The organism is Paenibacillus oceani (assembly GCF_014705615.1).
Taxonomy (GTDB): domain Bacteria; phylum Bacillota; class Bacilli; order Paenibacillales; family NBRC-103111; genus Paenibacillus_AB; species Paenibacillus_AB oceani.
Map to the genome: position 1 here is coordinate 288,358 of NZ_JACXJA010000001.1, position 51,258 is coordinate 339,615.

Consider the following 51,258-nt stretch of genomic DNA (forward strand, 5'->3'; position numbering starts at 1 on the left):
ATCGAGAAGCCTACAATTGAAGATATTATGCTCGGCTATGTCAGGAGGTAACAGGCCATGCTGCTCCATCTCGTGAAGAAAGACTCTCTGCTGGTCAAAAAGTATTTGATTCTGATGTTTATCGCCGCGATCGCGCTTCCCGTGTTTATCCAAATAAAAACCGCCTCTCTTGGCGGCGGCGGGTTTCTGGCTTTTTTTATAAGCACGCTGTTCATTCAGTTCATCATCTTTAATTCCGTATCGCTGCTCGAGTACAAATTCAAAGGCTCGGCTATGTTATGCGCGACTCCCTACGGCAGAAATGCGCTCGTTCAATCGAAGTATCTGTTTCTGTTGCTGCTGTTTGCCGGCTGCTGCGTTCTGTACACGTTGACGGCTTTGCTGATCCCGGGTCAGCTGGACCTGCTGAGCCTGTCCGACTTCGGCAATACCTTTTTAATCCTATCGGTCGTTTTCTCGATTATGATCCCGGTGCAGTACCGTTTCGGATTCGAGAAATCCAAATATATATTCTTTTTCAGTATCTTTATTACGCCGTTCCTAGCCCCTGTCGTTATGCAATATGCGCAAGCCCGCAACTTCAGCTTCCCTGCGGCGTTCCCGGGCCCGCAGATCGTTCAGGACCTGGCGCCGATTGGGCTGGCACTGGCTGTCGGCGTTGCGTCGATGCTGGTTTCCATGCGTATTTTCGGCAAACAAAACTTGTAGCTCTTCCCATGCAGAATATCGCGGGCCTGTCATTGAAGCTTAGCTGAAATCGACTTTAGAAAGCCAACGCCGGACATTTTCAGAACATTCAGCGTTTTGACAGTCAGTTGGCCGCCTTTGCCCTGAATCCATTGCTTGGCTGGTTGATCGAATTCCACATTCATCGAAATCGCCCCTTTTTCGCACGAGTCGTTACTTATCAGTATAGGGCGGGGGGACCCCCTACTCAACGCGCGGCGCCTTTGTAAATGTTTCCATAGTGGCAGGCTGCCGGCGGGATCACTGCCATTTCATCTCGCTCTTGCCTTTCCGGCTTAGAACCCCGAACCCTTCGGAGTACGCTTTGTCCAGAAACATCGGCAGCCGTTCCTTAAATCCTTCCGCAAGCGGGAGTGAAGGCAGCTCGTCTCGATGCACCCAGCTCAGCTTGCCTTCCCCCGTCTCTTCCAGCAGCTCCCCTGAGTAGGAACTCGTTCTATAGCTAAACACCATATATTTATCCTGTGTCTCTTCATGGAACCAGTACACAATCCCGCACAGTTCGAGACCTGATACCGTCAGCCCGGTCTCCTCTCTCACTTCTCGGATCGTTGAATCGATGATGCTTTCCCCTTCTTCGATATGTCCTCCCGGAAAAGCAAGCCCTTTCCACGACTTGATCCGGTCCTGCACCAAGACCCGGTCCGTCGCCGGATCATAGATCATGCACATATTGGTCAATTTGACATTTGGCAACCTTCAACACTCCAACCCAGACGTATAGTAATTTCTTCAACCGGTGACAATCCCGATTACAAATCCATCATACCCTGTACAGCCGCGCATGAATAGTCGTTACGTTGCCGTAATTCCGGGTTCTTCCGCCGGATAAATTGAGTTTAGCCATAGTGGGAACGTATTCTGTAAAACTTAAATGGTATAATACCAGCATCCTTCTATAGTTTTTTCTAATGCTTGTGTTACCCATCCCCCTATTAATAAAAACTTTAAGGTGATTCCAATGCTCGCATTTACCCGATTGACCAAATGCAAACCCCCGATCCCGTAATCGCCTTGAAAGCGAATTGAGATTTTCAATGTTATAGGGGGATTTGCCAGTGGAAAGAAAAATCTACAACACCGTCTTTATGGCTGCTTATTGTTCTTGTCGGTTTTCCGCAAATCAGCGAAACGATATATACGCCTTCCTTGCCGGACATAGCCCGTACGTTGCAGGCAAGCGGCAACACGATTCAACTGACGCTCAGCATTTACTTTCTCGGCTTCGCCCTCGGCGTATTTTGCTGGGGAAGGCTGTCCGATTCGATCGGACGGCGTCCCGCCTTGCTTTGGGGAATTTTCGTGTACGGAGCGGGAAGCCTGGGATGTTACTTGTCGAATTCGGCGGAATGGCTGCTCGTAAGCCGATTCATTCAGGCTTTTGGCGCCAGCAGCGGTTCGGTCGTGACCCAGACCATACTCCGCGAAAGTATCGATGGAGCCCGGCGTCATGCCGTATTTGCCCAAATATCGGCCGCTCTCGCCTTTACTCCGGCCGTCGGGCCGTTAATCGGAGGATGGGTCGATCAGTCGCTCGGGTTCAGGGCGGTATTTTTCACCCTGGTGGCGATGAGCGTCGCTGTGTTCGCGTACACCTGGACGTCTCTTCCCGAGACCAGAGTGTCCCCGCCCTCGAACATCCGGGTTGCGACTGTAGCGAGGCGGCTCGCTTCCGATAAGAAGGTATGGGCGTTCGGTTTTCTTATAGGCGCCGCCAACGGGATTTTGTTCAGTTATTATGCGGAGGCTCCCTTTATTTTTATTGAGTTTTTTCAGATGACGCCCGGCGTGTTCGGATTCCTCGGCATTTTTGTCGCGCTGTCTTCCATCCTCGGGGCGATGTTATCCAAGAAGCTGCTAACCCGGCTGTCTGCGGAGAACATCATCGTGCTTGGCACCGCGGTAACGACTGCAGGAGCCGGATGTCTCACAGGGCTCGCTCTGTACGGGATCGGCCCGACCGTTCTGTTCCTCGCGCTGATGGTAGCCTGTCTCTTCATTCTTCTGCTGGGGATCGGCATGGCGATTCCGGGCTGCCTGAGTTTGGCGCTTGTCCGTTATGGCGATGTGCTTGGGACAGCCGGCGCCATTTTCGGACTGGGTTACTATATAGTCGTCAGCCTGATTACAAGCGGCATGAGCTACCTGCACAACGGCTCGTTGGTGACGATGCCTGTCTATTTCCTCGCAGTGGGTCCTTATGGTCTTGGTTAGCCGGTCGATTGCCGGTCGCACAGCCCGGTAATCTTCTCCGGAACCCTGCCCTATGCGGGTTGTACGATTATTCGTCTAAGCATGTGAAAGAAGCTGCCCCTAAGTCTGAAGAGACTTCAGGGACAGCTTCTTTGTTGACGATACGGATGTGTAAGCTTTCCCATCCTGCTTTTCGAGCGTCATGCCAGGCTCCGTTCACACTCGGGCCACATTCAGAAGTTCGCCCCATGCTCTCCCGTCCATCTGATAGAGCTGGTTCAACAATTCGATCTGAAACGTCCCCGGGTGTCCGGGACCGGCGACCCGCTCCGCCGTCTCCGCGGCGGCTCCGTAAAAGGATAATGCGGCAACGGAAGCGAGCACCGGGTCCTGAACCGCTGCAAGAAAGGCGCCGATCACGGAAGTTAGCAGGCAGCCGGTACCCGTAACCCGCGTCAAGAGCGGTGTACCGCCGCTGATCCGGCAAGTGACCGACCCGTCGCTTACATAATCCTCCGGCCCCGTCACGACGACGACACAGCCGAGCGCCTGTGCCGCTTGCCGGGCCAAGCCGCTTACGTCCTTCGCTGCTCCCCCTGCTGCGTCTACGCCTTTAATCGCCCACGCTTCGCCGATGACATTGGCCACCTCCGGGGCATTCCCCCTTAAGACCGCGATCCGAAGCTCCTTCATGAGGCGCCGGGCGGTCTCGGTCCGGTACGGAGTCGCCCCGGCCCCCACCGGATCGAAGATGACCGGCACCTGGTGCTCGTTAGCCGACTTGCCGGCCAGAAGCATGGATTCCACGACGCTTGCATCCAGCGTCCCCATATTCAGTACGAGAGCCCCCGAGATCCGGGCCATATCGGCCGCTTCTTCCTTCGCGTAAGCCATCACCGGCGAGGCGCCTAAGGCCAGCAGACCGTTCGCGGTAAAATTGGTGACCACCACATTCGTAATATGATGCACTAGCGGATGCGCCTCTCTTACTTGATCCAGCGACGCAATGATCGCAGATTTGTCCATGTTCTTCACCTACTCCATCTCTTCCTGCGCCGCAGCATCGTGAAGGACATGGAAATAATGGTCCATGATCACGACATTGGTCGTGAACAGTCGGCCGAACAGCTCCCGGGTTAGACGGTCATGCTCCACATCGATGCTCGTCCGGTATCGAAGTTCGCCATCTGCTGTATCCAGCTCGAAGCTGCCGACCTCCAAGTCGTAGTTCTCCCCGGTCAGGAATACGGCCATCCCGGCCCGGTGCTCTTCGGGTACGAGCTCCGGATAGACGGAGTAGACGATGCAGATCCGCTTCTCTTCATCCGTACGGACCAGGACGATCCAGGAGCCGTTCATTCCGGTAAACGTGATACGAAGGAGCCCGTCCGCTACCCGTTCATACGGGATTTCCTTGCCGCTCAAGTAACCTTCGACAATCTCGTTCATCGCCGGTCGGGGGTTACCAGATGCCGCTTGAACGGCGGCGGGCTCCGCCCAAAACGTGCGGTACCCTTTTTTAAGCGAACCGGTCCCGAACTCTTCGGGAAGTTTCACTTGCTGCTTCACTTCTAGGATGAGCCAGCTTTCGCTTTGCCGGAGCGCGCGCCCCGCCTCGGAGTCCTGCAGCAACGTTTGCAGCACTTGTTCCGCTTCCGTGCCGTGATGCAAGGCAGCTTTCATCAGACTATGCCGCAATACGGCCCGCAGCTCGATCGGCTGATCGGCTTCGAAGGCCATACCGGCTCCGTCGCTTCTGGCCGCGGCGTGCAGCCCCATCCATTCTCCAGCCATCAATTGGCGGTATACGTCCTGCTGCACCTCGAAGGAGAGCGTACAGGCGAGACGCTCCTCCGCATCGGTCAGCTCCAGCCGCTTGACGGAAGCCGTAAGGCTGTCCCCCGTCAGAGTGCGGAACACGAGTTCATGATCGAAATCCAACCGGGACTGCGCCTTGCTGCCATTTCCTGAACCGGCCATATGCAAGCCTCCTCTACATGATGATGAAAAACGATGGATGATGTGCTTTATGGGTTCGTTGTTGTAGTTGGGATTGGTGTTGTTCCTGGTGTTGCCGTTGGCGTCGTTCACGGCGTTGCCGCAGCTTGATTGCCAAGAGCGGCCAGCGGCGTTTCTTTGCCTCCCCCGCTGAAACCAAGGAACTCATATTTGGCTGTTTTTCCTTTGGAGAGCTCCAATTTGCCCAGCCGCTTCGATTTCTCTACCGCCACCTTAACAACTTCCGCGTCGACTTCCAGAGATTTGCCCTGGCTGGCCTCGATCTCGATTTCCCAATCGGTCCCTACGCCGGCTTCATTGTACTCCCGCTCGAATGATACGGCCAGCTTCAAGGAATTCGACAAAGCGATTTTGCCCACTTGCTCAATCGCAGAGGCACCGGCCTCTTGTCCGGGAAGCCAGGAACGCATCGTGTCGTTTACGGTTTCGTCGCCCATAATCTTTTCGGCGAAGCTGGCTCCGATGCTGTCGAAGTAATTGCCCGTGAAGAGGGCGTCACTGCCCGTATCCAACACGGAGCCGCCTGCCCGGGCTTTCCGATCCGGCTCGTCCGCAATCGCCTTTTGGAATAGCGCGGATATATTTTTGCCCCCGCCTACCGCCGCGGTGACGATTTTGGCCACGTATTGGGTGAAATCTCCGCCTTCCTCCCCGAATTGCGACGGAATGCTGGCCGAAAGTCCCAAGCTCAACTCGCGGAGTTTCCCTCCGATCCGGGTCATTGATCCTTCCGCGCCAAAAGCCACTTTGTCTTTGCCAAACCCGATCTCGATCTCCGCCGCGGCTTCGTAAATATTCCGGATTTCGCCTTTCCCTATACTATTGTTCGCGACCCTTTCCGCTGCCGACAGGACGTTCCCTTGATCGTCCTTGCCCTTCTTTTCGATAATATCTTTGTTGTAAGCGCTGAGCCGTTTATAGGCAAGCTCTCCGGAAAACTCCGCCACGCCGACGTTCGCTTCCATCGCCAGCTTGGTCAGCAAGCCCACATTCACTTTGGCGTCCTCATCCATGCTCTGCTCTTCGATCATCATGGCCCACTTCTCGGCTTCAACGAGCTTCGACTCGCCCGACTTCCCGCCCTGTCCCCAGAAAAAGGCCGCTGCCGGAGGAGCTATGTTGAGTATCTCCCGGTATAGACCGTAGGAGAGCAGATTCATGACCTGATTCGTATCTTTCCCTTCTCCTTCCAAGTATAGCCCGAACCGGAAGTTAGCGTCGAAGCCAAACGTGGTGAAGCCGAGCCCGAACGTAATCTGCGTGCTCACCGTCAGATCGTCCGCTTCCCGCTCCGCCTCGCCTCCGAAGCCGAACAGGAAATAAGCTTGCCCGCCGCCCGAAGCGGATACGAACGGGATCTTCAGCTCAATATCCATCGAACTGGAATCGCCGGGATTCGGCGTGGAAATATCAATGAGCTTGCCTACTTTGCTAAAGCCGCTCTGCAAATCGCCCGCTTCAACCGTATCGACTACCTTTTTGGCGAGCGTTCCCGCTTTCGTGTCATCTTTGATAGCCTCTGTGATTTCTGCGGCTTTTGCAGCGTCCGGAGCTTGCGCAGTTTGCGTATCCGTCGCTTTCGTCCCCTTGGTCAGCTTCCTCGCTTCCAGTTCCGCCGCTTCTTTCTTGTCTTTCGCCATCTTTTCCGCGTGCGCAGTGGCTGCCCGGATCCCTGCTTCCCGGATATCGTCCGGCAGGGCATTCGCTTTCCGGGCTACCGCGTAAGCCCCGCTTTTCCCTACTACCGTCAATGCATCGATCGTAGACGCCTTAGGGATCAGACGCTCCAGAATCGTATCCGCCTCATCGGCCATAACATCGTTTACGAGCTTTTTGGCTTCCTTATGCGCCAGCGCCTTGGCCGCTTCCTTGCGTGCTGCGAGCTGTTCTGCATCCCGATTCGGATTGACTCTAGACATCATGCTCTGGTATTCGGCCATCATCGGGGAGCTAACGGTAGTCGGGGATTGGCTTTGGCGGTCTGCGAATACGTCATCGACCTTCGCGTTAAGCTTGTCCCGGGCCGCTTGTTTATGAGCCTCGCGCAGCTGGTTCAGTTCTTTGGACCTTCTGAAGCCGCTCCGGCCTACGCCCAGCTTCGATAAAACGACCTTTTTCAACGGTTCAAAAAGCGCCAGGTTATAGACATTCTCCATGTCTTTAATATCACTGGTAACGCCGCCGGCTTCTTCTTGTCTAACGACAACCTGATCAACCAGCGTACCGTCCAGATTGATCCGCTTCTCCAGCTCGTCGACTCCGACTGTCCCTACATCAATGGAATCAAAACCGGAAGACGCTCCGGGCGCGGCAGGAGTGAATTTGGCGGCAATGACTAATTTGGAGCTTTTGATTGCTTCCGCAATCGCCGTCTTCGCAAAGGTGTTCAGCTTCTTTTGCGCTTCGTCGGCGGCTTTCGTCTTTTGCTTCTCGAAGGCGGCGTCTTTCAGGCTCGGAGTAACCGAGTCGTAGGCTTTATTCGCTTCGGCCACCATCGCAGGCTTCTTCGTATCGTCATACTGGGCTTGGGCGACTTCTTCGGCATACTCTTTCAATTTGCCGGTTGCAAGGCTTTCGGCACTCTCCTCGGCGTGCTTCAAAGCATCGCTTTTCTGCTCGGCGGAACCTTGGGTCATACTGGCCGATATCTCCGATATGACCTTGGCCTTGACGTTCTCGCGGATCGGCTTCGCCTTCGAATCGGCAGTCAGGTAGGTGTCGAGATCCTTCGTAACTTTCGTTCTTATATCCTGAAATGACGTATCGACAAGTGACGGAACTTTGGCGTCGCGCTCGGCGTCCATTTCCGCTTTGCGCTGCTGCTCCGGGGTTACTACGGGAGCCGGACCGGCTCCTCCCGCCCTTTGCACGGTCGGCTGCCCGGCGCTCATCCTCTGAAGCATCCCCTGGACAGCCCGGTTCCCCATCGTTCGCTGAAGCTGCATGATTTTGGCGCTTGACATCGGGCGTCCATCCCATATACCCGCAGATTCCGTCTCGGCCATACCCGGCTGGGATTGAGATGAGGTCTGGCTATTGGTTGTCCGGTGTACGGATGCATGTTCACTCACAACGAGGCCCCCCTGTAGCTGCTTTGAAACGGCAACTCTATCTATCATTTTCCAATTAACTCTATTGTAACATCTTCCCGGATCACCCACACATACATAAAACGTTCTGACAATATCCGGCATATCGGGCTACACCAAGAAAAAAGGGCGTCGTGCGGCGACTTCGTTTCATCTCGACGGCGAGTGGCAGTTATATCCTAACCGGCTGCTAACCAGCGAAGAGATCGGGGCCGAGGAGAGCCTCGCCCGGGCGATTCAAGTACCCGCTGCGTCAATTCGTAACCGGACATGTGCGGCATCATCACGTCGGCAATCAACAGATCCCATTGCCGGGTGCCCAGCAGCTCCAACACCTCGCGGGGAGAGTAGGCCTCAGCGTTATCGGCCAGCTTGCCGATCCAGGAAGTGAGAACTCCGTTGATCTCGACCTCCGAGGACGCTTGAATGCCTTGCAGCCAGAACGTGACGGGCTGCTGCAACGGGTCGGTTAAAATGCGCAGCCGGTACGTCCCGTATCCGTAAGAGAAAGCGGAGCTTTCATCCAGCGCTTTTCCCCAGTCCCCCGCTCAGCTATATCGACCCGGACAAGATGCGAAGGTTGGGCGAAGCCTTTGCCTCCTTTTTGCGGATCAGCTTCGATTTTCTGAATACCGGCGAACTGGTCGAGCTTTCTCATGACGACGACGGGAAGGGAATGGAGCAAGAGAGGGTTGATCAGCTGCTTCATCCCACGTTGAAAGGAAAGGGCGGGATGGGCGTCTCGAATACGAACCGCCGCCTGATCCAGCTGTACGGCCGGGGCTTGTCCATTCGCAGCAAGCCGTGGGAAGGAACAACGTGTCGTTTGTGATTCCGGATCGCGGGCAGAAGCGGGGCAACTGAACATAGCCGGAACCTTCCCGGGGGGAGCCCAGGAAGTCCGGGAAGAGGAAGCAGCGAGGCGAACTAGCGGCCGTTCGTTTCTTTTGCCTTCGGACTGTATCGGCTCCGTTACAATGGGGATTCGGATGAATGGATATTCAGTCCTGCATTCGAGACAGACAGATCGGCCAGACGCAGATGGGATACATCGCCAAGCCCAACACAACGCGGAACAGCCAACTCCGCGCTGCGCTGCTCCATGACTATCGTCGTCACGGAGCTGGGCGGCAAGAAAAACCCGCTCCACACAAGCGGAAGCGGCAGTTCCAGCAGGACCGAAAGCAATGTCATGCCGAAGCCCAAGTGACAAAAGAGAAGATTACATTCTTGATTCGGTTCCACGATACGGTAAACACCACCTTCGCGCTTATAGCCATGACGCAGAAAAAAAGCGTCCGAATCGGTGCGTACTTGCTCGATCCGAGGAGAAAATGCGCTGTATGGCGGCTGAGCCATATAGGCTGCGTGGTCCAAAACCGGGTAATTGCTGCGTACGGTTTCGCCGGGTACATCCCAACCGGCAAGCAGTGCCCCATTCGCATCGGTTGCCGGACAACTCAGCTCGGCGGCCCAAGGCTGGAGAATGACGGAACTCTGCATCGCATCCGCTGTATATTGTGCGGTGTGCACCGCGCGATTGATCGGCGAGCTGTAAATACGATCATAGCGGCCGCGCTGCTTCAATGCTTGAGCCAGCGCCTGCGCTTCCCGGTGTCCTTGTGCAGTGATCGTATCATTCGGATAATCCGGATCGGCATGGCGAATCATCAATAGTTTCATAATTAGAGCTCCTTGCTTGGAAGTTGATGTGTACAGGTACTGTCAAACCTTGCGGTACGAGAGTGTCCAGGTATGGTCTGAAGCAATCGACACCACGTGTATTGCAGACTGTGCCTCACTAATCATAGCGACGCCATTGACAAACGTTTCGTAGCGGGTGAGTTCCCGAATCTCTGCATGGGGATGAACGTGATGATGCCCCGCGCAGTGAACCAGTTGAAAATCCGGTCGTGCCAAAGCGATGCGTTGGATCATCGCATTGTATCGGGCGACATCCTGCCGGTTGAAATAATGAGCGGGTCCAGCCATCCCATGATGGGAGAACAAGAACACAAGCGATTCCGGGCAGGTGGACATTTCGTGCTCAAGCCATGCGATCGCATCGTCTTGCAAAGCCCCTTCACTCGTCTCAACCAAATGTTGGCCATCCACTCCGATGTTGGTGTCGAGCAGCAGCAGCCGCACACGCACCTTTCCTTTTTGAAGCGCGACGGAACGATTGAATACGCTCCTGGCAATCACGGCGCGCTCTGCGTAGCCCAATTGCTCCACGAGAGAAACGTATCCGTTGTCGAGGTCGTGATTGCCTATAACGACTTCTTTTGGAACCGTAATGCGCTCCCAATCTTCCAAAAACGAAGCAAGTGACTGTTTGTGATCGGTAATATCTCCGGTGCAAATTACAACGTCCGGCTGTTCTTTTTGAATCGTATCCACGGCTTTGCGCAGCTTCTGTTTGGCGGCATAATAGTGCCGATTGCCCCGGATCGCGCCTTCTGCATCAGGCTGGTCTGTGACTGCGTCGACAAGATGCAAATCAGTTAACCAGTAAAGATGAAGCTCATCTGAAGAAAGCACAAGGGCTGCGGCTTCGGGTACTACCAAGGGTGGACGAGACGCAGTCATATAGATCATTCCTTTCCGATCATTTGGATGTGACGTATTCTGTTGAAATTTACGTCAGGATGCTTGTCGCACGCCACTGCCCCGGTGTTCCCGCCTCCGTACAAATCCAGCCAAGAGGTTGTCCCGCTGCAGGTTGTGCATGCGTCAAGGTATCGCCGATCTCGTAGTTCGCGTATTGATGCGCGGCTTGAGGCGGCTCCACGGCCGTACCCTGCAAGGTACGCGGAAGGTGGTCATGAATCAAGCGCAGTGCCGTTGTCTGTCCGCAGCTGTCCTCCTGTTCTATCCATGGATGTAAGGAGACAGCCGCAATATCCAATGATGCTGTTGACGTCGTGGATGTATTCATCAAGATGACATCGACCGCCACAGTACCAGCGGGAGGAAACAGAAACGCGAGTTCCGTGTTGAGCGCCGTAAATCGTCCCGGCTTGCTTCTGTTGAGTGAGACCGCTTGCTCTCCGAGCTTCTGACCCGCTGCATCCCAGTACCGGGCCCTTCCTTGCACAGAAATAAAGTTGACGTTTTGTGCCGGATAATGTGCGCGGCTCGTTATCGCAAGAACAAAACCATTCGTGGTTCCCGTTGCAATTCGACGGCTTGTACGAACCATGACTACACCGTTTGCCTGCGACGGGTTAAGCCGCAGCATCCGAAACCCGTTCTCGGTGATTCGTGTAAAATAGTCGCTGCTCAGCGTGGAGTAATGCAAAATCCAGTGTGATTGTCCGGTAGAGCTCACGCTCGTCACATACGGATCCGGCAACAGGTTATGTCCGAGCGACAAGCTTGTGCCGAACCGGGCCGATCCGGCAAATACCGTTGCCAGTTTCCAGTTCGTAACGGTTTCAATGCGACAATTACGGAAAGTGACATCCGCGCCATCATAGTTCAGTTCCTGAATATGTGTGTTCGTAAAGCTGCTGCGTGTAATAGAGTTTCCGGTATACGCATTTTCCTTCATCGTGACAAGAGAGAAGCGCCCGCCTTCGACATGTACATGCTCGATCGGAACAGAAGCGTTGTTCGGCTCGAAATTAAGATGACATGTCTCTTGCAGCGAACGAGGCTGATAAATGGTAATATGCGAGCTCCCCTCCAAAATTGCGATATCCGCTTGGCTGTTATCACCAAATGTACATTGATCGATAACGATGTGACGAGCATGACTCATGTAAAGCCCCCACGCATTCGGCTTGTTTGAAGCGTGGCGAAACCCTTGGAAGGTACAGTTGCGAATAGTGACATATTCCCGGTTCGATAGTTCACCTCGGTTCCATTCCAGATCTTGTTCCAGGCAATTGAAATGCAGATTTTCATAATAGGCATGGTTTGCAAATCCAAGTAGTACCACACTTGATCCAGTCAGGTGAAATAAGTCTATCCGGGGATGGCCGATCCCTGTGACACGTTGTCCGGCAACACCTTGAAATTTTGACAACCGATAAGCGTGGGCAGTTGCAGGAATAACAATTGTCGAGCCCGCTGCAAAAGCGCGCTGGAATGCTTCTGTATCATCAGTGACACCATCTCCGGCAGCTCCAAACCATGTGACCAGCAAAGCGCCTGTGTGAACGCGTTTCAACCTTGCTCCTGTTGGAGTAACCACAACGGTACCGGTATTGTCGAGCGAGGCGGTATCGGCTGGATCGTAATAAAACAGCCCTTCCTGTCCGCGACTATGGACCGGATAGATCACATCCGGATCAGGTGAATGCAACTGCCGCAGTTCATCCACTGTCATGGACGCACAACAGTTGGCGGTCTGTGCACGGAAAGGAGGAGGGAGTTGCTTTTCTTCAGCTTCAACGGCTAGAGGAGACAAACTGCCAGCGACCAATCCTGCACCTGCTATGCTCATCGTACCAAGCAGTTTTCGTCTGCTCCAATTAAGGTGTTCGTTTGTCATAAGAGCCTCCTATTTGAAAATGGTTTATTTGGCCGGTGGTTGTTGCTTGCTTAATTCGATATTTGCTTTCTCATTGGCGGTACGCAGTGCTGTATTGATATCGATTTCCCCGCGCAGCACACTGCTTACAAGCGGATTTAGCTGTTTTTTGACAATAACATCATACGGGTGAACCTTGGGGTAGGGCGCAGGCTTCATCTGCAGCGCTTGTACGATATTTGTTCCCTTGACTGTTGCAATATCGGCACCGTAATTTTGTCGCAAAGCCGGCGATGGGATCGCCGAGACGCGACCGCGCGAGATAACAGCCTGGTTCTCCTCGGATGCGAGGAATGTCACTGCCATCCCTGCTTCTTTCGGATGCGGGCTATTAAAGGGTACAAGCAGGCTGTGGAAATCCAGCTGCATCCCGACTGGTTTGCTGTCCGTAAATACGGGAACCGTAACGACATCCCAATCCATGGGTACGCCATTGCGATGCAGTTCTTCCAAATTTTTGACCATGCCGTTTACCCAGTACAAGTACATACCTACGTCTCGTTTTTTTGTGAAGCTGGTGATTGTACCGGAATAATGTCCTTCCGGAGTTAAGTTGTCCGGTATACTGGTAATGAGGTTCATCGTATCAAAGACACGTTTCCAGGAAGGTGTTTCCAAGGTAGCCTTGTTCGTCGCTGCATCGTAGTATGTCGCAGATACCTGTCCAGCCAAATGCTCATAGCTGTTAATATCGATTCCCCGATATCGTTGACCTTCACTTACGCGTGCGATTTTTTTGCTGAGTGCAATGGCTTGTTCCCAAGTCATCTGGTCGGTTGGATAGGCCACGCCAAACTGATCGAAGATCGTCTTGTTGTAGAACAAGGCGAACGGGTTCAGGTATAGTGGCAGACCGTATATGGATTGCCCGTCGCCAAATGCCTGAATCGCTTCTATTGTCGACGGTTCATACCTGGAGAGGTCCAGGGAAGCGGCCCGAATAGCCGGTGTCAGATCGGCAAGCAGCTGCAGCTCCTTCAGCTTCGGAAACTGCTCGATACCGGTAAACAGGATATCCGGTCGTGTACCGGTTGTAATTAACTCGTCGATCGTTGGTTTTCCGTCGGATGAATCGATGCGCTCTAATGTGATGTGCGGATATTTCTTTTTTAACGGTTCGACGATATAATTTGTGTAATCATGATCACTTAGCTGTGGTCCGTAGCGATAGAATGTTAATGTGACCGCTTCTACCTTGACTTCGCTATTGTCTGCATCCGGCGTCCTGAACGAACAAGCGGCTAACACGCTTACGCTTAAACTCACACTGAGGGATAGGGCACATAGACGTTTGAATGTGAACATGGGAAACCTCTCCTCTTTTCGACTTGACTAGTCGTAGCTACACCCTGATCATAGCGAATTCGACTCTTGAACTAAATGGCACTAGGTAGTCATTTTTTTAACAATTGGTAGACAGAAACAGGAGGGGTACAATGCTGTGGACCGAGAACCCGATTGAGTGGTATCATACGTGGCGGTATGTCCCGGATGCATTCGACAAGCTCGGCGGACTATGGCCGCTTCACTTGGGACATAACATCGCGAAATCCCATTATACTAACGGTCCACGGCAAACGACATATGCAGATATCCATGTCGTGATGGAGGGGCGCGTTCGCTTTCAACATGGCGATCAAACGGTTGTATTGGATGCAGGCGATTTGTTTTGCAAATATCCCGATACACCGTACACCTACGCCGCAGAGCCGAGTGACGTCCCGCTGCGCATGATCTGGCTTGCCTTCGACGGTCCGCAAGTATGGCCGCTGCTCGGTATGATCGGGTTTGCTCCGGAACGTCCGTACCAGCGGCAGTCTGTCGATCAGGAATGCAGCATACTGCTGCAGCAGATGGTACGCTGGAGTCACGGGGAAGCGACTGAGCGTATGATGATGTACAGTTGGATGTACCGATTGTTCCACAAGTTGATCCCAGTACGGCACAGCGGGTCGGTTGCGGATTGGGTACAGAGAGGGATCGACTACATGCAAGCAAATTTTATGGAATCGATAGGTGTTTCTGATGTAGCGGACTATATAGGGGTTCATCGTACATATTTGACTCGCTTGTTCACAAAAGCGATTGGCATGCCTCCTACTGCGTACTTGTGCAAGCTGCGGATGGAGCAGGCGATGTATTATTTGAGGGAAACGCAATTGACGGTGACGGCCATTGCACATTCTGTCGGCTACCCGGACATTTATACGTTTACCCGTGCATTCTCACGGTATTACGGCATGTCTCCGCGCCATTTTAAGACTTATAATCATAATTAATTGTAGTCTGGAAGCAGCGAAGCCCCGAAAGGAAGGCACCCTTGTCGATTCTTGGGGAATAAGCATTCGCACACATCTCTGAGAAGCGCTGCTCTCAGGACCAAATAACAACTTTTGACTCTCTCTGCGAAACCCGGCAGCATTCTCAACGTATCAGGGATTGTGTCATTCAGAAAAGAGGAGGAATCCCGTCATGTCCATGTTCAAACGAATGCTTGCGAGCGTCGGGATCGGAGCGGCCCAAGTCAATCTCATGCTCCATCAAGATGTGGTGAATGCGGGAGATACGATCAGCGGTGTCGTCCGGATTGAAGGGGGCCGCGTCGATCAGCAGGTGGATGACGTGTACGCCTTCGTCATGACGCGTTATCTAAACGAGATGAACGACCGGAAGTCCGAGGTGGACGCGGAAGTAGGCAAATTTCTGCTTGCCGGGAAGTTTACTGTAGAAGCGGGACAAGTGTATGAGTTTCCCGTCTCGTTTCAGCTCCCGGTGATTACGCCGGCGACGATGGGCCGGACGCCCGTGTGGATTCAAACAGGGCTGGATATTAAGGAAGCGGTCGATCCGAAGGATCGGGACTCGCTGCAAGTAAGGCCGCACCCGTTCGCTGCGGTTGTTCTCGAGGCGGCCGGCCGGCTGGGCTTCCGGCTTCGGGAAGTCACGTGCGAATACGCGCCGTATTTCAGCCGGGCCAACGGATTGTCCTTTGTGCAGGAATTCGAATTCGTCCCTACGACACAGTTCCGGGGCCAGCTCGACGAGCTGGAAATCATATTTTACCCGGACGAAGACGGAATCGACCTAATGCTGCAGATCGACCGCAAGGCGCGCGGGCTGGCCGGCTTGTTCGCCGAAGCGTTTGACGCCGACGAGCAGCTCGTCAAGGTACGGTTCGACCGGAATCAGCTTGCCTCCGGAGCAAGCTATATCGCCGAACAGTTGGCCGAGACGATCCGCAGGTATGTGTAATCGGACGCCATCCTACAAGGCGGCCTGACACCAAGAAGCCTCTTCCGGTGCGGAAGGGCTTCTTTCCCGTTTCTACAAGTATCAACGGCGGTTGAATACCTGCTAGGGAGACGACGAACTGCGCGATACCCGAAACTCCTGCGGAGTCACCTCGTTTTGTTTTTTGAAAAACCGGATAAACGCAAGCGCCGAGCTGTATCCGAGCTGAGCCGCAATCTCGTTCACCTTCATCGGGGTGTTCAGAAGCATCTCTTTCGCGGTTACATTTTTATAATCGTTCACGTATTTCGACAGCCCGATCCCGGTCATCTGCTTGTACAGCCTGGACAAATACGACGGATTCAAGCCCACGTAATCGGCCAGAGCCGTCAGCGAGATGTCGGTCGAGATATGCTCCTCGATATACCGGTGCACTTTATCGACAACTTCGGTCGGCAGCTGCGAGCCCCGCAGCGCATTCCATTCGAAGAAGCAATCGGCGATCTGCCAGTAGTATTCGATCAGCCCCAGCCAGGAAGCCGAGTCGTCATGACGGAACAACCGGTCGAGGTCCACCTGCAAATTGACGTAATCGCGGATGTCCCGGTATTTGTGCAAATAAAACAAAAATACGGACGAAAGCGAATGGTACAATTCCGTTTTCCGCTCATGGGGGACGTCCGGGTCGTTCCATATCGAGGTCAGCTCGACAAACAGCTTGTTGAACTGCTCCCGGTGATTGTTCTCCAGACACGTCATGAGCAGTTGGACCCGGGCGTGATACACCCCGTCATGATACCCGTCCGCCTTATCCGGACCATCCGCCTTCTGAATGTCCTTGTCGGTCATTATGACCTCATGCAGCAAGCCGTGCCCTTGCATCAGACCGTATTTGAGCGAATGAAACCGGTTCGACAGACCGCTCCAGTCGATCGCCTCGCTTCCGAACAAAAACGATACCGACAGCCGCAGCAGCTTCCTGCATGTCGCCTGCACGTTCTCCAGAATTCCGCTCGTGTAGCGGTGGGCTCTTACCCAGTCCAGGCTGCCGGTCTGGCTGGACGACTCGCCCGATGCTTTCGGCTGGATGATCCACACGATCTTGGACAGCTCGAATACGACCGAGTAACTCCTCACTTGCGCCGACAAATACTCATCGCCAATATTTTGCAGCGCATAGGTGAGCAGCGCCTTGTCGGGCATCGTGAACATCTCTTTCCAGGCGTCAACCCTTCCGAGCAGCAAATAAACCGGCTGGGCGGCGTCAAGCGAAATGTCGATTTCCTTGAAAGCCTGCCTCAGCTCGCTCTCCGTCACCTGCTTGCCTTGGAAGAGTCCCCACATGTACTCCTTTTGCAGCGAAGGCAACGCCAACCGCATACGGGACTGCGCTCTCGTGACGATCTGCATCTGGTCCTGCTCTTCTTCGATTTTGGCAATCGCCCGCTCTACCGATCCGATAATTTTCTCGTCGCTTTCCACCTTGAGAATATAGTCAAACCCGCCGTAGGTTATGGCATTCCTCGCATAATGGAACTCATTGTAGCCGGTCAGGAAGATCACCTTGCAGGCCGGCCACTGCGACTTGATTTCCTGCAGCAGCTCGATGCCTTCGATTCCCGGCATCTTGATATCCGACACGACGATATCGATCCGCCGCTCGGACAATATCTTCAAGGCTTCTTCGCCCGAATAAGCGCTCATCACCTCAAGCTGCAGGTGGTCGGTCTGTTCGAACAGCTCGAGCAGGCCCTCGACGATAATAGGAAGGTCATCCACGATTAGCAGTCGGTACATGCCGCTCCTCCCTCTAGCTTATTATGCTCAGTTTGATCCGGACCCGCAGCCCGCCCAGCTCGGATCGCGACACAGTGATGCCGTATTCCTCTCCGTAACGCAGCTGAATCCGGCGGTGCACATTCAGAATTCCCGTCGTCTCCTCGATCTGCTTCGACGAATACCGCAGCTTTTTCTGAAGCTGGCCGATGTCCTCATCCGTGAGGCTCTGGCCGTTATCTTCCACGTACAAGGCGAAATCGCCGTCCTCCCGTTCGCTGTGCACCCATAGTTCGCCCGGCCCGAGCATATTGCCGAGCGCATGCTTATACGCGTTCTCGATAATCGGCTGCAGGATGAGTCTCGGAACGGAGATCGCAGGAAATTCCCCGTCGAAGGCGACTTCGATCCGCTCCCCGTAGCAGATCGTCTGCATCTCGACATACGTCCGCGAATGCTCCACCTCAAGCTCCAACGGGATTTCGTCCTCATCGTTGCGGGTAATGAACTGAAAGTATTGTCCGATATATAAACAAAACTGGTACGCTTTCTCTTTCTGGTTGTCGGATTTGATCAGCCGGCAGAGCACAAAGAAACAGTTGTATAAAAAATGAGGATTGATCTGCGATTGCAGCCGTTTCAGCTCCGACCGCTGATTGCGGATCTGCTGCTCGTAGTTTTCCTCGATGAGCGTCTTCAAGGACCGCACCGTATCGTTAAACGCTTGATACAAATAGCCAAACTCATCCGCACCGCGGTCGATGACGATCGGGTCGAGACGGTTCTGCTGAACGCGACGGAAGGAGTGCACCAGCTTCATAAGCGGCCGGTAAATCAACCGCAGCAGAAAATAAGTGAAAAACAGCACGATACACACGGCAAGCGCGCAAGCCCACCAAAATAACGTCCGGTACACATCCAGAGATCCGAGCGCCATCTCTTCGGGGATGACGGTGATTGCATACGCCTTCCAGAGGCTCGAATATTTGTACACGGCCAGATGCTTCTTATTGTCGTACACGATCGTCTCGTAGCCTTCGCCCGACTGCAGCTCCTGCTTCTCCATCGCGAACGATTTCATTTGTCCCAGCAGCTCCGGAGCCATCCCGGTCTCGATGTCCCAGCCCAGCTCCATATTCAGCAGCACGCTCTGCCCGCCGCGCGGGCGGCCGATTTGCGCCAGCGTATCCTTGATCTTGGCCGTGGACAGCTCGACCCCTACGATGTACATCGGGCTTTTGACCGCATTCGTCGGATACCGCATCGTGATGAACAGCCGGTTTTTCCAGAAAATAAACGGAGCCTCGTACAGATTCGCATTTTGCTGCATCGCTTTATATTCGTCCTCGTCCAGAAACGTCTCGTAGTCGTTGCTTAGGATGCTTCGTCTGATAAGCGGAATGTACGCCTTGGCTTCTTGAATAAAAGGACTGGAATGCTTCATCAGCTCCAGCCGCCGCTGAATGTCCAATATATTGCGCGACCGCTCGTATGAGCTCATCTCGTTGCCTGTAGCCGCCACTTCCATCAGATCGGTATCCATCACATAGTTCGGCAAATACCGGCTGATTCGATCCGCCTCCTGGTCCAGCGAATCCATATAAAACCGCGTCGTGTTCAGTACCGACTCCGTAATCTCGCTGCGGATATGCTCCGCGCCCTTCTCGTTGATCGTCCATGTGATCGCCATCAGCGGCAGCAAAGCCGCCAGGAAAGCAGCCATAATCTTTTTGAAAATCGAGGAATCGCGCAAAAAGAACAAGCTGTTCATCGTAAACTCTCCTGTCGCGGCCTGGTTGTCCGGTTACCCTTTGACGCTCCCCATCACGATCCCTTTAATGAAAAGCTTCTGCAGGAACGGATAAACGATCAGAATCGGGAAGGCCGCTACGAATATTTGGGCCGCCCGGCTCGTACGATCCGACAGCTTCAGCATCAGCTCGGCGTTCTCCGCCTTAATGAAGCGGAAATCCATCTGAATAATGACTGTCTGAAGGAACGTCTGGAGCGGGTAATTTTCAGTATGATTCATGTATAACATTCCGTCAAACCAGCTGTTCCAATGCCCCACCATCGTAAACAGTCCCGTCGTGGCGAGCGCAGGCAGGGACAAGGGCACATAGATTTTCCACAGTGTCGTAAAATGCCCCGCTCCGTCGATCCGCGAAGACTCCTCCAGCTCCTTGGGCAGACTGCGGTAAAAGTTCAGCAGCAGAATGACGTTGAATACCGGAACCGCCGTCGGCAGAATCAGCGCCCAGAGCGTATCGATCAGACCGAGCGATTTTACCGTTAAGTAAGTAGGAATCAATCCGCCGTTGAACAAGATCGTAAATACGAAAAACCAGGCGTACCAGGTTCTCAGCCGGAACTGATGAGACTCCTTGGACAGCGGATACGCCGTCAGGATGACCAGAAACATGCTGAGCGACGTGCCCAGCACGACCCGCTGGACCGATACCCAGAACGCGCGCAAATATTCGGGCTTGCCGAATACGTTGTTGTAAGCCGCCGTCGTGAATTCGACCGGCCACAGCGTCACTTTGCCGGCCGCGGCCGCGGCTCCGGAGCTGAACGAGATCGCCAAAATATGAATGATCGGCATCAGGCACAGGAAGGACAGGAGCGCCAGGAAGATGAAGTTGCACACGACGAATACCCTTCTGCCTAGTGATGTCTTTATAGTCACGGTAAGTCTCCCTTCTGCAAGGCGAACGCTCTTAGAAGATGCGGTAATTCGCCACGCGATAGGCTAACAGGTAAGAAAACGCGATCAGGATGAACGAAACGATCGACTTCAGCAAACCGACGGCCGTAGCGAAACCGAACTGCGCCTGCTGCACCCCCATGCGATAGACGAACGTATCGATAATATCCGCGCTTTCGTACACCGGCGGGCTGTACAGGTTGAAGATTTGCTCGAATCCGGCATTCAGCACGTTCCCGATGTTCAGCGTCAGCATCAGGATAATGATCGGCAGCATGCCGGGCAGCGTAATGTGCAGCGTCTGCTTGATCCGCCCCGCGCCGTCGATCTCCGCCGCTTCGTACAACGACGGGTTAATGCCGGTCAGCGCGGCCAAGTAGACGATCGTGCCGAATCCGAACTCCTTCCATACGTCCGACATGACCATCACATACGGAAACCAGTCGTTGCTGCCCAAGAAAAATACAGGCTCGATGCCGAATAAGCCCAGCAATTGATTAAAGATGCCGGAGGACGGCGACAGCACATCGACCAATATCCCGCTTAACAGTACCCAGGACAGGAAGTGGGGCAAGTAGACGAGCGTCTGGAACGTTCGCTTGATCCATTCTCTTCGCAGCTCGTTGAGCAGGACGGCCACCGTAATCGGCACGATCAGACCGGCTATTATTTTCATCGATGCGATATATACGGTATTGAAAAAGATACGCCCGATATCGGGATAATCGATCAGCAGTTGAAAGTTTTTCATCCCGATAAAGGGAGAGCCGAACAGTCCTTTGTTCGGAACGTATTTCTGAAACGCCATCATGATGCCGGCCATCGGAACGTAGCTGAAAATGACGACCAGTACGATTCCCGGAACCAGCATCAGATGAAGCGGCCACTCTCTCTTCCAGATCCGCGCTAGCGCATTCATATCATTCACCTCGCTGTATCCCTTCGGATGCTACCCTTGGATCGAACGAAAAAAGAGGGAGGGACCGATTACGCCCATCCCCCGATAGCTTCGTGTGTTCGATTACTTTTTGGATTTGTACCATTCGTTCACTTCTTTGGTCATCGCATCGCCGCCGAGCTTCTTCCATTCTTCTATGAATTTATCGAACTCGTCGACCGATACTTGATTCATTATAATTTTGAAGAACACTTCGTCCCGCTTCTTGAGCAGAATCTCCTGCCTGTCCGCCATCGTCGGGGTCGGCGCGCCGTAGAACTTGTTTTGCAAATACTGTTTGTTCTTCTGGATGGACGGCACCAGCGAATACGCCCCGTTCGGACCGGAGATCAAATATTCCCACCACATGGTCGTATCGCCGTTCACATACTTCATCGCACGCTCATACCGCGTTCTTTGATCCTTCGTCTCCAGAATGCCCGAGTCTTTGTTCGCGATCGCCTTCGGCAGCACTTCCCCGTTATTGTCCATCTGCTTGCCTACGCGAAGCGGGCTGAGCAGCCAGTAGTTGTTGCCCTTCTCTACGCGGTCTTTGCCGTACTCGTATACTTTCTGCTCCTCCGTCGGATGGTTGTCGACCGCAATCCAGTGGTTCAGCAGCTTGATAACGCCTTCCGGATGCTTCGCTTTTTTGGAGATCACGTAATATTCGTCCACACCGAGCCCGATTTGCGATAAAGCGGGGCTGCTGTCCACGGATGGGATCGGGAACGCGCCCCACTCCTGCACCACTTTGCCGTCCTTCACTGCGCCTTTGGCGAGCTGGGCCGGCGTCCAGGACGCCCCGTACACCATGCCGATGCTGTTGTTATAGACGAGCTCCGCTTCTTTCTCCACGTCTTTTACCGAAAATTCGGGATCGATCAAGCCTTTCTTGAACATCTCCTGCAGCGCGGCCAGCGCCTGCTTCACTTGCGGCTGGATATCGCTGTTCATCAGTCCGCCGCGGCCGTCGTCGATCCAAATATTTTCATAGGCATGGTAGCCGTTAAGGAACGCCCGCAGTCCGGTTACCCCCGTGTCGCTATTGAACGGATTTTTACTAACCGCTAATCCGTACGACTTGCCCGTGCCGCCCGGGTCTTGCGTTTTGAACGCTTCGGCGATCTTCATAAAATCCGCCATCGTCTTCGGCTCGGGCAGGTTCAGCTTTTTCAGCCAATCCGTGCGCACATACAGGAACTGGTAGTTATACGGATTATAAGAGCTCGGAATCCCCATCAGCTTGTTGCCGAACATGGCCGTCTTCATCTGAGTGCCGCCGTCCATCGTCAGAAACTTCTTCGTTTCCTCCGACGCATGCTTGTTGTACACTTCCGTCAGATCTAGGATCATATCCGCTTCGGTCAGCTCTTTTAATTGGGTCGCGTTCACCAGCAGAAAGTCCGGAAGATCGTCGGAGGCGATTGTGATTTTCACCTTTTCCTTGAACTGGCTCGTATCTGCGATCCATTTGTTCGTTATTTTGACGCCGATATCTTTCTCGTACGCATCGTACACGGCGTTTTTCTGAAAGCTCTCGCCCGGATCGAACTTCAAGTACGGATCGCTTGGCGACACCGTCGATACCTCGATCACTTTGCTACCTTGTTCGGATGTAGCGTTATCCGGCTGGTTTTGCGTTTCTTTGGCGTCTTTGCTGCATGCGGTCATCGCCAGGCAAAGCGCCAAAGCGCCGAACGAAAGTGCCTTCGTTTTCTTGTTCATACTACCCCTCCATTTTATCTAACAGCCGTCCGGACTGTTGTTCCTGCTGTCCGTTAACCGGTTCCGAAGCACCGCCGCTTTCGTGCAGCGTCTTCCTAATTCAAGTATAGGTAGAGGACTGACCTGCAACCATATACTAGTCTTTACTTCGATATACACCTCTTGACGTGGAGGCACTCCGTTTGGAAGCACGGCCCCTGTTCATGCCGGCCCGCCGGGAGCAGGTAAACAAATGTATACGAAAGTCATAACTTATCTCTTTTGAAAGAATGGCCGCTTTTTTTATTCTTACAGTAAGAAGATTCCTGGATGCTTCGATCCTTATAGGGAAGGAATCGTGCGGAAAGGAGGCATTTTCGGTTCGCAATAAGCTGGAGCTCAAAAGGACGTAACCCGCAACGCCTGAAAATGTAAGCGATTTACCCTTGTATGGCTAAGGCTGCACTCCCCAAATATGGAAAGGAGCTGGATTTATGAGATGGAAGCAAAAATGGGCGGCGATCGTGATGACGGCAATTATGTTGTTCACGCTCGTTCCCGCCGTGCAAGCGGAAGAAGTGGCGGTGCCGCCCGGGGTACGGAATCTTGCTTTAGGACTGGATTATACATGGTCGGAAGCGCCGGGAGCAACGTATCCGGACACCGGCCGCAAGCTGACGGACGGCCAGTACGGCCTGCTGGACAGGCAGGACCCGGCATGGGTCGGACATGTGAAAGGAAAGACGCGCGAGGTCGTATTCGATCTGGGCGAGAAAAAGTCGGTCTCGGCCGTCAAAGCCCGGTTTCTGCAGGATTGGCCGACGAATTCGATCCTCGTGCCTTTGTCGGTTTCGATGTACGTCTCCGACGACAAGACAAATTGGGGCGCGCTTTCCCATCAGGCTACCAGGCTGTTGTGGGGCGACGGACCGCCCAGACAAGAAACCTTTGAATGGGACGGAAGCAGAGACGGAATCCTTAGCGGCGATTCCGGTGCTCAACTGGCATACGCCCGCTATGTGAAGGTGACGTTTCCGATGCATACCCGGGCTTGGACGCTGATCGATGAGGTGGAAATCTGGGGGGCGGACGGCAAACGGGAAGGCGCGGTAACCATACCCGCCGATCCGGTAGGTCTCTTGCAGCCGGGAGCAGCGACGGGCGGCATTCACCATCTGGGCCTGCTCTATAACGGACACTACCCGAACAACAAGGGCGACTGGACGAAAGAACGGATCATCCCCAATATCAGCTATGTGAATCAAGCCGGGGAGCCGGTGGACAGGCTATTTGACGGAGTGCTTTATCTCGGCCTGACTTCGCCCACGGGGCGGGGATTCGACGGAAGAGCCAATCTGGAGGATTGGACGTGGTATCTGGATAAGACGTTCGCCGCGAACGGCGATATGCAGCAGCTAAATGAAGCGGCCAAGGAAGTCGGGATCAAGCTGGGGCAGCCCGGCCTGAAGGAAAAAGTCGTCTTGATGATTCCCGACCCGGGCGAGGGGTTGGACCAGTTCGGCGTGGTGAACGGCGAATCGTTAAGCTTTAACGCTTCCACCGTCGGTGAAGCGAAGGCGCTCGCCAATCGGGTGAAGGCGGTGCAGTGGTGGCTGGATCAAGTGAAGACCCGATGGGAGCAGGCGGGCTATTCCCATCTACAGCTTGTTGGGATGTACTGGCTGGAAGAGCAGATCAGCACAAGCGCGACAGGGCCGGATCTGCTTCGTTCGGTGGGCGCGCAGGTTCATGCGATGGATTTGAAATTTTTCTGGATCCCGCATTTCCTGGCTTACAAAAGCTTCATGTGGAAAGAGGTTGGGATTGACGCCGTAGCGTTCCAGCCGAACTATTTCTTCGAGGAGATGGACTACGACCGTCTGGAGGATACCGCCAACACCGCCAAGCGGTACGGGATGTCTCTGGAGCTGGAGTTTGACGACCGGATGCTGACGGACGGCGTATTTCGCGAGCGGTATATCGATTATTTGAACAGCGGCGTGGACACCGGCCTGATGCAGAGCGGGTTCAAAGCTTACTACCAAGGCAACGATGCCGTTTATAATACCGCGGTAAGCACAGACCCGGCCAACCGTGTTTTGTATGATTGGCTGTACCAGTTCGTCAAAGGAACGTATGTGAAAAACGACGCCCTCCCGCCGGAAGCCAAGGTGCTGATGAACGGCAGACCGCTCCAAAGCGGAGTCGCCGTACAGGTACCGGATACGGAGCCGGTTCAGTTTACATGGAGCGTTCCGAATGACGACGGCAGCGGGGTGACAAAAGTAACAGCCACCTTTGACGGCAAGCCGTACACCCAAGGAACCGCTCTGAACTTGGCCGGAAAGCTGGGCAAGCACGAACTGATCGTCACCGTGACGGCGGGCAAGTCGCGGAAAACATCGTATGTCATCGAAACGGCCGCCAGCCCGGACAACATGAAGTCGCAGGTCAACCGGTTCGTGACGGAAAACCAGATTACCCATGCGAAGGCGGCCCGCGCTCTCCTTCACGATCTGGACATGATGAAGCAGTTCGAGCAGAAAAACCGGTCTCATTTCGAGAAATATGTAAAAGAGTTCAATGCCAAGCTGGAAATCATGAAGGACCACCAATTGATCGCAGCCGGGGCGTACGGCACATTGAAGGAAGGCGTTTACTCCCTGATCGGGAATCTGGCGCAGGACCAAGCCGCGGAAGCCTCTTCGGTGGAAGCGGACAAACCCGACTACGCCGCCGGTAAAGCGGTTGACGGCTTCCCGGCCACCCGATGGGCGAGCGAATACCGGGACGATACCTGGTTCCAGGTCGATCTCGGCAAACGGACAACAATCGATACGATCACGATCGATTGGGAGTACGCCCGCGCGAACACGTTCCAACTGCTGGTCTCCACCGACAAGCAGAATTGGACCCCGGTCGTGCAGGCGAATAACGGAATCCTCACCGCCCATGACGGCAAACAAACGGTTCCGTTCGACCCGGTGCAAGCCCGGTATGTGAAGTTCCAAGGCATTCAAAGAGCGACCGGATACGGGTATTCCTTCTATGAGTTCGGCGTGTATCACCTCGATGGGGGGAAGGGAAAGCTTCGAGGGTTGTTGGAGTTTGAAGGGGAAGCTGTCGGGAATTTGGATTAAATGTTCTTAGTTGTAGGCGGATGGCTTAGGTGCCGCAGGTAGGATATTGGGCGGCTTAGACGCCGGTTTACGTTGGCTTGCAGGGGAGCTTGCTCCCCTGCAAGATTGTATGTCCGTGACTATAGTCCGTAGACTATTTGTCACATGTTTAAAAATAATAAAGCTCAAGGAGTGATGATCCTTGAGCATCGAGGTTGTTTTCGGTCAACAATTACGAAAAATTCGCGAAGAGCGGAAGTTAAGCCAAGAAGAACTCGCTTTTCTGGCCAAGCTCGACCGGACTTATATCAGCTTGCTGGAGCGTGGCAAACGCCGCCCTACGCTCAACACTATTTTTGCATTGGCCGGGCAGTTGAATATCGCTCCTTCTGAAATGGTTCGACTGGTTGAGGAGCAGATTTAAGGAAAAGTTTCGCTCTTCTGCTCCATACCTCTCTGCATCTCGTTCGCCTGCGTCCGGCCGGCCTTCCCGCCAAAATAATTGACCCCTACACTACCTGCTAATATCAATAGGGTGCCGATCAAGTGCGTAAGGGTAAAGCTGTTCTGATTAAAAATAACGCCTGCAATCACGGTAACGACCATCGTAAGCCCGCCTAGCGCTGACACGGAAGAGATTTGGATTTGGGAGCATGCATAATTGTTGATGGCCGTAGCTGCGAGTGAACAGATCCATGCAAGGAACAAGAGGCCGCTCAAAATGCCGAAATCGCCCAAAGGAACGAAATATCGGTCCAAACTCCCTTCAAGCGCATGCTTGAACAAATTAATAAGATTGAATACGATGGCCGAGGCGAAGCTCATAAATGCTGTAATTTCCATGGAGCTGAAGGAAGCCGAGGCTTTGCGCGAAAAGGCGAGAAACAGACTTCCGCTTACTACCGCCAGCAGCAGGAATACAATTCCCATCCATTCGCTGCTTCCTCCTTGTGTTGAAGTAAAGAGAACAATGATGACCGCCCCCAATATCCCCAAACCTAAGAATAGCTTCTGCAGCAAGGTCGTTCTTTCCCGCAAAATGAGACTTTCCGTGATGAGGGCAGCCAGCGGCATCAAGGCTAAAATAATGCCGGCCATTACCGTGGAAGTTCGCTGAATCCCCAACGTCTCGAACAAAAAATATCCAATCGGCTCAAAAATAGATACCAGCAGCAGCATTTTTATTGATTTCCGTTGAAAACGAAGCTTGATGATGCCAAGCCGGACTAACACAAGAATGCCAAGTGCGCTTAAAAGGAAACGCAGGGCCAATACATCTAAGACCCCGATATTTTGCAGCAGTTTGCCAAGCCACAGAACAGATAGTCCATAGATGAAAGCCTTCACAACCAAAAGGACATAAACAACCCATTTCTCCGCCTGCATATGTACGCTCCTCGCCAAATTCGACCCAGCATCCTTCCGTCGGGCCGCGCGTCCTTGTAAAAAAGGTTGGGACTTACTTTGCGCAAAATTGTAGAACAATATTGTTCTACAATTTTATTTTAGAAGAAGCTGCCGTTTTCGTCAACTGAAGATGTGGATCATGCTGGAAGCAAAGTAGTATAATGAAGCCACGTCTCCATGCAAGGGGGTCATTATGACACAATCGGAAAAGTCGTCTATGGAGCAAGTCATATATGAGGATTTGAAGCAAGCGATTTTGAAGCGCAAGCTCCGTCCCGGGACACAGCTGTTGGAAACCATAATTTCGGAACGGATGCAGGTTAGCAGGACTCCTATTCGGGCAGCGCTGCGCAAATTGGCGCAGGAGGGGCTGATCGACCTCGTTCCGAATCGCGGCGCTTTTGTCATTCAGCCTTCGCAAGAGGAAATTCAGGAAGCGTACCAGATGCGCGCCAAGCTTGAGCTGATGGGGCTCGAGCTGGGGGCCGGCCAATTTACCGAGGCGGACTTTCAGCGGATGGAAGAGGCCTGCCATGACGAAACAGCCGCATTGGGGCAGAGCGATGTGCTAGCTTACCTCGCGGCAAACAAAGCGTTTCATCATACCCTTGTCAGCAGGAGCGGCAATCGTTTCTTGGTAAGTATGACCGATCAGTTATTGGATAAGACGAGTATATATGTCATGTTGTACGATCTCTTCTATGATCGGCAATATCGCGCAGATCTGGACCCGATCCCGACAGGCGCACAACAACATAGATCGATTTTAGCTGCGCTGCGTGCTGGAGATGTGGATCAAGCCTCTAAACGATTGGAAGAGCACATTATGGAGTCTGTCGCGGGGCTGAAGACGACCCGTCCCGGTTATTTGGGGCTGGACGAGCTTTGGAGAGATTCGTAGATGTGCTGAAGGATGGATCGTTAGGGCGCTTTCAAGCGAATAAGAGCTTCTGGCACCCGCTATTTTCGGCCTATCCGAAAAACTAAAGCGAATAAAGGCGGTTTGCACCCCTTATTTCAGCCAACTACTGGGGTCTGCCCCTGTATAGCGGATTTTAGGAGCTCCAAACCGCTCCTATTCCCCCGTCCAAGCGGTTTTCGGACGGAATAGGAGGTACAAACCACTCTTATTTGCCCGTTCCCTCTTGCCCACAACCAGAGGACACAGGGCCGAACCGCCACGATGAACGGTCTGCGACACATCATGGTTTTACTTATAAAAGCCCCCAAACCAAGTGGTTTGGAGGCTCTACTTCTATTCACACACACGCTCTAAACACACCTTCACCTGCCCCACACTTCCACTTCCGTGTAGCTGTTCCATGCGTTCGACGTATTGCCATGACCGACCAGTCGGACATAACGAGCTGTGGTATCGGTCACGTCGAAGGTTTGCAGGTTATTGTTTCGGGCGTTTTGCAATCCGGTTTGAAGCGTCGTCCAGGTTGTGCCATTCTCGGAGATTTGGATATCGAACGTAAAGGTCCGGTCTGTGGCGTTATAAAATGCGATTTTCACCAAAGCTACGGTTTTGCCCGAACCGAGATCGAATCGAATCCACGCTCCGTCGCCTTCGCCGGACCAACGTGTGCTCAAGCTGCCGTCCACCGCTCTCGCCGGCACGTTCGAGTCGGACGTGCTTGCCGTCACATTCGCCGCAGGAACGGGGAGTTTCGCATCGACCGGTGTCGGGGTGCCCGCCTCGGTGGTAGCCGAAGCTGTGGCGCTCGCCGCCGATTCGTTATTTGCCGCATCTTTCGCTTTCACATAGTAGCTGTACGTGGTGCTTGCCGTTAACCCGATATCGGATGCAAACGTACCTGCAACATTTTTCAGCAAAGTGCCGTTTCGGTACACGTCATAACCGGTAACTCCGACATTGTCGGTGGAAGCGTTCCAGCTCAGGTTGATTTGGCTGCCGGATACGGCCGTAGCTGTCAAACCTGTCGGCGCGCTAGGCGCAATCGTATCGCTTCCGGTACAGCTCGTATACGTAGTAACCGCTCCGGTATACATATTGCCGGACGGGGTCCGGGTATTATTGCAGACCGTGGCCGACCCCGCTTTGACGTTGACGACGTAGCCGGTGGTATTGTTCAGATCGACCGTATTCTGATAGATGTCGTTATTGTATCCCCATCCCGGGGACTTCTCGTTCGTCTGGAACGCATCGTTAATATTGGCGTTGTTGTTCCGGTAACCGATGTTATACCGAATGATGCTGTCATTGCCCTTGATATCGATGAAGCTGTCCGCCGCGTTCGCACCGGAAATGCCGGTTCCGTCAAACGTATTGCCCTCGACGATCGTCCCCGTTGCCCCTTCTTTAATATCAATCGATTCGGCCCGTACATTCGGACCGATGACATTATTTTGGATCACATTGTGATCCGTTTCCTTAATAAAGCTCCCCCATTTGCCGACATCCGAACCGACGTAGACGCCTTCGCCGTATTGCGGATTTACCGTTCCGGTATCGTAGATGTAGGAGTTTTGAATCGTATTGTACGAGCTGCCGTCGCGGTAATGAACGGCTTCTTCGCCGATGTGGTACACTTCCACCTGATCGAGTAAAGTATAGTTGGCGTTGTCGAGGACAATTCCTTTTTTGGCATTGGTAATCTTCACGTTTTGCACAACCCAATAGTCTCCTGTAATATGCAGCGTGTAATTTTTATCCGTTCCGCCGCCGTCCAGAATCGCTTTGTTGGAATTGTCGGATTGGATCGTGATCGGGTTCGCCGAAGTGCCGTTGGCGCTTGCCACGAATTTACCCGGGAACGTTACTCCTGCCGCTAATGTAATGACATCGCCAGCTGCAGCATTAGACAAGGCTGAGGTTAAACAAGAAGCCGTACTGCAAGTAATCGAAGCCGCCCTAGCAGTCGTAGAAAAGGATCCGAGAGATGGCAAAATCATACTCAAGCCAAGTAAGACGGCAATCCCCTTGCCCCGAAACCTATTTTTCATAGATTCCATACCCTAACTCCTCCTATTTTCATTTGGACGATCCTGTGCAGCTACTAAGCCGATCACCTCCTTATAACATTCGGTTTACAGACAGTGAGCCTTCTATAAGTCCATCTCATAGTTTGGATCTGCAGGTAAGGGAATAAGGATTGGAATCGGCGGATAGCCGGGAATAGTAGATGAACTAGGGGAGACGGGCTCTTCCCAACGTTTAGTTATTAGGAGCCGCAAGCTGTATGGGGTCGGATCGGAACGCGCTTCACTCCGGCAGTGTCCGTATCTATATTTTTACAGCTGTTGATCGGGGCCGTCTTGTCATTTTTCCAGATCGATTGGGGGGATTTCCATATTTGGGTCAGCATTCGGCAACCCGGTACTGTTCCTATCATACCTATAATGTCTTAATATCCTGAGCCACCTCAAATAAGTCGTTGTTGAACTGATGTCCCCGTCCATCGAGCTTGCGAATGATAGCTTCCGGGAACCTTTCCGCATATCGTTCCAGATGTGTAAACGGAACGATTTCATCGTCGCGGCTATGATACAAGTAAATAGGCCGTATATCGGAAAAAACGGGTGCAAAGTGGTAACGCAAAGCAAACTCCTCCACTTCCCAATCTTCCGCACCCCAATAGGGAGCCGCCAGAAGAAACACGCCCGCAACAGGCTTCGACGGCTTTTCTTCAGTGAGATATTTTATTACAAACGATGCGCCGAGCGAATGACCGATAAGAATCGCTTCCCCCTCCAATGCCGATAGGTCGGCTGCAATTCGGGCTTTCCATGCTCCATATACCGGTCTCCCCTCGTCAGGCATTTTCGGATAAAGTACATCGCATTCGAAGCCTAGCAGCGCCTGCAGATTTGCCGCCAGTTTCAAGTCGGCTGCATAAGCCCCTTGCCCGCCTCCCTGAATGAAAAGTAAATGTTTTTTCATATTCTGTCGTCCTCTCCTTATGCTAACGGAAGATTTATTGTCCAATTGTAGCATGCCGGGATTGATATCGTTTCTTTCCGATTGCTTTCCTGACCGATTGGAGCGCTCTCGCCGCTCCCGAGTATTGAAAAGCGGGGTTCGCCTGTGCCACAATAAACAAGGCTACTAAAACGGAGGTGCGTTTAGGCAATGAGAACGATCAAGCTCGGTGTCAGTACGTTAGAGGTACCCGTTATCGCCATAGGCTGTATGCGTCTCGGCTCGCTGGACAAGCCGCAGGCTGAACGGTTCATTCAGGCCGCACTTGAGGAAGGCGCCAACTTTTTCGAGCATGCGGATATTTACGGTAAGGGCAAATGCGAGGAAGTATTTGCGGAAGCGATCCAAATGAGCCCCGGCGTTCGCGATAAAATCATTCTGCAATCCAAATGTGGCATTCGTCCCGGAATGTTCGACTTCTCCAAGGAGCATATTCTGAATTCGGTCGACGGCATTCTGCGGCGGCTCCGGACCGACTACCTGGATGTACTGCTGCTGCACCGCCCGGATACGCTCGTTGAGCCGGAAGAAGTCGCGGAAGCGTTCGACCTGCTCGAAAGCTCGGGCAAAGTGCGTCATTTCGGCGTCTCCAACCAGAATCCGATGCAGATCCAGCTGTTGAAGAAGTTTGTCAAACAGCCGATTGTCGCCAACCAGCTTCAACTGAGCATTACGAACGCCAACATGATCTCCCAAGGCTTCAACGTCAACATGGACAACCATTCCGCCGTCAACCGTGACGGCAGTGTGCTCGACTTCTGCAGGCTGCACGATATTACCATTCAGCCTTGGTCGCCGTTCCAATACGGGTTTTTCGAAGGCGTCTTTCTGGACAACGAGAAGTTCCCCGAATTAAACAGCAAGATTAACGAAGTCGCGGCCAAATACGAAGTAAGCAACACGACGATCGCCATCGCCTGGCTGCTCCGCCATCCGGCGAACATGCAGCCGGTAATCGGCACGATGAATATCGAGAGAATGCAAGATTGCTGCAAAGCGGCCGACATTCGCCTGACGCGCGAAGAGTGGTACGCCATCTTCCGTTCGGCCGGCAACATTCTGCCGTAATGTACGATAAGGGCACCCCGTGCAGGGTGCCCTTACTATTTGGAGTCAAGTCCACGTTTGCTTCCTTGCCTTGATTTCTCAAGCCAGAAATTCGGCCATAATGTGCTCGATATCAAAGGGAGTAACTCCCTTATCGACCGAAAATATCGTATCAGCCTGATTCTCAACCTGGACGATCTCGCCTCTAGCCTGGGCATGCAGCAGGAATAACCCGTGGAGGTCCGGTTTCTGCAAAGTTGTCATGGCTTTCCCCATCAGGACCATCCCTCTCTGGTTCCCCTCTACGTTGTTGTAATAGTCAGGATGTCTCGTCAGTGACAGATCCATCCATACGACCGTGCGCTCGACCAGATCCAGGATGACAGGAATCGCGATCTGCGTATCGGCTGTAATATCTATTTTATTGGCAACCGTCGAAGGCTCGAAAATCTCGCCCGATCCCGGCTTCTTACGCATCATCCACCCCACGAAGCACTCCGGCAGGTTGCAATACGGCTGAGCCGTAAAGGAATGAAGCGTGGCCACAATGTATCGGCCGCCATAGTTCACGATGGAAGGAAGGTGCAGATCGATAAATTCGCACGCTCCTTGAGGGGCCGCTACAATATCCCCGCTATGCGTGGCCCGGTACTTGGACGACCGAAGGTTCGTATACGAAATATGCTCAACATACTGCCAGTTCGCATCGTACATAACAGCCGACAAATCAATATCTACGCGTCCCGTAGGCGTGCCGTCAACCAATCCCTCTTTCCACCAGCTGAAGAAACGAATCGTGTCTCCTTCTGGCATCGGCAACCGACTCCCTCTCACAATCGTATGCAGCGATTTGCTTGCCGATCTTTGAGAGAAAGGGACATTATAAGATTTCAGGCGATCGTCGACATAAGTCTTTCCTAGTCTAGGCAGCTCGGCGAACCGCTGGATAAGCGCCCGGTCGCATAGCAACACGACGTCCCGGCATATCGTCGCATCAAGCGCCGGAAGTGTATGGGGAATAACGAACGCTTTGGCCACATTGCCTTTAGGAAATATGGTGCGCGTCTCCTGCGGCTCATGACGATGCGAGAAATGAGACTTCACCTGCAATAATACGGGTGTCGACACTTGATTCGCCACTTCCCCGAAAGCCAGCACCACATACTCCGCGTGCTCGGTTAAGCGTATCAAATGATCCAATCTTCTCGCAAATTCGCCCGGACGCTGCATCAACAGATCGATCCCTGCCCAGACGTTACGGTATTGAAAGGCAACTTCAAGACTTCCGTTAAACGTCGTAAAAGGCTTATTGTTGCGTAGGATATCGAAAGCTTCCTTACAGCGCGTATACTGATGCTTGTATTCGGAAGGGTGCAAAATCTCGCCCAATCGAATCCAGCGCTGCTTGTATCTCAGCATATCCTCCGTAATTGGGCCGCACCGCTCCAGCAACCCGAGCAGCAGCCGTCTCTCGGAACGTTTAAATTTGCGGAAACGCGTGGCCTCGGCGAGACTGACATCGCCGTCCGACCAAGCTACAGCCAGTCGAAGCACATCGGTAGCCGTCTTGATGTAACGGCCGATCAGCTCCACATTTGCCTTGTCATGCTTCAATAACGAACCCGCTACAAATCCTACATTTTCCTTAAGCGGAATCCCGGCAGGCAAAATCTCATGCAGCTCCTTCGGATCCGCGCACTCGATTACGGCATCGATATCTTCCCTGTCCGTCCCGGAGATCGATACTTTGGCTTCGATCAGCCGCCGTATCATCGTATGGAACTCCGCCTTACTTCCCAGATCGATGACGTTCAGGTTTGCCTTATCCAGTAAAGGAGCCGGGTCCGCGATCTCATACTCGGGACCCTCCCATGTAAGATAATGACGGATAGCATTCAGGTACAGCTCCGCATCCGTTGCTTCCATCACTTGCATCGGGAAGTTAGGATACATCGGTCTGTATTCGACATGGGCACCTACCAGCTCCTTCAGATCGGCCACCAACGGATGATAGAACGATTCCATCTGTTCCATGGAAAACGTACATACCGTATGCATCAAGGAATGCGAGAAAGTAAAACCAAGACGCTCGATATTTTTCATCGCTGTAGCCAAAACCGTTTCCGGGAGCCGATTAGACCCGTTCCCCCGGTTCGCGATCAGTTTGTTTGCTCTGCGTAAATAGATAGTATTGATTCTCATAAGACTCCAGGAAAGCAATATCCCTAATTTCATTGGAAGAAGGAATAGAAGGAAGGAATATTATAGCCTGGATGCCTCCTCTCGGGAATAGACATCCTTCAGGAAAGCTGCGACCCTAGTTCGCCCAATGAAGTAGAAGGAAGGATCGCAATAGCCTGAAGCTACAGGTTGGAAAGCCGATGACCTCGAACCTTTGATGTGTCCATCATCCCATACTTCGCAATGTGCAAACAGGGCGGAAGTATTACGACATGGAAATCTTCAACAAACCGGCCGCGGGAGGGAAATCGCTTGGAGATGGTTAGGCTGCTCGAAAGAAGACGTCTCCTTCCCCGATGCCGCGCTCTCTCAAATTGTATAAACTTTTCAAAAAACATAGACTTATCCTTTTCGCTCCATTAAACTAATAAACTAAATGGACGTAGGGGGATTTTCCCATTTCCGATCGGAATGGAACAGCGAGGTGTTTCGATTTGACTACTCTTATCGGTATCATCGTGAGTGTAGGCGCTTATGTGCCTTGAAGAACAGCTAAGCATCCTAGACCGTTATCTCCTGACGGTTAGGTGGTCAGCATGCGGGTAATGGCTGTCGAGCTAAAGCGGCATATCAAAGTCCATGATCCCAATACCGGAGGCATTTCATGAGGGAACCAAGTATTCCATATCGACGAATATTCAATCTGCATATAGCCGGCGACAAGTTCAACAAGCCTGAACAGGTTGTCCGGCATCTCGGCGCTTTGCAGGCACAGGATTATCACCAAGCGCTGTGGGCGGTCGGAGTGCGCATGCAAGCCGCTACAGCCGCGGATATCGAGCAAAGCATCGCAGACCGTAAGATTATGCTGACTTGGCCGCTGCGCGGCACGATTCATCTCGTATTGCCGGAAGATGTGCGATGGGTCCTGAAGCTTCTGGCTCCGCGCGTTCTGGCAAAGGATCAACGAAGACTTGAACAACTGGATCTGGATCAGACGACCATCGAACGCAGCAAGCAGATCATCCATGACGCCTTGCAGGGGAACAAGCGGATAATCCGGCCCCATCTCATGCAATTGCTGGAGGATCATGGGATCGGCACAAACAATCAACGGGGTTATCACCTTCTGTGGCATTTGGCTGTGTCCGGTCACATTTGTCTAGGACCCAGGGAAGGCAAGCAGCAAACCTTTGTTTTGCTGGATGAGTGGGTGCCCGCCGCCAAGGAGATACCCAGGAGCGAGGCGCTCGCTTTGCTCGCAGAGCGTTATTTTACCGGGCATGGGCCAGCAACGGTTCAAGATTTTTCCTGGTGGGCCGGGATCACGCTTTCGGATGCAAGACAGGGTGTCGAGGCTGCTCAATCTCGGCTGGCGATGGAGAAGATGCAAGGGCAGGAATACTGGGGGCCCAGTCATGTTCACGTTGGGGCGATGGAAGAAGGAGCGAAGGTTTACCTGCTTCCGGGATTCGACGAATATCTGCTCGGCTATAAAGACCGAAGCTCCGTATTAAGTGCGGAATATGCCCGTCATATTGTCCCGGGCAATAACGGCGTATTTCTACCGACCATCGTTTTGGATAGTCAAATCGCCGGGACCTGGAAACGCACGATTAAAAGTAAAGGGATCGACATCGAGTTTAACTTATTCTCATCTCCGAAGGTAAGAAAACAACGCCTCATAGAGGCCGCCGAGAGGTATTGCAGATTTATGGAACAGCCTTTAGCTGCGACATCCTTTCAAGAGGTGGATACGTAAGGAAATAGGATACGAAAGGACTGGGATTGTGGAACCACTTAAAAACTTGCTGGAGGTCTACGACTCCAACATGCGCCCCAATGAAAAGCTCGAAGCCGCCATTCGTTGGCATTCCCCATTAGAGCAGCCTTTTCAAATTTCGGGGTTGGCCTGGTTTCACCAGGAGCGAAAATACCGCAGATTGCCGACCTTGCCGGCCGGAGCCGTTCCTGGGGCCGTAGATCATCTGGCCAATCACACCGCAGGAGGGCAAATCCGGTTTCAAACGGATTCCACTTCCTTATCCGTCCGTGTGAAGCTGAAGGGCAAAGCCAATATGGTCCATATGCCCGCTACCGGACAATGCGGCGTCGATTGTTATGTGGGCGCTCCGGACGTATTCGGTCCTTTGCGGTACGGCAATACGACCAAGTATAACGTTACGCTTACGGAATACGAATGCGCGCTGTTTACCGGTTGGGGGAACGCGATGCGGAATATCGTGCTTAACCTGCCCTTGTATCAAGGGGTAGAGGAGATCTCGGTCGGTTTGGATGAGCACGCTGCAGTGCTTGCTCCTCCCGGTTACGTTTCCGGGAAAAAGGTGGTCATCTACGGGACGTCGATCACGCAAGGAGGCTGCGCCTCCCGGCCGGGCATGGCGTACACGAACATTTTGAGCCGCAGAATTCCTCTGGAGTTTATCAATCTCGGGTTCTCGGGCAGCGGCAAAGGAGAACCGGAGGTTGCCGAGATCGTATCGCAGATTAACGACCCGGCCTGCCTGGTTGTCGATTATGAAGGCAATTGCGTGAGCACCGAGCTTTTCCGCGAGACTCTTCCGGAATTTATCCGAATTTATAGAGCGGCTCATCCTCTGACGCCCATCCTGGTCGTATCGCGAATTCGGTATGCACGCGAAGATTTGACGCCTCACTTGGTCGAGATGCGGATGGAACGTAAACATTTTGAGCAGACGCTCGTGAACGAGCTGCGGGAGAAAGGCGATTTGAACCTCTATTTCTTCGACGGCTCCCATTCGCTGGGCGGGGAAGATTATTATGAATGTACGGTGGACGGCTCGCATCCGAACGATCTCGGTTTCCTGCGGATGGCTGATGCGATAGAGCCTGTACTGAAAACATTGCTGTTGTAATCTCAATAGGCGGTATCCATCCGGCTGCGAGTATAAACGTTGAACATACACAGTAGGGATAATTCGCAAAATGAGTGCTTACGATGTAGAGATCGGCAAATTAATCAGCGGAAGGCGGGACTTGGAAGGCAGCGGGACCTACTTCCTCTGCACCCCCGATCAGAGAATCGTTGAGATTGATTCGTGCAGCCGGACCGACGGGATCGTGGGATTTGGGCAGCCTGTGACTGACACCGAAAAACCAAACGGCCTTATCCCCAAGTGGAGAAAGGCCGTTTCACTTTACTGTTATGGAAGTGTTATCTGACAGGCTCCAGTTCGCTGCCCAGACCAAGCGTCCGCGCCGTCGAAGTATGAATTTTGCCGATCAGCTCCGGTTTTTTGAGCAAGGACACGCCGTACGAAGGAATCATTTCTTTTAGTTTCGGCTCCCACGATTTGACGTGCTGCGGGAAGCATTTCTCAATGACTTCCAGCATAACCGATACAGCTGTAGAAGCGCCTGGGGAAGCGCCGAGCAAGGCGGCGATCGATCCGTCAGCGGCACTGACCACTTCCGTACCGAATTGCAGCGTTCCTTTACCGCCGGCTACCGTATCTTTGATCACTTGCACGCGTTGACCCGCCACCAGCAGATCCCAATCCTCGCTTTTGGCGTTCGGGATAAATTCGCGCAGCTCTTCCATGCGCTTTTCTTTGGACAACATCACCTGCTGAATCAGGTATTTGGTCAGCGAAAGGTTTTTGGCACCGGCCGCCAGCATCGTGACGACGTTATTCGGTTTGACCGAACCGATCAAGTCGAACATGGAACCGGTTTTTAAGAACTTGGGCGAGAACCCGGCAAACGGTCCGAAGAGCAGCGATTTTTTATTATCGATAAATCGGGTGTCCAGATGCGGTACCGACATGGGAGGGGCGCCCACTTTAGCTTTTCCGTACACTTTGGCATGATGCTGGGCCACAACGTCCGGATTCGTACAGGCCATAAACAGTCCGCTGATCGGGAATCCTCCGATATGTTTCCCTTCGGGGATACCGGATTTTTGCAGTAACGGGAGGCTGCCTCCCCCGCCGCCGACAAAGACGAATTTGGCCGTATGACGTTCGACTTTCCCGCTGCCGTCCCGTACTTTCAATTCCCAAGAGCCGTCTCCGGCACGTTTAATATCATCTACGTGGTGGTTGTAATGGATATCGACCTTTTTCTTCTTTAAATAATCAAACAACAACCGCGTTAAAGCGCCAAAGTTCACGTCCGTGCCAGTTTCGATCCGGGTAGCCGCGATCGGTTCGTTCAGGGGCCGTTCTTGCATGATAAGCGGAATCCATTCCGCCAATTTTTGCGGGTCCTCGGAGTATTCCATTCCTTGGAACAGCGGATTGCTGATCATCGCTTCAAATCGCTTTTTCAGAAATGCTACGTTTTGTTCGCCTTGCACCATACTCATATGAGGGATGGGCATAATAAAATCGTTCGGATTGCGGATCAGGTTGCTGCTTACCAGGTACGACCAGAACTGCATCGAAACTTGAAACTGCTCGTTCACCTTGATCGCTTTGCTAATATCTATGGAACCGTCCGGTTTCTCGGAGGTGTAGTTCAGCTCGCACAGTGCGGCATGCCCCGTCCCCGCATTGTTCCATTCGTTGGAGCTTTCCTCTCCGGGGCTGGCCAGCTTCTCAAACACTGAAATTTTCCAGTCCGGCACCAGTTCCTTCAGCAGCGCCCCCAAAGTCGCACTCATGACTCCGGCACCAATTAAGATAACGTCTGATTTCGTTTGTCTGTTACTCATGTTTACCGTCCTTACACGCTGATATTTGAAAAGGAAGGATGCAGGCGCTCCCGTGCACGCTCACAGCAAGACAGGAGTGCGACCTGGTCACACACCTTTTCTGGATCATTTCTGATCTTTAGCGTATCGCATGATTAGTAGAATAATATATATACTATTATATGATAGTTGTATGGTATTTAAAAGACGTTAAATCAAGTGAAGATATGCTGTTGTAGTGAAGAAGTGGGAAACTGTCCACAAAAGCCTAGATCGCCTGGCTTCAAAAGGCGTTCGAACCGCCCAACCGGCTCCGCACGCCCTATAAAATAATCATACGTTCGGCACCTCTTCCGCGTTCATGGCAAACGGAAGAATTCCATATGTAAAAAAGGCACCCGTTCGGGGTGCCTTCGTGATAGTCGCGGGTGCGACCGGTACTGGATTTGTCCTCAACTGCTCCATTTTTGATAACCAAGCTGGAGTAGACTCTCTTGGATGGCCTGATCTGCCTTCGTCTTGGCTGTTGCAAACTCCACCATAGATAAAGAGCTGGGCAGCTTTTGACGGATAAACGAATCGAAGTCGATGGCGGTTTTGAATAGCCGGAGCTTGCGCAGCTTAGGCAGACGCTCGATTCCCGTCAAGTGAGTCAAGCCTTTGCAGTTTACGGCGGTGAGCTCCTCCAGCGCCTCCATCTCCCGGTCGAAATGGAGTTCCCGCAGCTGGATCTGATCCTCGATCACCAGCCGGTCCAGCGATTGGAAATCTGTTATGTTGGTCAGGTCGTGTAAACCGCGGACTCGGCAAATCTCCAAATCTTCGATCTGATTGTTTTTTATTTCCTGAATGTGTTCCCGGCCTCCAAGCAATACGCGAAGGTTCTTCAGCTTGTCCAGCCGGTTTATAAAATGCAGCGGCAGTTTGCTGATCATATGCAGGGCGAGATAATTCAAATTCCCCAAATAACCGATCGCATCGAGATGTTTGACCTTGCCTCCCACATGCAGCTGTTCCAGATGCGAGAATTCATTTAAGTATTGCAGGTTGAGCACCTTTTTCTCTGAAATCACGGATAAATCCCGTAGAGACCGCAGGGTGTCCATTCCGAGAATATCCGAATTTTCCAGCTCGTATATGCCCAGGTTCAAACTGGTTAAGTGATGCAGCTTGCCCAAGGCTTGCGTGTTATGCGCCTGGACGAGACAATTGAGGTGCAGCATCTTGACATGAGGAATGCGCAAGAGCGTATCGCAATCCAGCGATAGGGAGCGATGGCCGTAGAAGCGTACACCAAAGTTTTCATCCCAGCGCGCGCAGAGCTCATCCACTTCCTCCAAGATGGAGCCGTAATACTCCGGATGAGAAAACTGGACGATCACCTGGTTGCCGCCGCGCAAGTCCTGCTCAATCTGAACCGGGTCCAGTGCAGCAGGATCGTTGATCAAAATCCTCCTTTTCCATATCTTACGCATGCATAACCCCTCCCACTTCCTGTTAATAACTATATAAGTTGAACTAAATATCATCCATGAATAAGCTGAATATAGTGGAGAAAAGAAATTAGCTTGAAAGCGAGTTTTGGCTTTGAGTGTCAACCGTCCGAAGGCCAATCCAATCCGAGACACTCAAAACAAGATGTCTGAAGCTTCAAGCAATTTTTTTCGCAATGAAATGGACTTCAAACAATAGTTCAACTTATATAGTATGTATGGTATATCCATGAATTCTTGATGACACACCTGTCTTCTATGCAATCCATCGTCTGCTTCACGTTACTTAAACTCAAGTGTAGCTTAGTAGCGCGGCCGAAGGAATAGTGGAAAAAGCCCAGTTTTACGTAAAAAGGCACCCTTTCGGATGCCCTCGCTCTTGTCCATATGCACTACTCGCCTTTCAAAAACCCCGGCTGCAAGAAGCTCGGATTCGGGTATTTGTAAAATCCTTCGCCGGTTGCCCGTCCCAGCTTGCCTTGATCGATATAATCCGATTTCAATAGCTGCGCTATTTTCACGAACTCCGGGTTGCCGGTTGCCGACGCTTTAGCTTGTCCGATATGGTAGGCCGTATTAATCCCCACCACATCCAAAATCGCAAAAGGTCCGAGCGGCGCTCCCGTTGCAACCATCCATGTCTTATCGATCGTTTCGACATCGGCGACCTCCTTCACCAGGAGCAGTTGGGCGGCTTCCAGGAGCGGCACCAATAACGAATTCAAGATATAGCCGGGCTGTTCTTTGTGCAAAGGCAGCGCAACCATACCAATCGCCTTCGCGAATGCGATCACATCCTCGAACACTTTCGGATCTGTGCCCGGATGCTTCATAATTTCGGCCGTATTGTTCTTCCATATTTCATTGGCGAAGTGCAGCGCCAGAAATTGCTTTGGCCGCCCCGTCGCCTCCGCGAATTGGCTGGGCAGCAAGGTGGAAGAGTTTGTCGCGAAGTTGGTTTTGGCGGGAGCTGCTTCTCCCAACTCCTTATAAAAATCGGTTTTGAGCTGGACCACTTCAGGAATGGCTTCAATTACGAGATCTGCCTCCGCGACTGCTTCCGCTAGATCGGTGTAGAACGACATGCGCTGATAAGCCTCCGCAACGTCTTTCTCCGTCGCCCCGAGATCTTCCTGGTAGCGCGGCTTCAAAGCCTCGATTCTATCCTGAGCCCGCGCCAGTGCTTCATCGCTGATGTCGTAGACGGACACCTTGAATCCTTTGAAGGCAATCTGGAACGCGATCTGACTCCCCAGGACGCCGCTCCCGGCAACGGTAATGTGCGTATAGTGCATCGATATCCTCCCTCAAACTTGTTGTATTCGTCTAAGTTTCCCAACTTGAGGTTAACCGATACGTCCCTGTATCCCCCCCTCTAACCTCCGGTTATTCCCCCTAGCGATTCAACTACTATCGCTTAGCTTCTCGCGGATAGAACTGCCCGAACCCATCTTCGCGAAAAAGGCTGCAGCTCGTCTCTATGTACGCATATAGAGTGAACGGATTCATTGTGAAAATGCCGACCGCTAACACCGCGAACGCCGCGATTCCGATCGCCCACCCTGTAAACTTACGTTTTGTTGTCTTTTCCATTTGCAGCAGCCGCTCCTTTTGATGATTTTCATGTTTTTGTTTGGGAGTTTCCTTTTCCATCTCCAGCATCAGCTTTCGATACGTTGCCTCTTTAAAATCCTCGCTCGTTTTCACGTGGAACATTGCAGATTTATAAGCAGATTTCTTCATCCTCCAGACCTCCGATCTTCTCCCTTAAGAGTAAACGACCTCTGGCAAGCCATGTTCCTACCGTCGCCGACTTGGCTTGCATAATAGCTGCAATTTCCTGGATCGAGTATCCTTCGTAATCGTGCAGATGAATCGGGATTCGATATTTCTTGTCCAAAGCCAGCACCGCCTGCAGAACCTCGTTTTCTTCCTTTGGCAGGTAACTCAGGTCTTCGGGGACAGGGTTTCTGCTCTTGAACCATCCGGCCTTTAGCATATTTTTACTTTTACTAATCGTTGTTCGGATCAGCCAAGCTTTTTCATGCTCGCTGTTTCAAATACAGGGCGCTTTTGTAAGTAGGCGAGGAATACTTCCTGCGTCACTTCTTCGGCATCCGCTATGTTTTTCAAGTATGCAAAAGCAATCTTGATCAAGCTTTGCGAATATAGATCCAAGGCCCGCCGCACAGATTCATTGAGCTCATATGAATTGTACACCTCAGTACCCCCTTTCCCTTTTAATACAACTGAGAACCCCGTTATTTTTAACTCGTGCTCCATTTTTTTAGCTCATCTGTATGAACCCGACATGGCTACAGACGCAATACAGCAAGCAAATGACTGCAATTTCCGGATATGAAAAATCGCCCAATTCAGTGGAACGCCCTCCGGTTTGCGCCCCAAATACAAAGAAGACACGCCTGAATAGACGTGTCTTCTTGCATGGTTTCCGCGTTTGATAATGACTAGAGGATCGACATTCCTGGACGGATTCGGAACCCTATTTACAGAACTAAATGTTCGCTTCGGTAAGCAGCTCGCCAAGCCGGTCCAAGTTCTGTTCGTTGCCCTCCATGCAGTACGGCTTGGCTTGTTCAAACTCCTCCGTGTCTTTGAACAGTTGGCGGAAGGTGACCCTGGTGCGGCCCTCCAGGTCCTCGAAAATCGCCGTTACCCGAAATTGGTGGCCCGACAGATGATCAAGCACGACTCGCTCCGGCGGCACGAGCTCGACAAAAACGCAACGGTTAGGGTATTCCGCTCCATCCGGTCCATGCATCGTGAATAGCCACTCGCCTCCCGGTTTAATATCGATCTCGTGAAACGTATTAGTGAACCCTCGCGGTCCCCACCATCGGGCTAGCAACTCGGGGCTTGTCCATGCCCGATAGACAAGCTCCCGGGGGACATCGAACACACGCGTGGAAACGAGCTCATTAATGCCGGCTGCCGTCATGCATATCCCTCCCCTTCCACGATCTTCCCTAGTCCGTCCAGCATAAGGCCGGTGCCGTGCTCCCGGATCTCCGGCGTATCATGTCCGTCCAGGAACGCGCCCTGCTCCGTGAAAATCAGCTTCGTCCCGTCCTCTACCGGGATAAGTTCAATCGTTGCGATCGAAACGGAGATACGAACGCCGCCTGTATCCAGCGTGTATGTATAAACGATGCGCTGCTCCGGAACGAGCTCCAGATAGCTCGCTTCGAAAACAAAGATCGGCCCTTCCGGCGGCCCGCCGCTGCTGTACTCCCGTCCGCCGACCCGAAAGTCGAAGATGTCCGGCTTGGAAAACCATTTGGATTTCGTATCCGGGTCGGCCCAAGCGTGATACACCCGCTCCGGCGACGCGGCATAAGTCCGCTCGACTACGAAGGTCGCATGCTTAACGAATCGTTCGTTCATGAATGATCCTCCTCAGGTTGTATTCTTTCGTCCTCCTTGGCCAGAAAGTCTCCCAGCAGGTCCAGCTGCCGCTCCAAATTCCTTTGCCGCTCCAGGACAGGCTTCTCAAACTCTATTTTCATCGCCTGAAGCAGGCTGGTGAAATGCTCTACCGTTAAAGGCCGCTTCCCCTGCAAAAGCTTGGATACATATCCGAGCTGCTCCAACAGTTTCTGCTGCAGCCGGATCTGCTCTCGGATTCGGCCGATCTGCAGATTAACGATCTCCAGCGGACTGATCTGTCCGCCGGCCATTACCGACTTAACCTCCTCCAAAGACAAGCCCAGCTCCTTGAGTGATAAGATCTGCTGCAAGCGCGACAAGTCGGCCTCGTTATACAGCCTATGGCCGGATTCGGTCTGGCCGGATGGAGAGAACAAACCGATCTGATCATAATAACGCAAAGTTCGTATAGTAAGACCTGTCAGCCTGGCGAGATCCCCCACCTTCCAAATTGTCTTCATAATCATCCTCTCTTTGGCGCTAGCTATGTACCGGTAATCCCATTATAAAACGTTACGTAACGTAAGGTGCAAGCAAAATCGCGACGCTGCTTGGATTTGTCAGGATCGGATAAAAGCAAGCCGGTCTGCACTACAACAAAAAGGTACCCCTAAGAGGTACCTTTTCCATGTGTAACTTGCTCCGCTGACATGCGCAAATCCAGTACGGTATTAAACCGTCCCCGCCTTTTTGGGCTTGTTGCTGGGTGCAAACCACCCAAGAAGGGCGATCGCCACCAAGACCACATAGAAGATGCTAGTCCACAACGTGCTATGAGGAAAATGATGCTCCAGAACTCCGATATCCTCATGTGCAAGCGTGATTACGGCAAGCTTGACTCCAACCCAAGCAACGATGGCATAAGCGGTTGTCTCAAGCGCCGGTCGCTGACTAAGCAGCTTCACAAACCAGGTAGCTGCATATTTGATTAAGATTAAGCCGGCAATCCCCCCAAGCACCACTACGGCAAATTTGCCGCCGTCCATACCGCCGAAATCGCCAAGCGGCGAGTCTGGCAGCCCCAGCGCAAGCGCCACCGCAGCAAGAATGGAGTCAATTGCAAAAGCAAGGTCGGCCAACGCAATTTTCCCTACGGTAGGCCAAAAGCCTTTTCCTGCGGCTTCTTTCTTCAGGTCCTTCTGTATATTTTCATTTTGCTTGCCGAAGCGCGCTTTGATGATGTGCTTTAAACCCAGGTATAACAGATAGGCCGCGCCAATCGCCTGCACCTGCCAAACATTTGCGATAAAGGAAATAGCAAAAAGTGCGGCAAACCGAAAAACAAAGGCCATGATAATTCCATAGTTGATCGCTCGTTTCTTCTGGTCATCCGGTAAATGCTTGGCAATGACCGCCAGCACGAGTGCATTGTCAGCCGACAGCAATCCTTCCAGACCGATCAGGATAAGTAAGGCCCACGCATATTCCAACCATAATGACTCCAACTTGAATTCCTCCTCAAGATCCTTGGTAAGATCCTCTGCCAATATGTAGATAATGTTTACTTGCCCAGCAATAGATATACGTAATGAACCGCCGATAGGATTCAAACTTTTCACAATTGCCCAAAGTAAAAGGCTTTTATCGCTTGGGGGTTTCCAAGAATAAAGCCTTTGAATGGGGCAATACCGAACGCATCTTGAGCGGGAACCGCGCTATGTTCAAATAAAGTAGGAATCTACAAACTCAATTAAGCCGTCGTTCCATGCATATTAGTTGCTTTGGGGCCTCTTTAAAATTTCATGGGAGAACGCCTCGAACGAGTCGGCAATCACCTCTTGATAACTCATACCGGAGTGATATTTAAAGATTTGGCCGGGGATGCCGTTTTTCCCCGGATCTAGATCGAGAATCATAACCTTGAGCTGCAACAGTTTATTTCTTTACCTAATTCGATTTCTCCGGATAAAAAAATATGATTTGGATATATTGAAAACATTCCAATTCGTTCATTTAATAAAGGCTAGTTCGAACAGAAGGAAGGTAATGAGCGCATGTGGACCGAAACCGTGAAGGATCTCCTGCTGATCGCGGGAAGAATCGTGACGATTTACCCCCTTATGCTGATTGTCGGGCTATTCATGGGCAAACGTTCACTCGGTGAACTGCCTGTATTCGATTTTCTGGTCATCCTCACCTTGGGGTCCGTCGTCGGCGCCGATATAGCCGAACCAGATGTTAATCATATTCATATCGGAGTAGCCATCGTATTGATCAGCTTGCTGCAGCGGGTTGTCTCCCTATGGGCTATAAAATCAAGGAAATTCGGAAAGCTCATCTCGTTCGAACCTACAATCGTGATTCATCAAGGAAACCTGCTGGTCAATAATCTGAAGAAGGTCCGTTATTCGATCGATAACATCCTCCAGATGTTACGCGAGAAGGACGTGTTTCACCTCCCTGATGTCGAGCTCGCCATTTTGGAGGCGAACGGGAAATTAACCGTGTACAAGAACGGCCCGAAATCAGCGCCGACTCTCGGGGATTTGGGGCTGGCCAAACGTCAGAGCGATTTTTCCTATCCATTAATCGTCGAAGGCACCTTATACCCGGAGACGCTTTGTTATATCAAGAAAGACGCTCACTGGCTGGAGTCTCAATTGCAGGCGAAAGGGGTTCGCCAGGACGATATCTTCTATGCATCCGTGGACGACAATGGCATCCTCTACATATCCGATAAAGCTTTCGCGAACCCTCCGCCTATTCGGCACTAAGAAACAAAAAGTGCGGTTCAGCCTTGCAGGGCCATCGGCGAATATTACATAAGGAGCAGCCGCAGCATGCTTCTTGATTGAGATTCTTCTGTTTTTGGCAAGAACCAGATCGAATCAATCACTTCTCAATAACCTCCCAGTCCAGTTCGGCAGATGAATCCGCTACTAACTGGAGGAGCGCAGACTCAACCAGCTCAAAGCTAACGATGTACTTCTGAGGAAATTCACAGGCTTGACCCCTACTGTCAATTCGACAAACTCCTCCTCGTCCTCCGGGGAGCCGAGAAGGTTGTGAATCGCCGTGCTTGTCTCCACGGTAACGATGAACTCGCGACTGCCGCCGCCGATCATGATCATGCTCTCCCTGCACTGAATCGTCACCTGACTGCGGGTGAAACCGTCCATCCGTCGGATGACGTCCAGGCATGTCTCAAGCGACGCATGAGAATGCTCGATGGTGTCCGCTATGGCTCCTCTCCGCTGCTCCTCATAAATGGTGATCACCGGTTAACCCTCCTTTCCGCCTTTCCGAAGCTTTCAAGATAGTCCGTCCATTCAGTAATCACGCGCGGCATCGAACCAGCGCTGAGCCATCTCCTCGGGTATAGGCTCGCCAATCAAGTGATTCGACTGGCTGAGCTGCCATACCGCTTCACCAAGGTCTTCCCGTTCGGTAGTTTCGATGCCCTTGAGCGTATTGAAGCGCACGGTGAAAGCGGTAATGGCCGCCTCGGCATCGGCCAAGCTGCGGGCTTGGGCCAAGGCTTCCTGGGCAGCGTTGTAAGCTTCGCTAGCCAGCTTGGCCAGACGTTTGGGCCAGGACGCGAACGGTCGGCCGAACTCGGTCGGCCACCACTCCGGCTTCCGCAATTGGCTCACAGAAGCATGTCCGGTCCACGGGCGGGTTTTAGCGCGGGTTTTCATTTGCTGCCTCAGGCGCTTGCCTGTAAGCTCTTCCACATTGTAAGCGATAAATCGGTCAAGCAGCGGCCACGTATCCAAGGGCGGCAGCTCCCCCAGATCAGGCATGAAGCGCATCTCCAGATTCGTTAACCGGGTTTGACGAGCCAACCGATCCAGGTCGCAGAAGTTTCCCCACAAACTCAGGGACTCCAGATTGGGGAACCGGTCCAGACACTCCAGCGAGATCGGCTGACCCATTGGCGCGTTCTGGAGCGTCAGATTCGTCACCTGGTGCAGCTCACCCAGGCCGGGCAGCACGAAAGGAGCATCCTCCTTACGCCGGCCGGTGCGCGGCGCCAGCGTCAGGGAATAGGGCAGATCACCGGCAGCCGAGAAGCGGGATAAATCGCCGGATACGCTCAAACGGAAATTTTCAAAGTTTTGCCGTTTCGGAAGCTTCAAGTTCAGATGTCCCCCGGAAGCATCCAGTTCGATATGCAAGCCATGCAATTTGGACTTACTGGCGTCCGCCACCGTGTCTGCAGACAGGATCGGAGCCCACGTCATCTCTTCAATGGGACGTACCTGCGCCCAGTTCAGGAAGCTTGCGTCACTGCCTGTATAGTACAGGAGTCGCGGCCAGGGCGAGCCCGCCGGCGTGGCAAAAGCATCAAACACAGTCCAATCGATCCGCGCATCAGGCGCAACGTGGAGGTCTGCCTTTTTGCCCAGATGCGGCGGCCCCATGGATAGACTGCCCACACCGGGCTGTAAGACAAGAGTGTGACTGCGAGGACCTGTCAGGTCAATGGGATAACGACCCACTTCTCTAACAGATCCAGCAGGGGGACGAGCTTGGTTATCTTTTGGCATTTCAATCATCCTTTCTTCTGAACCCTATCGAGTCATGCCGGCAATTCTGCTAAATAAAAAAACACCGCTTCGCTTTGTAACGCGAGGGTGCCGAAGTCACACGCTGCCACACAGATTAGGTATCCTCCCTATGGTAAAGCAACCATTCGACCGGAAACAACTGCCAAATGGACTAATGTTCGCGGTTTAAGAAAAACACAAGGTGCAGATGAATCAGGATTTAGCGAATCCGGAGTCTGGGACACGTATCCGGCACGATCTGGAGTTGCTGGATGAGATCATCCAGAAAGGCTTCAAAACGCTTAGCCTGAATGACGCTGTGATCCAGCGTATGGAGGATGTAACATAGGATTATTATGAATCGATTGGCCTGGGTGAAGCGTATGCGCAGCAAGTGGCAAGAGAGGCAATGGAAGATCATGCGTGACGTGAAGGAGAACGCGTATTTTTGTCTAAACACTCATTGATTACTTCATTGGGAGCTTTTCTACGAATCAATGCGTTGAGCTCGCCAAGCGAGCTTTTTGATCTGATCCGTTACTATGACCCCGTGAAAAACCAGTCCGCCGGGCAACGACACTTCGTACCCTCGACCTTCTCCCGGCTTGCTTGATAAAACGAACAGGGCCGTGGCTAAGTCGGATGACCTCACTTTGGTTCATTGACTTAAGTCAATGAACCAAACCTCCGTTGCAGGTTACAATAGGAAACATTAAGGGGGCAATGAAATTGATCAAACCTACACATTACCAAAACCTTCAACACACATCGGCGATCGTCGCAGGCGTTTCCTTGTTCATCATGTCCATTGCAGCAGCGTTCTCTTATGGTTATGTTCACACTTCGCTGATCGTCAATGACGACGCTTTGATGACACTGACAAACATCCAGCAATCAGGCTCGCGGTTTGCGTTCGGGATTCTAGGCTGGCTAGTGATTATCCTCACGGATCTACTTGTATCATGGGCTTTTTATGTATATTTAAAGCCTATACATCATGAATACTCCTTACTGGCTGGTTGGCTTCGTCTAATTTATACGGCCATCCTCGCAATTGCCGTCTCACATCTTGTCGTTGCCGGCCGTATCGCACGAGCAGGAACTTCCCCGTTCAACGAGTCAATCAACGGAATGGCCTCTCAATCGATGTTATCCATTAAAGCCTTCGAATCCATCTGGTCATTAGGATTGATCCTGTTCGGACTGCACCTGCTGGCCATCGGTTTCATCGCTCTATCGTCTCGGCATATTCCCAAATACGTCAGCATCATGATTGCGATCGCAGGCTTCAGTTACGTGATCGTCCATGTGATGGACAATTTTTTCCCCCAACTTGAACCTATCGCATCATCGCTGGAAACCCTCCTAAGCATCCCCATGATCATAGGTGAATTAGGTTTCGGTATCTGGCTTTTGATAAAAGGAAGAAAACTGTCTCTGTCGACCGATAAACAGCCTTAAGGCTGTTTATTCAAAACGTCGCTTGATGCGGCTGAGCGATTCGGGCGTGATTCCCAGGTAACTGGCCAATTGATATTGCGGTACTCTGTTGATCAGATCGGGTCTATTTTTCAATAGGGACTTATAACGCTCTTCCGGCGTGGCGGCAATAAAAGCGGCAAATTCATCGCGCGCCTCTCCCAGATTTTCTTCGATCATTTTGAGGATCATTTTCTCCAGTCCGAAATGCATGTCATACATGGCTTGTTGCTTGGATAGATCGCCGACAACCAGAACGCAGTCTTCCACACAACCAAGGGAATATTTGGATGCTTTATCGCCGGCATGTTGGTTGAAAATCGTGACTCCCTGCTCTTCCGTAAAAAATTGAAAGGTTGACTCCTTGCCGTTCTCATCCGAAGCATACTGCCGAACGCAGCCTTGTAAAACAAAGTAGCATTTGTCGGGGATCTCGCCTTGGCGCAACAAGATCGTTCCTTTCTTGAAAGCAGCCATAGGGATCTCTTCTACGATCCTCTCAAGTTCTGCATCACTAAGATCGGTAAAACGCTTTGCGTATTGGATGAGAATATTTTTCATTCCAATCTCTCCATTGAATTGATAATTTCAGCATTTGAACCTCTCATGACTAAAGAAACGAGATTCTTGGGTAGTCCCTTCTAACGAAGAGAAGTTCAGCAAGCTAACCCTGTCGTTCCGACAGTTCGTGTAAGGATTACACAGCAAGAAGTCTTTTGCCTTCGGCAAGAATATTCAGGCTTGCGTTAAAGTCTCGGTCGTGATGCGCTCCACATTCCGGGCAGTCCCATTCACGCAGCTTCAAATCTTTTACATCTTTGTGCTTATAGCTACAGCAGGAGCATAATTGCGAAGATGCGAATGTTGGGCCTACAGCCACTACGATGCGGCCATACCACTTCGCTTTGTACTCTAGCATGGAGCGAAACATCGACCAGGATACCTCGCTAATGGCCTTGGCTAACTTACGATTCTTGACCATATTGGCTACCTGTAAATCTTCAATCGCAATGATGTCGTGGTTTTTGACA

Annotated in this window: 44 protein-coding genes and 4 pseudogenes (1 of these 48 only partly in view); 15 read left to right on the plus strand and 33 right to left on the minus strand. The window is 52.3% G+C overall.

Annotated features, from left to right (window positions below):
* Both IDH45_RS01290 and IDH45_RS01295 read left to right on the plus strand, forming a co-directional pair.
* On the plus strand, positions 1-51 hold the end of the coding sequence (locus IDH45_RS01290; RefSeq protein WP_190923889.1) for an ABC transporter ATP-binding protein. Its footprint begins 801 nt before the window's first position; the window shows 51 of its 852 coding nt (coding positions 802-852); its start codon lies off the left edge, out of view; it ends in the stop codon at positions 49-51.
* Positions 52-57: 6 nt separating this feature from the next.
* Positions 58-708 carry an ABC-2 transporter permease gene (locus tag IDH45_RS01295; RefSeq protein WP_190923891.1) on the plus strand — a complete coding sequence of 217 codons (651 nt, stop codon included), beginning with the start codon at positions 58-60 and terminating at the stop codon, positions 706-708.
* Between the two features lie 29 nt (positions 709-737).
* Here the strand turns inward: IDH45_RS01295 and IDH45_RS34565 are convergent, their stop codons facing one another.
* Positions 738-872 (minus strand): hypothetical protein, encoded by a 135-nt coding sequence (locus tag IDH45_RS34565; RefSeq protein WP_263364753.1) that lies wholly within the window; start codon positions 870-872, stop codon positions 738-740.
* Positions 873-987: 115 nt separating this feature from the next.
* Positions 988-1,443, minus strand: coding sequence for an 8-oxo-dGTP diphosphatase (locus IDH45_RS01300; RefSeq protein WP_190923893.1), 456 nt, complete (start codon positions 1,441-1,443; stop codon positions 988-990).
* A gap of 354 nt (positions 1,444-1,797) precedes the next feature.
* Between IDH45_RS01300 and IDH45_RS01305 the strand changes: the two are divergent.
* Positions 1,798-2,992 (plus strand): annotated as a pseudogene (locus tag IDH45_RS01305) (multidrug effflux MFS transporter).
* Positions 2,993-3,156: 164 nt separating this feature from the next.
* On the opposite strand, the gene thiM reads toward IDH45_RS01305, so the two are convergent.
* The 4 genes and pseudogenes from thiM to IDH45_RS35170 all read right to left on the minus strand — a co-directional run.
* The gene (gene thiM, locus IDH45_RS01310; RefSeq protein ID WP_190923895.1) at positions 3,157-3,966 is read right to left on the minus strand and encodes a hydroxyethylthiazole kinase; all 810 of its coding nucleotides are present in this window, start codon (positions 3,964-3,966) and stop codon (positions 3,157-3,159) included.
* Positions 3,967-3,975: 9 nt separating this feature from the next.
* The gene (locus IDH45_RS01315) at positions 3,976-4,920 is read right to left on the minus strand and encodes a YbjN domain-containing protein (protein WP_190923897.1); all 945 of its coding nucleotides are present in this window, start codon (positions 4,918-4,920) and stop codon (positions 3,976-3,978) included.
* Between the two features lie 107 nt (positions 4,921-5,027).
* Entirely contained in the window at positions 5,028-8,030 is a 3,003-nt protein-coding gene (locus IDH45_RS01320) for a hypothetical protein (protein WP_190923899.1), read from the minus strand.
* Positions 8,031-8,284: 254 nt separating this feature from the next.
* Positions 8,285-8,395: pseudogene (locus tag IDH45_RS35170) on the minus strand (hypothetical protein); the annotation flags it as partial.
* A gap of 200 nt (positions 8,396-8,595) precedes the next feature.
* Here IDH45_RS35170 and IDH45_RS01330 point away from each other — a divergent pair.
* A pseudogene (locus tag IDH45_RS01330) lies at positions 8,596-8,912 on the plus strand (sensor histidine kinase); the annotation flags it as partial.
* A 108-nt stretch (positions 8,913-9,020) separates the two neighbouring features.
* On the opposite strand, the gene IDH45_RS01335 reads toward IDH45_RS01330, so the two are convergent.
* Genes IDH45_RS01335 through IDH45_RS01350 form a run of 4 tightly spaced genes read right to left on the minus strand, consistent with a single transcriptional unit; the run spans position 9,021 to position 13,890 of the window.
* Positions 9,021-9,731, minus strand: a complete 711-nt coding sequence (locus tag IDH45_RS01335) for a histidine phosphatase family protein (protein WP_190923903.1) — start codon at positions 9,729-9,731, stop codon at positions 9,021-9,023.
* Between the two features lie 42 nt (positions 9,732-9,773).
* Positions 9,774-10,637: a metallophosphoesterase family protein gene (locus tag IDH45_RS01340; protein WP_190923905.1), complete on the minus strand. Its 864-nt coding sequence runs from the start codon at positions 10,635-10,637 to the stop codon at positions 9,774-9,776.
* A 49-nt stretch (positions 10,638-10,686) separates the two neighbouring features.
* Positions 10,687-12,546: a right-handed parallel beta-helix repeat-containing protein gene (locus IDH45_RS01345; RefSeq protein WP_190923907.1), complete on the minus strand. Its 1,860-nt coding sequence runs from the start codon at positions 12,544-12,546 to the stop codon at positions 10,687-10,689.
* 24 nt (positions 12,547-12,570) lie between these two features.
* Positions 12,571-13,890, minus strand: coding sequence for an ABC transporter substrate-binding protein (locus IDH45_RS01350; protein WP_190923909.1), 1,320 nt, complete (start codon positions 13,888-13,890; stop codon positions 12,571-12,573).
* A 131-nt stretch (positions 13,891-14,021) separates the two neighbouring features.
* On the opposite strand from IDH45_RS01350, the gene IDH45_RS01355 reads away from it, so the two are divergent.
* Together IDH45_RS01355 and IDH45_RS01360 are read left to right on the plus strand one after the other, a co-directional pair.
* Positions 14,022-14,864 carry an AraC family transcriptional regulator gene (locus tag IDH45_RS01355; protein WP_190923911.1) on the plus strand — a complete coding sequence of 281 codons (843 nt, stop codon included), beginning with the start codon at positions 14,022-14,024 and terminating at the stop codon, positions 14,862-14,864.
* A 193-nt stretch (positions 14,865-15,057) separates the two neighbouring features.
* Complete coding sequence (locus tag IDH45_RS01360; protein ID WP_190923913.1) at positions 15,058-15,837, plus strand: sporulation protein; 780 nt, start codon at positions 15,058-15,060, stop codon at positions 15,835-15,837.
* Between the two features lie 102 nt (positions 15,838-15,939).
* On the opposite strand, the gene IDH45_RS01365 is transcribed toward IDH45_RS01360, so the two are convergent.
* The 5 genes from IDH45_RS01365 to IDH45_RS01385 all read right to left on the minus strand — a co-directional run bounded on the left by IDH45_RS01365 (position 15,940) and on the right by IDH45_RS01385 (position 22,964).
* A complete protein-coding gene (locus IDH45_RS01365; RefSeq protein WP_190923914.1) occupies positions 15,940-17,613 on the minus strand; it encodes a response regulator in 1,674 nt (557 codons plus the stop codon).
* A gap of 13 nt (positions 17,614-17,626) precedes the next feature.
* Positions 17,627-19,363: a sensor histidine kinase gene (locus tag IDH45_RS01370; protein ID WP_190923916.1), complete on the minus strand. Its 1,737-nt coding sequence runs from the start codon at positions 19,361-19,363 to the stop codon at positions 17,627-17,629.
* Positions 19,364-19,396: 33 nt separating this feature from the next.
* Positions 19,397-20,281 (minus strand): carbohydrate ABC transporter permease, encoded by an 885-nt coding sequence (locus tag IDH45_RS01375; RefSeq protein WP_190923917.1) that lies wholly within the window; start codon positions 20,279-20,281, stop codon positions 19,397-19,399.
* A 31-nt stretch (positions 20,282-20,312) separates the two neighbouring features.
* Positions 20,313-21,218 (minus strand): ABC transporter permease, encoded by a 906-nt coding sequence (locus IDH45_RS01380; protein WP_190923919.1) that lies wholly within the window; start codon positions 21,216-21,218, stop codon positions 20,313-20,315.
* Between the two features lie 102 nt (positions 21,219-21,320).
* A complete protein-coding gene (locus tag IDH45_RS01385; RefSeq protein ID WP_190923921.1) occupies positions 21,321-22,964 on the minus strand; it encodes an extracellular solute-binding protein in 1,644 nt (547 codons plus the stop codon).
* A gap of 473 nt (positions 22,965-23,437) precedes the next feature.
* On the opposite strand from IDH45_RS01385, the gene IDH45_RS01390 reads away from it, so the two are divergent.
* Both IDH45_RS01390 and IDH45_RS01395 read left to right on the plus strand, forming a co-directional pair.
* Positions 23,438-26,083 carry a DUF4855 domain-containing protein gene (locus tag IDH45_RS01390; protein WP_190923923.1) on the plus strand — a complete coding sequence of 882 codons (2,646 nt, stop codon included), beginning with the start codon at positions 23,438-23,440 and terminating at the stop codon, positions 26,081-26,083.
* A gap of 181 nt (positions 26,084-26,264) precedes the next feature.
* Positions 26,265-26,486: a helix-turn-helix domain-containing protein gene (locus IDH45_RS01395; RefSeq protein WP_190923925.1), complete on the plus strand. Its 222-nt coding sequence runs from the start codon at positions 26,265-26,267 to the stop codon at positions 26,484-26,486.
* On the opposite strand, the gene IDH45_RS01400 is transcribed toward IDH45_RS01395, so the two are convergent.
* Positions 26,483-27,448, minus strand: coding sequence for a DMT family transporter (locus IDH45_RS01400; protein WP_190923927.1), 966 nt, complete (start codon positions 27,446-27,448; stop codon positions 26,483-26,485). The genes IDH45_RS01395 and IDH45_RS01400 overlap by 4 nt on opposite strands.
* 214 nt (positions 27,449-27,662) lie before the next feature.
* Between IDH45_RS01400 and IDH45_RS01405 the strand changes: the two genes are divergently transcribed.
* Positions 27,663-28,370 (plus strand): GntR family transcriptional regulator, encoded by a 708-nt coding sequence (locus tag IDH45_RS01405; RefSeq protein ID WP_190923929.1) that lies wholly within the window; start codon positions 27,663-27,665, stop codon positions 28,368-28,370.
* A gap of 383 nt (positions 28,371-28,753) precedes the next feature.
* Here the strand turns inward: IDH45_RS01405 and IDH45_RS01410 are convergent, their stop codons facing one another.
* On the minus strand, positions 28,754-30,235 hold the full coding sequence (locus tag IDH45_RS01410) for a discoidin domain-containing protein (protein WP_317891117.1): 1,482 nt from the start codon (positions 30,233-30,235) through the stop codon (positions 28,754-28,756).
* Between the two features lie 595 nt (positions 30,236-30,830).
* Positions 30,831-31,376, minus strand: a complete 546-nt coding sequence (locus tag IDH45_RS01415) for an RBBP9/YdeN family alpha/beta hydrolase (RefSeq protein ID WP_190923932.1) — start codon at positions 31,374-31,376, stop codon at positions 30,831-30,833.
* A gap of 189 nt (positions 31,377-31,565) precedes the next feature.
* On the opposite strand from IDH45_RS01415, the gene IDH45_RS01420 reads away from it, so the two are divergent.
* Entirely contained in the window at positions 31,566-32,483 is a 918-nt protein-coding gene (locus IDH45_RS01420) for an aldo/keto reductase (protein WP_190923933.1), read from the plus strand.
* A gap of 78 nt (positions 32,484-32,561) precedes the next feature.
* On the opposite strand, the gene IDH45_RS01425 is transcribed toward IDH45_RS01420, so the two are convergent.
* The gene (locus tag IDH45_RS01425; protein ID WP_190923935.1) at positions 32,562-34,664 is read right to left on the minus strand and encodes a TerD family protein; all 2,103 of its coding nucleotides are present in this window, start codon (positions 34,662-34,664) and stop codon (positions 32,562-32,564) included.
* Positions 34,665-35,307: 643 nt separating this feature from the next.
* Here IDH45_RS01425 and IDH45_RS01430 point away from each other — a divergent pair.
* Positions 35,308-36,405 (plus strand): winged helix DNA-binding domain-containing protein, encoded by a 1,098-nt coding sequence (locus tag IDH45_RS01430; RefSeq protein WP_190923936.1) that lies wholly within the window; start codon positions 35,308-35,310, stop codon positions 36,403-36,405.
* Positions 36,406-36,433: 28 nt separating this feature from the next.
* Positions 36,434-37,540: an SGNH/GDSL hydrolase family protein gene (locus tag IDH45_RS01435; RefSeq protein ID WP_317891118.1), complete on the plus strand. Its 1,107-nt coding sequence runs from the start codon at positions 36,434-36,436 to the stop codon at positions 37,538-37,540.
* Between the two features lie 299 nt (positions 37,541-37,839).
* Here the strand turns inward: IDH45_RS01435 and IDH45_RS01440 are convergent.
* The 10 genes and pseudogenes from IDH45_RS01440 to IDH45_RS01480 form a co-directional block, all read right to left on the minus strand.
* A pseudogene (locus IDH45_RS01440) lies at positions 37,840-39,357 on the minus strand (malate:quinone oxidoreductase); the annotation flags it as partial.
* Between the two features lie 413 nt (positions 39,358-39,770).
* A complete protein-coding gene (locus IDH45_RS01445) occupies positions 39,771-40,793 on the minus strand; it encodes a leucine-rich repeat domain-containing protein (RefSeq protein ID WP_190923939.1) in 1,023 nt (340 codons plus the stop codon).
* A 410-nt stretch (positions 40,794-41,203) separates the two neighbouring features.
* The gene (locus IDH45_RS01450; protein ID WP_190923941.1) at positions 41,204-42,106 is read right to left on the minus strand and encodes a 3-hydroxyacyl-CoA dehydrogenase; all 903 of its coding nucleotides are present in this window, start codon (positions 42,104-42,106) and stop codon (positions 41,204-41,206) included.
* Positions 42,107-42,221: 115 nt separating this feature from the next.
* Positions 42,222-42,554, minus strand: coding sequence for a hypothetical protein (locus IDH45_RS01455; RefSeq protein ID WP_190923942.1), 333 nt, complete (start codon positions 42,552-42,554; stop codon positions 42,222-42,224).
* The gene (locus tag IDH45_RS34570; protein WP_263364754.1) at positions 42,535-42,711 is read right to left on the minus strand and encodes an RNA polymerase sigma factor; all 177 of its coding nucleotides are present in this window, start codon (positions 42,709-42,711) and stop codon (positions 42,535-42,537) included. Before IDH45_RS34570 ends, IDH45_RS01455 begins: the two co-directional genes overlap by 20 nt.
* A gap of 128 nt (positions 42,712-42,839) precedes the next feature.
* Positions 42,840-43,094 (minus strand): RNA polymerase sigma factor, encoded by a 255-nt coding sequence (locus tag IDH45_RS33800; protein ID WP_223836280.1) that lies wholly within the window; start codon positions 43,092-43,094, stop codon positions 42,840-42,842.
* A gap of 232 nt (positions 43,095-43,326) precedes the next feature.
* Positions 43,327-43,770 (minus strand): SRPBCC family protein, encoded by a 444-nt coding sequence (locus IDH45_RS01465; protein WP_190923944.1) that lies wholly within the window; start codon positions 43,768-43,770, stop codon positions 43,327-43,329.
* Entirely contained in the window at positions 43,767-44,216 is a 450-nt protein-coding gene (locus IDH45_RS01470; protein ID WP_190923946.1) for an SRPBCC family protein, read from the minus strand. Before IDH45_RS01470 ends, IDH45_RS01465 begins: the two co-directional genes overlap by 4 nt.
* Positions 44,213-44,719, minus strand: a complete 507-nt coding sequence (locus tag IDH45_RS01475; protein WP_190923948.1) for a MerR family transcriptional regulator — start codon at positions 44,717-44,719, stop codon at positions 44,213-44,215. Before IDH45_RS01475 ends, IDH45_RS01470 begins: the two co-directional genes overlap by 4 nt.
* Positions 44,720-44,929: 210 nt before the next feature.
* Positions 44,930-45,703, minus strand: coding sequence for a TerC family protein (locus IDH45_RS01480; protein ID WP_190923950.1), 774 nt, complete (start codon positions 45,701-45,703; stop codon positions 44,930-44,932).
* Between the two features lie 549 nt (positions 45,704-46,252).
* Here IDH45_RS01480 and IDH45_RS01485 point away from each other — a divergent pair.
* Positions 46,253-46,972: a DUF421 domain-containing protein gene (locus IDH45_RS01485; protein WP_190923952.1), complete on the plus strand. Its 720-nt coding sequence runs from the start codon at positions 46,253-46,255 to the stop codon at positions 46,970-46,972.
* Between the two features lie 165 nt (positions 46,973-47,137).
* On the opposite strand, the gene IDH45_RS01490 is transcribed toward IDH45_RS01485, so the two are convergent.
* On the minus strand, positions 47,138-47,476 hold the full coding sequence (locus IDH45_RS01490) for a hypothetical protein (RefSeq protein ID WP_190923954.1): 339 nt from the start codon (positions 47,474-47,476) through the stop codon (positions 47,138-47,140).
* Positions 47,477-47,527: 51 nt separating this feature from the next.
* On the minus strand, positions 47,528-48,748 hold the full coding sequence (locus tag IDH45_RS01495) for a hypothetical protein (RefSeq protein WP_190924005.1): 1,221 nt from the start codon (positions 48,746-48,748) through the stop codon (positions 47,528-47,530).
* A 208-nt stretch (positions 48,749-48,956) separates the two neighbouring features.
* Here IDH45_RS01495 and IDH45_RS01500 point away from each other — a divergent pair, with 208 nt between their 5' ends.
* Both IDH45_RS01500 and IDH45_RS01505 read left to right on the plus strand, forming a co-directional pair.
* On the plus strand, positions 48,957-49,097 hold the full coding sequence (locus tag IDH45_RS01500; RefSeq protein WP_190923956.1) for a hypothetical protein: 141 nt from the start codon (positions 48,957-48,959) through the stop codon (positions 49,095-49,097).
* 380 nt (positions 49,098-49,477) lie between these two features.
* Positions 49,478-50,209 carry a DUF4386 domain-containing protein gene (locus IDH45_RS01505; protein WP_223836281.1) on the plus strand — a complete coding sequence of 244 codons (732 nt, stop codon included), beginning with the start codon at positions 49,478-49,480 and terminating at the stop codon, positions 50,207-50,209.
* Between the two features lie 6 nt (positions 50,210-50,215).
* Here IDH45_RS01505 and IDH45_RS01510 read toward each other — a convergent pair whose 3' ends face one another.
* Together IDH45_RS01510 and IDH45_RS01515 are read right to left on the minus strand one after the other, a co-directional pair.
* A complete protein-coding gene (locus IDH45_RS01510) occupies positions 50,216-50,788 on the minus strand; it encodes a Crp/Fnr family transcriptional regulator (RefSeq protein ID WP_190923960.1) in 573 nt (190 codons plus the stop codon).
* A 136-nt stretch (positions 50,789-50,924) separates the two neighbouring features.
* Positions 50,925-51,258 (minus strand): RNA-guided endonuclease TnpB family protein (locus tag IDH45_RS01515; RefSeq protein ID WP_190923962.1); only part of this gene is annotated, 334 nt, incomplete at its 5' end.

Excerpts from the sequence above, each read along its gene's own strand:
- IDH45_RS01295 (WP_190923891.1), top strand. The coding sequence starts at position 58 with ATGCTGCTCCATCTCGTGAAGAAAGACTCTCTGCTGGTCAAAAAGTAT.
- IDH45_RS34565 (WP_263364753.1), bottom strand. The coding sequence starts at position 872 with ATGAATGTGGAATTCGATCAACCAGCCAAGCAATGGATTCAGGGCAAA.
- thiM (WP_190923895.1), bottom strand. The coding sequence starts at position 3,966 with ATGGACAAATCTGCGATCATTGCGTCGCTGGATCAAGTAAGAGAGGCG.
- IDH45_RS01315 (WP_190923897.1), bottom strand. The coding sequence starts at position 4,920 with ATGGCCGGTTCAGGAAATGGCAGCAAGGCGCAGTCCCGGTTGGATTTC.
- IDH45_RS01335 (WP_190923903.1), bottom strand. The coding sequence starts at position 9,731 with ATGAAACTATTGATGATTCGCCATGCCGATCCGGATTATCCGAATGAT.
- IDH45_RS01340 (WP_190923905.1), bottom strand. The coding sequence starts at position 10,637 with ATGACTGCGTCTCGTCCACCCTTGGTAGTACCCGAAGCCGCAGCCCTT.
- IDH45_RS01345 (WP_190923907.1), bottom strand. The coding sequence starts at position 12,546 with ATGACAAACGAACACCTTAATTGGAGCAGACGAAAACTGCTTGGTACG.
- IDH45_RS01350 (WP_190923909.1), bottom strand. The coding sequence starts at position 13,890 with ATGTTCACATTCAAACGTCTATGTGCCCTATCCCTCAGTGTGAGTTTA.
- IDH45_RS01355 (WP_190923911.1), top strand. The coding sequence starts at position 14,022 with ATGCTGTGGACCGAGAACCCGATTGAGTGGTATCATACGTGGCGGTAT.
- IDH45_RS01360 (WP_190923913.1), top strand. The coding sequence starts at position 15,058 with ATGTCCATGTTCAAACGAATGCTTGCGAGCGTCGGGATCGGAGCGGCC.
- IDH45_RS01365 (WP_190923914.1), bottom strand. The coding sequence starts at position 17,613 with ATGTACCGACTGCTAATCGTGGATGACCTTCCTATTATCGTCGAGGGC.
- IDH45_RS01370 (WP_190923916.1), bottom strand. The coding sequence starts at position 19,363 with ATGAACAGCTTGTTCTTTTTGCGCGATTCCTCGATTTTCAAAAAGATT.
- IDH45_RS01380 (WP_190923919.1), bottom strand. The coding sequence starts at position 21,218 with ATGAATGCGCTAGCGCGGATCTGGAAGAGAGAGTGGCCGCTTCATCTG.
- IDH45_RS01385 (WP_190923921.1), bottom strand. The coding sequence starts at position 22,964 with ATGAACAAGAAAACGAAGGCACTTTCGTTCGGCGCTTTGGCGCTTTGC.
- IDH45_RS01390 (WP_190923923.1), top strand. The coding sequence starts at position 23,438 with ATGAGATGGAAGCAAAAATGGGCGGCGATCGTGATGACGGCAATTATG.
- IDH45_RS01400 (WP_190923927.1), bottom strand. The coding sequence starts at position 27,448 with ATGCAGGCGGAGAAATGGGTTGTTTATGTCCTTTTGGTTGTGAAGGCT.
- IDH45_RS01405 (WP_190923929.1), top strand. The coding sequence starts at position 27,663 with ATGACACAATCGGAAAAGTCGTCTATGGAGCAAGTCATATATGAGGAT.
- IDH45_RS01415 (WP_190923932.1), bottom strand. The coding sequence starts at position 31,376 with ATGAAAAAACATTTACTTTTCATTCAGGGAGGCGGGCAAGGGGCTTAT.
- IDH45_RS01420 (WP_190923933.1), top strand. The coding sequence starts at position 31,566 with ATGAGAACGATCAAGCTCGGTGTCAGTACGTTAGAGGTACCCGTTATC.
- IDH45_RS01425 (WP_190923935.1), bottom strand. The coding sequence starts at position 34,664 with ATGAGAATCAATACTATCTATTTACGCAGAGCAAACAAACTGATCGCG.
- IDH45_RS01430 (WP_190923936.1), top strand. The coding sequence starts at position 35,308 with ATGAGGGAACCAAGTATTCCATATCGACGAATATTCAATCTGCATATA.
- IDH45_RS01445 (WP_190923939.1), bottom strand. The coding sequence starts at position 40,793 with ATGCGTAAGATATGGAAAAGGAGGATTTTGATCAACGATCCTGCTGCA.
- IDH45_RS01450 (WP_190923941.1), bottom strand. The coding sequence starts at position 42,106 with ATGCACTATACGCACATTACCGTTGCCGGGAGCGGCGTCCTGGGGAGT.
- IDH45_RS01455 (WP_190923942.1), bottom strand. The coding sequence starts at position 42,554 with ATGAAGAAATCTGCTTATAAATCTGCAATGTTCCACGTGAAAACGAGC.
- IDH45_RS33800 (WP_223836280.1), bottom strand. The coding sequence starts at position 43,094 with ATGGAGCACGAGTTAAAAATAACGGGGTTCTCAGTTGTATTAAAAGGG.
- IDH45_RS01465 (WP_190923944.1), bottom strand. The coding sequence starts at position 43,770 with ATGACGGCAGCCGGCATTAATGAGCTCGTTTCCACGCGTGTGTTCGAT.
- IDH45_RS01470 (WP_190923946.1), bottom strand. The coding sequence starts at position 44,216 with ATGAACGAACGATTCGTTAAGCATGCGACCTTCGTAGTCGAGCGGACT.
- IDH45_RS01475 (WP_190923948.1), bottom strand. The coding sequence starts at position 44,719 with ATGAAGACAATTTGGAAGGTGGGGGATCTCGCCAGGCTGACAGGTCTT.
- IDH45_RS01485 (WP_190923952.1), top strand. The coding sequence starts at position 46,253 with ATGTGGACCGAAACCGTGAAGGATCTCCTGCTGATCGCGGGAAGAATC.
- IDH45_RS01495 (WP_190924005.1), bottom strand. The coding sequence starts at position 48,748 with ATGCCAAAAGATAACCAAGCTCGTCCCCCTGCTGGATCTGTTAGAGAA.
- IDH45_RS01500 (WP_190923956.1), top strand. The coding sequence starts at position 48,957 with ATGAATCAGGATTTAGCGAATCCGGAGTCTGGGACACGTATCCGGCAC.
- IDH45_RS01510 (WP_190923960.1), bottom strand. The coding sequence starts at position 50,788 with ATGAAAAATATTCTCATCCAATACGCAAAGCGTTTTACCGATCTTAGT.